The sequence below is a fragment of the Micromonospora sp. NPDC048898 genome (assembly GCF_043198035.1).
Classification (GTDB): Bacteria; Actinomycetota; Actinomycetes; order Mycobacteriales; family Micromonosporaceae; genus Micromonospora.
In genome coordinates this window covers 345,619-401,800 of sequence record NZ_JBICUF010000002.1, presented here as the reverse complement: position 1 = coordinate 401,800, position 56,182 = coordinate 345,619, and the positions used below count along the sequence as shown (strand labels likewise).

Annotated in this window: 51 protein-coding genes, 1 pseudogene and 2 riboswitches (1 of these 54 cut by a window edge); of the genes and pseudogenes, 30 read left to right on the top strand and 22 right to left on the bottom strand. The window is 72.0% G+C overall.

What is annotated here, in order from left to right; genetic code table 11:
• From ACGFIQ_RS08655 to ACGFIQ_RS08620, 8 genes are all read right to left on the bottom strand, one after another.
• Window positions 1-335, bottom strand: partial view of an ATP-binding protein gene (locus tag ACGFIQ_RS08655; protein WP_393241339.1) — the start only. It extends 2,944 nt beyond the left edge of the window; the window shows 335 of its 3,279 coding nt (coding positions 1-335); it begins with the start codon at window positions 333-335; the stop codon falls past the left edge of the window.
• Window positions 332-1,030, bottom strand: coding sequence for a hypothetical protein (locus tag ACGFIQ_RS08650; RefSeq protein WP_393241337.1), 699 nt, complete (start codon window positions 1,028-1,030; stop codon window positions 332-334). The genes ACGFIQ_RS08655 and ACGFIQ_RS08650 overlap by 4 nt, the downstream gene beginning before the upstream one ends.
• A complete protein-coding gene (locus ACGFIQ_RS08645) occupies window positions 1,027-2,142 on the bottom strand; it encodes an endonuclease domain-containing protein (protein WP_393241334.1) in 1,116 nt (371 codons plus the stop codon). The genes ACGFIQ_RS08650 and ACGFIQ_RS08645 overlap by 4 nt, the downstream gene beginning before the upstream one ends.
• Before the next feature lie 82 nt (window positions 2,143-2,224).
• Window positions 2,225-3,643, bottom strand: coding sequence for a PQQ-binding-like beta-propeller repeat protein (locus ACGFIQ_RS08640; protein WP_393241331.1), 1,419 nt, complete (start codon window positions 3,641-3,643; stop codon window positions 2,225-2,227).
• A gap of 143 nt (window positions 3,644-3,786) precedes the next feature.
• Entirely contained in the window at window positions 3,787-4,833 is a 1,047-nt protein-coding gene (locus ACGFIQ_RS08635; protein WP_393241328.1) for a polysaccharide deacetylase family protein, read from the bottom strand.
• A 475-nt stretch (window positions 4,834-5,308) separates the two neighbouring features.
• Window positions 5,309-5,899, bottom strand: a complete 591-nt coding sequence (locus tag ACGFIQ_RS08630) for a histidine phosphatase family protein (protein ID WP_393241325.1) — start codon at window positions 5,897-5,899, stop codon at window positions 5,309-5,311.
• Complete coding sequence (locus tag ACGFIQ_RS08625; RefSeq protein WP_393241322.1) at window positions 5,896-6,666, bottom strand: CbtA family protein; 771 nt, start codon at window positions 6,664-6,666, stop codon at window positions 5,896-5,898. Before ACGFIQ_RS08625 ends, ACGFIQ_RS08630 begins: the two co-directional genes overlap by 4 nt.
• Window positions 6,657-6,860 (bottom strand): CbtB domain-containing protein, encoded by a 204-nt coding sequence (locus ACGFIQ_RS08620; protein ID WP_393241320.1) that lies wholly within the window; start codon window positions 6,858-6,860, stop codon window positions 6,657-6,659. Before ACGFIQ_RS08620 ends, ACGFIQ_RS08625 begins: the two co-directional genes overlap by 10 nt.
• 57 nt (window positions 6,861-6,917) lie before the next feature.
• Window positions 6,918-6,993: riboswitch (cobalamin riboswitch) on the bottom strand.
• 290 nt (window positions 6,994-7,283) lie between these two features.
• Here ACGFIQ_RS08620 and ACGFIQ_RS08615 point away from each other — a divergent pair.
• From ACGFIQ_RS08615 to ACGFIQ_RS08600, 4 genes are all read left to right on the top strand, one after another.
• On the top strand, window positions 7,284-8,162 hold the full coding sequence (locus ACGFIQ_RS08615; RefSeq protein ID WP_393241317.1) for an amidohydrolase family protein: 879 nt from the start codon (window positions 7,284-7,286) through the stop codon (window positions 8,160-8,162).
• Between the two features lie 307 nt (window positions 8,163-8,469).
• A complete protein-coding gene (locus tag ACGFIQ_RS08610) occupies window positions 8,470-9,477 on the top strand; it encodes an ABC transporter permease (RefSeq protein ID WP_357076103.1) in 1,008 nt (335 codons plus the stop codon).
• Between the two features lie 40 nt (window positions 9,478-9,517).
• Window positions 9,518-10,570, top strand: coding sequence for an ABC transporter substrate-binding protein (locus ACGFIQ_RS08605; RefSeq protein WP_393241314.1), 1,053 nt, complete (start codon window positions 9,518-9,520; stop codon window positions 10,568-10,570).
• Window positions 10,570-11,382: an ATP-binding cassette domain-containing protein gene (locus ACGFIQ_RS08600; protein ID WP_393241311.1), complete on the top strand. Its 813-nt coding sequence runs from the start codon at window positions 10,570-10,572 to the stop codon at window positions 11,380-11,382. Before ACGFIQ_RS08605 ends, ACGFIQ_RS08600 begins: the two co-directional genes overlap by 1 nt.
• Before the next feature lie 138 nt (window positions 11,383-11,520).
• Here the strand turns inward: ACGFIQ_RS08600 and ACGFIQ_RS08595 are convergent, their stop codons facing one another.
• Both ACGFIQ_RS08595 and ACGFIQ_RS08590 read right to left on the bottom strand, forming a co-directional pair.
• A complete protein-coding gene (locus ACGFIQ_RS08595) occupies window positions 11,521-12,243 on the bottom strand; it encodes a FadR/GntR family transcriptional regulator (protein WP_393241308.1) in 723 nt (240 codons plus the stop codon).
• Window positions 12,244-12,251: 8 nt separating this feature from the next.
• Window positions 12,252-13,646: an enolase C-terminal domain-like protein gene (locus tag ACGFIQ_RS08590; protein WP_393241305.1), complete on the bottom strand. Its 1,395-nt coding sequence runs from the start codon at window positions 13,644-13,646 to the stop codon at window positions 12,252-12,254.
• Window positions 13,647-14,197: 551 nt separating this feature from the next.
• Window positions 14,198-14,414: riboswitch (cobalamin riboswitch) on the top strand.
• Between the two features lie 194 nt (window positions 14,415-14,608).
• On the opposite strand from ACGFIQ_RS08590, the gene ACGFIQ_RS08585 reads away from it, so the two are divergent.
• Together ACGFIQ_RS08585 and ACGFIQ_RS08580 are read left to right on the top strand one after the other, a co-directional pair.
• Window positions 14,609-16,927 carry a ribonucleoside-diphosphate reductase subunit alpha gene (locus ACGFIQ_RS08585; protein WP_393242165.1) on the top strand — a complete coding sequence of 773 codons (2,319 nt, stop codon included), beginning with the start codon at window positions 14,609-14,611 and terminating at the stop codon, window positions 16,925-16,927.
• Window positions 16,928-16,998: 71 nt separating this feature from the next.
• Window positions 16,999-17,994 carry a ribonucleotide-diphosphate reductase subunit beta gene (locus ACGFIQ_RS08580; protein WP_393242162.1) on the top strand — a complete coding sequence of 332 codons (996 nt, stop codon included), beginning with the start codon at window positions 16,999-17,001 and terminating at the stop codon, window positions 17,992-17,994.
• Here the strand turns inward: ACGFIQ_RS08580 and ACGFIQ_RS08575 are convergent.
• Window positions 17,991-18,905, bottom strand: coding sequence for a MerR family transcriptional regulator (locus tag ACGFIQ_RS08575; protein ID WP_393241303.1), 915 nt, complete (start codon window positions 18,903-18,905; stop codon window positions 17,991-17,993). The genes ACGFIQ_RS08580 and ACGFIQ_RS08575 overlap by 4 nt on opposite strands.
• A 118-nt stretch (window positions 18,906-19,023) precedes the next feature.
• Here ACGFIQ_RS08575 and eno point away from each other — a divergent pair, with 118 nt between their 5' ends.
• The 3 genes from eno to ACGFIQ_RS08560 all read left to right on the top strand — a co-directional run bounded on the left by eno (window position 19,024) and on the right by ACGFIQ_RS08560 (window position 21,813).
• Window positions 19,024-20,289 carry a phosphopyruvate hydratase gene (gene eno / locus ACGFIQ_RS08570; RefSeq protein ID WP_393241300.1) on the top strand — a complete coding sequence of 422 codons (1,266 nt, stop codon included), beginning with the start codon at window positions 19,024-19,026 and terminating at the stop codon, window positions 20,287-20,289.
• Between the two features lie 129 nt (window positions 20,290-20,418).
• Entirely contained in the window at window positions 20,419-20,916 is a 498-nt protein-coding gene (locus tag ACGFIQ_RS08565) for a GNAT family N-acetyltransferase (protein WP_393241297.1), read from the top strand.
• A gap of 225 nt (window positions 20,917-21,141) precedes the next feature.
• Complete coding sequence (locus ACGFIQ_RS08560) at window positions 21,142-21,813, top strand: right-handed parallel beta-helix repeat-containing protein (protein WP_393242159.1); 672 nt, start codon at window positions 21,142-21,144, stop codon at window positions 21,811-21,813.
• Window positions 21,814-22,021: 208 nt separating this feature from the next.
• Here ACGFIQ_RS08560 and ACGFIQ_RS08555 read toward each other — a convergent pair whose 3' ends face one another.
• Window positions 22,022-22,297, bottom strand: a complete 276-nt coding sequence (locus ACGFIQ_RS08555) for a hypothetical protein (RefSeq protein ID WP_393241294.1) — start codon at window positions 22,295-22,297, stop codon at window positions 22,022-22,024.
• Between ACGFIQ_RS08555 and ACGFIQ_RS08550 the strand changes: the two genes are divergently transcribed.
• Complete coding sequence (locus tag ACGFIQ_RS08550) at window positions 22,290-22,844, top strand: cellulose binding domain-containing protein (protein ID WP_393241291.1); 555 nt, start codon at window positions 22,290-22,292, stop codon at window positions 22,842-22,844. The two genes, ACGFIQ_RS08555 and ACGFIQ_RS08550, sit on opposite strands and share 8 nt — an antisense overlap.
• Window positions 22,845-22,899: 55 nt before the next feature.
• Here ACGFIQ_RS08550 and ACGFIQ_RS08545 read toward each other — a convergent pair whose 3' ends face one another.
• Complete coding sequence (locus ACGFIQ_RS08545) at window positions 22,900-23,697, bottom strand: SAM-dependent methyltransferase (protein WP_393241288.1); 798 nt, start codon at window positions 23,695-23,697, stop codon at window positions 22,900-22,902.
• A 364-nt stretch (window positions 23,698-24,061) separates the two neighbouring features.
• On the opposite strand from ACGFIQ_RS08545, the gene ACGFIQ_RS08540 reads away from it, so the two are divergent.
• From ACGFIQ_RS08540 to ACGFIQ_RS08485, 12 genes are all read left to right on the top strand, one after another.
• The gene (locus tag ACGFIQ_RS08540; protein WP_393241285.1) at window positions 24,062-24,916 is read left to right on the top strand and encodes a DUF1684 domain-containing protein; all 855 of its coding nucleotides are present in this window, start codon (window positions 24,062-24,064) and stop codon (window positions 24,914-24,916) included.
• 33 nt (window positions 24,917-24,949) lie between these two features.
• Window positions 24,950-25,483, top strand: coding sequence for a flavin reductase family protein (locus ACGFIQ_RS08535; RefSeq protein ID WP_393241282.1), 534 nt, complete (start codon window positions 24,950-24,952; stop codon window positions 25,481-25,483).
• 81 nt (window positions 25,484-25,564) lie between these two features.
• Window positions 25,565-26,473, top strand: a complete 909-nt coding sequence (locus tag ACGFIQ_RS08530; RefSeq protein WP_393241279.1) for a zinc-binding dehydrogenase — start codon at window positions 25,565-25,567, stop codon at window positions 26,471-26,473.
• Window positions 26,474-26,866: 393 nt separating this feature from the next.
• Complete coding sequence (locus tag ACGFIQ_RS08525; protein ID WP_393241276.1) at window positions 26,867-28,510, top strand: ABC transporter substrate-binding protein; 1,644 nt, start codon at window positions 26,867-26,869, stop codon at window positions 28,508-28,510.
• 1 nt (window position 28,511) lies between these two features.
• Window positions 28,512-29,447, top strand: a complete 936-nt coding sequence (locus ACGFIQ_RS08520) for an ABC transporter permease (RefSeq protein WP_393241273.1) — start codon at window positions 28,512-28,514, stop codon at window positions 29,445-29,447.
• A gap of 4 nt (window positions 29,448-29,451) precedes the next feature.
• The gene (locus ACGFIQ_RS08515; RefSeq protein ID WP_393241270.1) at window positions 29,452-30,342 is read left to right on the top strand and encodes an ABC transporter permease; all 891 of its coding nucleotides are present in this window, start codon (window positions 29,452-29,454) and stop codon (window positions 30,340-30,342) included.
• Window positions 30,342-31,967 (top strand): dipeptide ABC transporter ATP-binding protein, encoded by a 1,626-nt coding sequence (locus ACGFIQ_RS08510; protein ID WP_393241267.1) that lies wholly within the window; start codon window positions 30,342-30,344, stop codon window positions 31,965-31,967. Before ACGFIQ_RS08515 ends, ACGFIQ_RS08510 begins: the two co-directional genes overlap by 1 nt.
• An 11-nt stretch (window positions 31,968-31,978) precedes the next feature.
• Window positions 31,979-33,187, top strand: coding sequence for an LLM class flavin-dependent oxidoreductase (locus ACGFIQ_RS08505; protein WP_393241264.1), 1,209 nt, complete (start codon window positions 31,979-31,981; stop codon window positions 33,185-33,187).
• Window positions 33,188-33,202: 15 nt separating this feature from the next.
• Window positions 33,203-34,561 (top strand): NtaA/DmoA family FMN-dependent monooxygenase, encoded by a 1,359-nt coding sequence (locus ACGFIQ_RS08500; RefSeq protein ID WP_393241261.1) that lies wholly within the window; start codon window positions 33,203-33,205, stop codon window positions 34,559-34,561.
• 10 nt (window positions 34,562-34,571) lie between these two features.
• Window positions 34,572-35,639: an LLM class flavin-dependent oxidoreductase gene (locus ACGFIQ_RS08495; protein WP_393241258.1), complete on the top strand. Its 1,068-nt coding sequence runs from the start codon at window positions 34,572-34,574 to the stop codon at window positions 35,637-35,639.
• Window positions 35,640-35,657: 18 nt separating this feature from the next.
• Window positions 35,658-36,782 (top strand): MsnO8 family LLM class oxidoreductase, encoded by a 1,125-nt coding sequence (locus ACGFIQ_RS08490; RefSeq protein ID WP_393241255.1) that lies wholly within the window; start codon window positions 35,658-35,660, stop codon window positions 36,780-36,782.
• A 112-nt stretch (window positions 36,783-36,894) separates the two neighbouring features.
• The gene (locus ACGFIQ_RS08485) at window positions 36,895-37,587 is read left to right on the top strand and encodes a hypothetical protein (RefSeq protein WP_393241253.1); all 693 of its coding nucleotides are present in this window, start codon (window positions 36,895-36,897) and stop codon (window positions 37,585-37,587) included.
• A gap of 3 nt (window positions 37,588-37,590) precedes the next feature.
• On the opposite strand, the gene ACGFIQ_RS08480 is transcribed toward ACGFIQ_RS08485, so the two are convergent.
• Complete coding sequence (locus tag ACGFIQ_RS08480; RefSeq protein WP_393241250.1) at window positions 37,591-38,955, bottom strand: serine/threonine-protein kinase; 1,365 nt, start codon at window positions 38,953-38,955, stop codon at window positions 37,591-37,593.
• 60 nt (window positions 38,956-39,015) lie between these two features.
• Between ACGFIQ_RS08480 and ACGFIQ_RS08475 the strand changes: the two genes are divergently transcribed.
• Together ACGFIQ_RS08475 and ACGFIQ_RS08470 are read left to right on the top strand one after the other, a co-directional pair.
• Window positions 39,016-39,564, top strand: a complete 549-nt coding sequence (locus ACGFIQ_RS08475) for an RNA polymerase sigma factor (protein WP_393241247.1) — start codon at window positions 39,016-39,018, stop codon at window positions 39,562-39,564.
• A gap of 149 nt (window positions 39,565-39,713) precedes the next feature.
• Complete coding sequence (locus ACGFIQ_RS08470) at window positions 39,714-41,795, top strand: PQQ-dependent sugar dehydrogenase (RefSeq protein ID WP_393241244.1); 2,082 nt, start codon at window positions 39,714-39,716, stop codon at window positions 41,793-41,795.
• A gap of 19 nt (window positions 41,796-41,814) precedes the next feature.
• On the opposite strand, the gene helR is transcribed toward ACGFIQ_RS08470, so the two are convergent.
• Window positions 41,815-43,944: an RNA polymerase recycling motor ATPase HelR gene (gene helR / locus ACGFIQ_RS08465; RefSeq protein ID WP_393241241.1), complete on the bottom strand. Its 2,130-nt coding sequence runs from the start codon at window positions 43,942-43,944 to the stop codon at window positions 41,815-41,817.
• 153 nt (window positions 43,945-44,097) lie between these two features.
• A pseudogene (locus ACGFIQ_RS08460) lies at window positions 44,098-44,253 on the bottom strand (YccF domain-containing protein); the annotation flags it as partial.
• A 122-nt stretch (window positions 44,254-44,375) separates the two neighbouring features.
• On the opposite strand from ACGFIQ_RS08460, the gene ACGFIQ_RS08455 reads away from it, so the two are divergent.
• From ACGFIQ_RS08455 to ACGFIQ_RS08430, 6 genes are all read left to right on the top strand, one after another.
• Window positions 44,376-44,696, top strand: coding sequence for a type VII secretion target (locus ACGFIQ_RS08455; protein ID WP_393241238.1), 321 nt, complete (start codon window positions 44,376-44,378; stop codon window positions 44,694-44,696).
• A complete protein-coding gene (locus tag ACGFIQ_RS08450; protein ID WP_393241235.1) occupies window positions 44,693-45,394 on the top strand; it encodes a WXG100 family type VII secretion target in 702 nt (233 codons plus the stop codon). The genes ACGFIQ_RS08455 and ACGFIQ_RS08450 overlap by 4 nt, the downstream gene beginning before the upstream one ends.
• Window positions 45,395-45,401: 7 nt before the next feature.
• The gene (locus ACGFIQ_RS08445; RefSeq protein ID WP_393241232.1) at window positions 45,402-46,166 is read left to right on the top strand and encodes an EndoU domain-containing protein; all 765 of its coding nucleotides are present in this window, start codon (window positions 45,402-45,404) and stop codon (window positions 46,164-46,166) included.
• Window positions 46,163-46,765: a hypothetical protein gene (locus ACGFIQ_RS08440; protein WP_393241230.1), complete on the top strand. Its 603-nt coding sequence runs from the start codon at window positions 46,163-46,165 to the stop codon at window positions 46,763-46,765. Before ACGFIQ_RS08445 ends, ACGFIQ_RS08440 begins: the two co-directional genes overlap by 4 nt.
• Window positions 46,766-46,883: 118 nt before the next feature.
• Complete coding sequence (locus tag ACGFIQ_RS08435; RefSeq protein ID WP_393241227.1) at window positions 46,884-47,489, top strand: hypothetical protein; 606 nt, start codon at window positions 46,884-46,886, stop codon at window positions 47,487-47,489.
• 153 nt (window positions 47,490-47,642) lie between these two features.
• On the top strand, window positions 47,643-48,584 hold the full coding sequence (locus tag ACGFIQ_RS08430; RefSeq protein WP_393241224.1) for a DUF4394 domain-containing protein: 942 nt from the start codon (window positions 47,643-47,645) through the stop codon (window positions 48,582-48,584).
• Between the two features lie 65 nt (window positions 48,585-48,649).
• Here ACGFIQ_RS08430 and ACGFIQ_RS08425 read toward each other — a convergent pair whose 3' ends face one another.
• The 6 genes from ACGFIQ_RS08425 to ACGFIQ_RS08400 form a co-directional block, all read right to left on the bottom strand.
• Complete coding sequence (locus ACGFIQ_RS08425) at window positions 48,650-49,390, bottom strand: cellulose binding domain-containing protein (protein ID WP_393241221.1); 741 nt, start codon at window positions 49,388-49,390, stop codon at window positions 48,650-48,652.
• A gap of 74 nt (window positions 49,391-49,464) precedes the next feature.
• Window positions 49,465-49,845 carry a DUF742 domain-containing protein gene (locus tag ACGFIQ_RS08420; protein ID WP_393241218.1) on the bottom strand — a complete coding sequence of 127 codons (381 nt, stop codon included), beginning with the start codon at window positions 49,843-49,845 and terminating at the stop codon, window positions 49,465-49,467.
• Entirely contained in the window at window positions 49,823-50,272 is a 450-nt protein-coding gene (locus tag ACGFIQ_RS08415) for a roadblock/LC7 domain-containing protein (protein WP_393241215.1), read from the bottom strand. The genes ACGFIQ_RS08420 and ACGFIQ_RS08415 overlap by 23 nt, the downstream gene beginning before the upstream one ends.
• Window positions 50,269-52,194 carry a nitrate- and nitrite sensing domain-containing protein gene (locus ACGFIQ_RS08410; RefSeq protein ID WP_393241212.1) on the bottom strand — a complete coding sequence of 642 codons (1,926 nt, stop codon included), beginning with the start codon at window positions 52,192-52,194 and terminating at the stop codon, window positions 50,269-50,271. The genes ACGFIQ_RS08415 and ACGFIQ_RS08410 overlap by 4 nt, the downstream gene beginning before the upstream one ends.
• 43 nt (window positions 52,195-52,237) lie before the next feature.
• Window positions 52,238-54,802 (bottom strand): LuxR C-terminal-related transcriptional regulator, encoded by a 2,565-nt coding sequence (locus ACGFIQ_RS08405; RefSeq protein ID WP_393241209.1) that lies wholly within the window; start codon window positions 54,800-54,802, stop codon window positions 52,238-52,240.
• Between the two features lie 5 nt (window positions 54,803-54,807).
• Window positions 54,808-56,064 (bottom strand): Hsp70 family protein, encoded by a 1,257-nt coding sequence (locus ACGFIQ_RS08400; protein ID WP_393241206.1) that lies wholly within the window; start codon window positions 56,062-56,064, stop codon window positions 54,808-54,810.
• Window positions 56,065-56,182: the final 118 nt, after the last annotated feature.

Genomic DNA, 56,182 nt, shown 5'->3' with positions numbered 1-56,182 from the left:
ATCCCCTCCACCAGGGCCAGGGCGACGCTCTCCCAGAACGTCTTGCCACTGACCATGTCGACCAGGAAGAAGTAGCCGCCCTCACGCTGGATCCGTTCGCGGACCGCCCCGAGCAGGTGCGTCTTGCCGGCGCCCGCGCGGCCCTGCATGGCCACGCCGAGCGGCATGCTCGTGTCGTCGGTGCGGGCCCGCGCCACCCCGCGCAGGATCTCCGCGACCACCTTCTCGTGCAGCTCCGGAACGTTGTGCGGGCTGGGTCGCCAGACGTCGTCCGGGGTGACGGCCGGGTTGAGACTCACCGCCTCCAGCGCGCCCCGCTGGTCGTCGGAGATCACGTGAGGCCGATCGCCAGGGCGTGGTTGTCCTCGTTCCCGATGCGGACGGCCGCGGCGCGGTCCCGTGCGGTGAGCGACTTGGTGTTCGCCACCGGGATGATGCGGACGTCCTCCCGGCCGACCATCGCCCGCAACACGGCGTCCAACGAGGCCCGGTCGGTGTCCGCGAGCCGGTCCCGCACGTCGGCGAGGCCGACCCACGCGCCCGGCGCGGTCGCCAGCTCCCGGTACGCCGTCCGAACCAGCGCCTCCACGTCCGTCGCGGTCACGTCCGTCGCGGTCGCCGTGGCCGGTGCTTCCTGTCGAGGCGCACCGGTCGCCAAGGCGGTGGCGTCGGTCTGCTTGAAGAAGTCGCCGTGGCTGACCCGCAGCCGGTCCAGCGAACGGTGCAGGTTGGACAGCACGACGAACAACGACCGGGTCGTCGAGCCGCCCTGCTTCGGCGGCGCGCTGAGGTGCAGGTGCCGGACCACCCGCCAGCCCTCCTCGGTCAGCTCGTGGGCGAACGGGCGGGTCGTCCGGTCGGTCTCGACCAGGCCCAGGTCGACGAGCTTCTTGTTGTCCTTACCGGTGAGCGTGAAACCGGCCAGCTCGTTCAGCTCGGTGTTGGTGAGTCGGCGCGCCTCCACCATCAGCACCACGAGGGCGTTGATCTGGTTCGGCGTCAGGTGCGGGACATCCGCCGGGCTGGTCATGATCTCTCATCTCCGTGGGGGTGCGTGCCGCCCGCGCGTCGCCGGGCCAGCAGCCGACGGATCCCGTCGACCACCGCCGGCGCGTCGGTGAGCACCTGCTCGTTGGTGAAGCGGAGCACGTCCAGCCCGAGGAGTTGCAACTGCACGTCCCTCCGCCGATCGTTGGCGAAAGCGATTCGCCCACGATGCTCCGGGCCGTCCACCTCGACCGCAAGACCCTCGACGGGCCAAAAGAGATCCAGCCGGTACGACGTGCCCAGCAGGTGCCACTCGTAGGTGTGGTTCCACCGCCGTCCCCGCGCCCAGTCGTGTGGTGCGAGCGCGCGTTCCAGTGCCTGCTCGGCCGCGCTGTCGCCGCGTGGCAGGCCCGCGATCGGTGGCCAGGCCAACACCGTCGGGGCATGCTCTGCGGCCGTGGCCGTGGCCGTGGCCGTGGCCGGGTCGGTCGCGCCGGCCAGGTTGGTGAACCGCGCCGGCAGCTGGATCGGCACCGACCGCACCCGGTCGGCGTGACGCAGGGGCCCGCCGGCCAGCCACACCGTGCAACCACCGTGCCGCACGAGCCACTCGGCGGCGGCCACGAGCGTCCGCTCGGCATCCTCGCCCAGGTCGGGCAGGGCGATGACGAGGACGCAACCCTCCCGGTCGTACGCCTCGGCGATCACCCGGGCGAGCCCGGCGGCGCGTACCCCCGGGGCGAAGCGGGACCGGGCGGCGGGCTGACGCGGACCGCGCAGCGCGCGCTCGGCGAGGTCGGCGAGAAACGGACCGAAGTGCGGGGAGCGGGCGGCGGCACGGGCCGCGAGGGCGCGCACCGCCGCCGACCCGAGCGTGCCCTCGGTCTCCAGGCGGGCCGCGTCGGGCAGCCAACCGGGGAACATCGCGCGCGCCGCGGTGTCCAGTTGGTCGAGCACGTCGGCCACGAGGTCGCCCAGCGAATCGACAGCCGTGGGCCGGTAGTGCACGACCGCCGGCGCCGCTGGCGGCAACGGGTCGAGTGCCACCCGCAGCACCTCGGGGTCGACGGCCGGCAGGTGACTGACCCGCCGGGTGGGCGGGGCGGCCCACCAGGCCTGGTCGGCCTCGCCGTCGGCTCGGACGGGGTGGGCCATGCCGGCACCCTATGACACCGGCGAACCCGACAGGTGCCCCGTCGATGCCGCCCGCCCTGCCACAGCCGCGGCGATCGGCGGCTCAGCGCAGGCGGCGGATGTCGCCGAACGCCCGGTAGAACCCACCACGGCTGGACTCGCGGACCTCGGTCACCAGATAGCGGGCGCCCGGCTCGCGGATCCCCTTGGGAAACTGCACGCTCCAGTCGCGCCGGTAGCCGTCGGAGAGCACCTGGACCCGCAGCCGGCCCCGGTCGTCCAGGCACTGCACCACCACGCCCGCACCCGAGTCGCTCGTCACCTCGACGATCGTCGGCTCGACCGGCCGTGGCGCCTGGCGGGGGGCCTTGACGTCGCGGACCTCGGGCACGTCGCCGGCCTGGGCCGCCCGGATCGCCGGCTCGCTCGCGTCGATGCAGGCCAGGTGGCCGGCGGTGGTGACGACGTAGAGCCGGTCGTCGTGGTACTGCATGGAGTATGCCGAGCCGCAGCCGGTGCCGAGCTTCCACAGGCGGGTGCCCGCCGCGTCGAAGCAGTAGATCGAGGACTGGCTGTCACCGGCGAAGACGTAGCGGCCGCCCTCGGCCGTGGCGCAGGAGAACACCGGGGCGTCGCACCGGTAGCTGCGTTCGAATCGGCCGGCCTTGGACAGCCGCACCACCTCGCGGGTGCTGGTGCCGGCGAAGACGCTGCCGTGCTCCTGCCAGCCGAAGAGCACCGAGCCGGTGCTGGTGTGCCACAACTCGCGGCCGGTGCGCCACTCGTAGCCGGTCACACCAGTCGAATGACCTTGGTAGACGGCGTCGTCGTCGCACCGCACCATCCAGGCCGAGCGCCCGCGCCCGGGTCGACGCCACAGGAACTCGTCCTCGTGGTCGACGGCGGTGATCCCGCCGTCGGCATCCGACACGCCCAGGACGCCGTCGTGGATGTCCAGCCAGTAGATGTCGATTTCCGGGGCGATCGCGTACGCCACCCGGGGCATCTTGCCGGAGAGGTCGTAGACGTTGCCGTCGTCGCAGCCCGCGTAGACCCAGGCGTCGTCGGCGACGATGCACTTCACCCCGTCCGGAAGGCGGACCTGGCCGCGCACCCGGGCGTCGTGGTCGAGCGTGGTGATCACGCCGTGTTCGTTGCCGACCATGCAGTGCTGCCCGTCGACGAAGATGCCGAAGGCGGGGGCACCGGAGTCGTAGCGCCAGAGCACCGGGGCGGTGTGGGCGGTGGAGCGGGTGCTGACGATCTGCCGCCGGGAGACGGTGCGCTTCTGGCGGACCCCCGGCACCGCCGGAGAGTATCCCTTACGGACCTTCTCCCCGATCTTCTTCGCCGCGGCCGCTCGGGCCCGGGCGTTGTCCGGGTAGGCGCTGGCCTTGACCTGCCCCTGGTCGCCGATCCGGCCGTACCGCACGGTCAGTGTGGCGTTGTCGACGATGACCTCGTAGAACTTGTGCGCACCATCCACTTCGGACAGTTCGAGGTAGGTCGTCTCCTGGGACATGGGGGCCTCCGAGGGGGTCAGCGACCGGCCTGAGCGGGCCGGCGCGGCGACAGTGCCCACACGCTAACGGCCACCACCGACACAATCGGCGGGCGCCCGGAGCGCGCCGGGACACCCGCCGACACCGCATCGCCCGCGGGCGGTCAGCCCGTGGCGCAGGAGCGGATCTGCGGACGGGCGCCGCTGTTGCCGTTGGTCATCGTGGTGAAGCCGAAGGTGTTGCCGCTGCCGTTGGACAGTACGGTCATGACGGTGCCGCTGCTGTCCCACGTGGCGGAGCCGTTCCAGATGGTGGAGACCCGCTGCGGCGCGGTGAGGGCCACGACCACGGTCCACGTGCTGGCGCCGCTGACCGTCACCGACGTGTTGTACCTGTCGCCCCAGACGTTCGTGGTCGTCGGCGTCGCGGTGCAGCCGCCGTTGCCCGGCGGCGGAGTCCCCGTGCCCGGCGGCGGGGTGCCGGTGGTGGGCGGCGGGGTCGTGCCGTCCGGAGCGACCGCGCGGCCCGTGGACGCCGAGATCATGCCGGGGCACAGGTTGCGGCTCGTGAGGTTGGCCATGATCTGCCCGATGGCGTCGCGGGTGTTCTGGATGCCGTCGTGCATGAGGATGACCTGACCGGCCTGGAGGCGGCTCGCGTTGGCCACGATCTGGCTGACGCTCGCGCCGTTCCAGTCCTGTGAGTCCACGTCCCAGATCACCTGGCGCAGGCCGAGCGACGACGCGACGGACTGGAGGGTGGAGTTGGTCTCCCCGTACGGTGGCCGGAACAACTGCGGCCGGACGCCGGTGGCCGACTGGATCGCCGAGTTGGTCTGGGACAGGTCGGACTGCATCTGCGACTGGTTCATCGAGGTCATGTGGGCGTGGTTCCAGCTGTGGTTGGCGACCCACATGCCGGCCGACACCTGCGCCTGCGCCGCGGCCCGGTTGTTCTGGACGTTCTGCCCGACGTTGAACATCGTGGCCCGTACGCCGTTGGCGCGCAGCACGTTGAGCAGTGCGCTGGTGCTGCCGGTGGGGCCGTCGTCGAAGGTGAGGCCGACGTAGCCGTTGCAGACGGCGGCGCTCGACGGGGCCGAGGTGGCGGCGAGGACGACGCCGCACATCGCGGCGGCGGTGGTGAGGGCGGCCAGCGCCGCGCGCAACCGCCTCGATCGCAGGGCCGTGCCGGGGGAGACCTTGCTCATCTGATGCCCCTTCTCGCGGGCCGGACGGGCTCTGGAACGCGGGCGGCACGGTCCGGACAGGTGTGGGTGGGTGGGGAGGCCGGACCGGAGTCGATCGCATTGACCTCGATGGATCGGAGTATTGCAGCGAGATTTCCGAGGCGTCAACAAGTTCCGGTAGTCCTCCGGAACACCGCAACGCACGCCTGCAGGGCTCGACCCGGTGCTCCAGGGGCCGGGGAAGCCGGGCGCCGCGGTGGGTCGTTCACGTCCGTCGACGCATCGACACCTGACGTGATCCGGAAAGCAGCCGGAAGTATCGGTCACCCGCGCCAGGTTCTGGCGTGCTGCGATCGACTCGGCTTCCTGAGGTGTCGGTGCGTCGCACCGGCTCGGACACCGCGACGTCCTGGAAAACGGGGCGACCAAGCGGTAACGGCCGCGCGGTCGGCACCGTACGCGTCGACGGCCCTCCGCCGCAGCCGTGCGCGTCGGCTCAGTCCGTTCGCGCCGCGCCCAGTCGTAGCTGCCAGCGGGTGCCCTGGCTGGTGAGCCGGACGATGGCCAACGGCTCCACGTCCACCTGTCGGTACGTCCCGAGCGGCAGGTCGAGGGCGTGGACCACCGCGACCCGGATCACCAGCGGGTGGGTGACCGCGATGATCCGCCCCCCACGTGCGCGCTGCCCGTCCAACCAGCGACCGACCCGGTGCCGTAGTGCCGCGACGGACTCGCCCCCGTGGGGTGCGCGATCCGGTGTGGACAGCCACTCGTGCAGCGCCTGCGGATGGTCACCGGCGATCTCCTCGAAGGCCCGCCCGGTCCAGTCGCCGTAGTCGCAGTCGGCCAACGCCGCCTCGATGGTGGGCCGCAGGCCGAGGGCGGACGCGGTCTGGGTGGCCGCCGCCGCCGGACTGGACAGGCAGACCTCGTCGGCGCCGACGTGCCCGCGCCGGTCGGCGCCGGCCCGGGCGAGGGCGGCACGCAAACCGCCCTCGTCCAGGCCGTCGTCGGCCCCGCCGAAGCGGGCCCGGCGCAGGGCGGCGGTGTGACCGTGGGCGACCAGCCGGAGGCTGGTGCCGGTCACGTGCCCGGCAGTGCGGTGGCGGCCCGGCGACGCTGGTCGTGGTGCATCAGGGCCGCGAACAGCAGGCCGATCCCGGCCCAGAGCACCACCTGGGTGCCGAGCGAGGCCAGCCGGAAGTCCCACAGCAGGGTCGCCGGGAAGTCGGCCGGGACCTCCTGGAAGGAGGGCATCACCACGTAGGACACCACGCTGACCAGCAGGAACCCGCCAGCGGCCGCGGCGGCGCGCTGCCACGCGGGCGCCTGGTCGCCGACCGCCCGGTAGCCGAGGGTGCCGGCCCACACCGCCACCAGGCCGAGCACCACCATCAGCAGGTAGGTGACGGTGCGCTGGTTGATGGTGGCCGGGTCGCCGACGGCCGGCGGGTTCGCCGGATACTTCAAGAACGGCACGATCACCGCGCCGAGCAGCGCCGCGCCGGCCAGCAGCAGGCCCGACCGGCCGTCGTCGTAGCTGCGCCGACGGCGGGACAGCAGCACGTACGCGGTGGCCAGCAGGCCACCCATCGCGGCGCCGAACAGGCCGGTGGCCAGGAACAGGCCCCCGCGCTGGCCGGTCCGGCTGACCAGGGCATCCTCGTGGTCGTGCCCGCCGGTCGCGGGCTCGGCGTGTGTCGCCGCCTCCTCGATGGCGATGGCCGCCTCGACGCGCGGTTCGCCGGCGACGTAGGCGAACGCCCCGGCGAGCAGGCCGGCGATCAGGCCGGCGAGCAGCCCACGGACGAGGACGGTGCGGAACGGGGGAGCGGTGGCGGACTTCAGTGGCACGGGACACCCAGCAGGTGCCGGCCGTCGTGCATCAGTTCGTGCAGGTACATCCCGCTACGCGAGACGGCTCCCTGATCGAAGGCGACGAGGTAGGCCAGCAGGCTGAGCGTCACGACGGTCGCCAGGACCGTCCACAGCAGACGAGTGTCGCCAGCGGGATGCACCAACGGCTGGCTCGACGTGGAAGTAGACATCTGACACGAACCTCCCCGGGGATGACGCGTCCCCATCGCAAGGCTGCGGACGACCGAGCGTCCTGGCTCGCGGCCCCGGTGGCACTGGGACCGCTTACAGTGGCGCGACCGCGCCGGATTCACACCGGCTTCCCTCGCGTCGCCGCAGATAGTGGGTCGACGGTATTCGGTGCCGCCGCAGGCGGTCAACCCGGCTGCGAGCGCGGAGCCGCCAGGTCGTCATGATGCGAGTATCGACAAACCTGGATGTCAAAGATATGATGCTTGGTTGCGCCAAGGTACGCGCTCCGCAGCCCCATTGCCGGCTTGTTACGGCTAGCATGGTCGAACTGCCGGATCGGCTCCGTTACGCCGAGCCGACCCGGACATCTGACCAATGAACGGGCGGGGTGGAGAGTACGTGAGCACGTCAGGGCATGTCCGATGACGACGAACGAGGCTGTGCAAGGCCAGGGCATCGTCGACGCGCACCATCATCTCTGGGTCCGGGCCCGGCACCCGCAGCCCTGGATTGATCCGCACACCATGGCCGCGATCGACCACGACTTCACCCCACTCGACCTCGCCCCGCTGGCCCGCGCCGCGGGAGTCACCCAGACCGTCGTGGTGCAGTCCGTCCCCGTCCGGACGGAGACGCCCGAGCTGCTGGGCATCGCGGCCGACGACCCCCTCATCGCCGGGGTCGTCGGTTGGGTCGACCTCACCGCCGACAACGTCGGTGACCGTCTCGCCCGGCTCCAGGCGGCGCGCGGCGGCGAGCGACTGGTCGGCATTCGCGACCTCGTCCAGTCCGAGCCCGACCCGGCGTACCTCGACCGCCCGGACATCCGGCGCGGCATCGCCGCGGTGGGCGCCGCCGGCCTGGCGTTCGACCTGCTGGTGCGCGACCACCAACTACCGGCGGCCACCCGGCTCGTCCGTGACCTGCCCCGGATGCGGTTCGTCCTGGACCACCTCGGCAAGCCCTCGCTCGGGCGCGCCGGCCTCGGCGACTGGCCCCGCGACCTGCGGGCGCTCGCCGCCGAGCCCAACACGACGGCGAAGCTCTCCGGTCTGGTGACCGAGGTGGACGGCCCCTCGTGGACGACGGCGGACCTTCGGCCCGCCGTCGAGCACGCACTCGACGTGTTCGGCCCGGAGCGGCTGATGTTCGGCTCGGACTGGCCCGTGAGTCTGCTCGCCTCCTCGTACGCGCGCTGGGTCGAGGCACTCACCGAGCTGCTGGGCCCGCTGGGCGACGACGAACGGGCGGCGATCTGGCAACGGACCGCCCGCCGGGCGTACCGGCTGGAGACCCCCTGACGCCTCGTGGACGGACGTGTCTCAGCTCGGCCCCTGTCAATGGGCTGTGGGGGAATGCCCGTTTGATCGGACGTATGCCGCCACCGGATCAGGTAACGACGACAACATGGCCGTAAGACCTTGGCAACATGCGTCAATGCTGGCAAGGTAACGCCTGATCGAGGGAAACATCCGACCTATCCCGACGGGTGGCGCGGGCAAGCGGCCGCGCTCCCCGCCGGGCAGGCTGGGTGGCTGAGAGGTTCCTGGCGCGCCGGGGGTTCCCCGTCGCCGCGCCGGGGCCACGCTTGGGAGGTCAGATCCGACGATGAGCACCGTCGAGGCATCCGCCGGCACGCAGCGCGGCGAACTCAGCGACTGGTTCCGCGAACGGATCTCCCACGCCGTTTCCGAGTTGACCGCGGCGACGGCGCTCGTCGTCCTGTTTATCGCGTTGACCTTCGCCAGCCCGTACTTTCTGACGGCTGACAACCTCTTCAACATCGGGGCGCAGACCGCGGTGATCGCCATCATCGCCACGGCGCAGACGATGGTCATCATCACGAAGGGCATCGACCTGTCCGTGGGGTCGGTCGCCGCGCTCGCCGGCGTCGTGGGAGCGATGGTCGTCCGCGACCTCGGCTTCTCGGTGTGGGCGGCGACGGCTGTCGCGATCGGCGTCGGCGCGTTGGCCGGTCTGCTGAACGGGCTGCTGGTCACCGTCGCCCGGATCCCTCCGTTCATCGCGACGCTGGGCACGATGTCCGTGGGTCGGGGCCTGGTCTTCATCATCACCGGCGCGGTCGGCGTCTACGGTCTGCCCCGCTCCTTCCAGCTGCTCGGCAACGGGGAGATCCTCGGCATCCCGTTCGCCGTGCTGATCACCGTCCTCGTCGCGGTCGGGGTCGCCTTCCTGCTCTCGCAGACCCGCTTCGGTCAGTACACCTACGCGATGGGTTCCAACCTGGAGGCGGCCCGCCGCTCCGGCATCCGGGTGGGGCGTCACCTGACCGGGGTGTACGTGCTGGCCGGTGTGCTGGTCGGGCTGGGCGGCATGATCGCCGCGTCCCGGGTCAACTCCGGCCAGCCGAACTACGGGATCTCGCTGGAGCTCGACGTCATCGCCGCCGCGGTCATCGGCGGTGCCAGCCTGTTCGGTGGTCAGGGCCGGATCGTCGGCACCATCATCGGCGCCTTCCTCATCGCCCTGGTGCGTAACGGCGCCGTCCTGCTCGACATCAGCATCCACTACCAGCAGGTGATCGTCGGCCTGATCATCTGGGCCGCCGTCTACTTCGACCAGTACCGCCGCCGGCGGCTGGAATCACGGGGTTGACATGCCATTCCGAGAGTCCGAACGAGGAAGGACACACACCATGGCGCACACCACCACCAGCCGGCGGGCACGACGGCCCGTTCTCCGCGTACAGGCCGTTCTGGCCGCGGCCGCGGCGACCGCGCTGCTCAGTGCCTGCGGCGGGGTCGAGGTCCGCGACGGCGGCGACGGCGCGACGAAGGCGGCGAGCGGTCCGTTGAAGCTCGCCGTCGTGCCGAAGGCCGTCGGTGCCGACTACTGGAACACCGTGAAGGCGGGCGCGGAGTGCGCCGCGCAGCGCGCGGGGGACGTCACCGTCCAGTGGGACGGGGTGACCGCCGAGACCGATGTCGAGGGCCAGGTCAACCTCATCCAGAACTTCGTCACCAAGAAGGTCGACGGCATCGTCTACGCGGCCACCGACTCCAGTGCGCTGGCGCCCGCCACCGACAAGGCGCTCGCCGCGAACATCCCGGTCGCGATGATCGACTCTGGCACCAGCCCGCAGCCGTCGAACGTGCCGCTGTTCGCCACCGACAACCGCGCGTCGGCCACCGAGGCGGCGAAGCTGCTCGCCACCGAGCTCGGCCCCGGCAACCACCAGGTGGCGCTCGTCGAGTTCCAGCCCGGGTCGCAGACCAACACCGAGCGGGTGGACGGTTTCAAGGCTGGCCTCGCCCAGTATCCGAACCTGAAGCTGGTCGGCCAGCAGCCCAGCCGCAGTGACGTCAACGAGGCACGACGCGTCACCGAGAACATCCTCACGGCCAACCCCAACCTGGCCGGCGTCTTCGCCGCCAACGAACCGAGCGTGCTCGGTGCCGCGCAGGCCATCCAGGCGGCCGGCAAGTCCGGCAAGGTGGTCATCATCGGGTGGGACGCCGCCCCGGACGAGATCGCCGGGGTGCGCAGCGGCCAGATCTCCGCGCTGGTCGTGCAGAACCCGTTCAAGATGGGCTACTTCGGCGTCGACAAGATGGTCAAGCACCTGCGGGACAAGGCGCCGCTGGCGTCGGCGGACACCGGCGTCACGTTCGTCACCAAGGAGAACATCGACTCCGCGGAGATCAAGGCGGTGCTCGAGCCGAGTTGCGCCAACCCTCCGGTGCAGTGATGGGCGCGACCCCGACGGCCACCGCCGACAGCGACAGGCAGCCGACCGCCGACGAAGCGCCGGTCCTCGAAGCCCGGGGCATCGTCAAGCGGTTCGGGCACGTCGAGGCGTTGCGGGGTGCCGACTTCACGGTCCATCGGGGTGAGGTCGTGGCGCTGATCGGCGACAACGGCGCCGGAAAGAGCACCCTGATCAAGACGCTGTCCGGTGTCCACCCGCCCGACGAGGGCGAGATCCGGGTGGGTGGTCGTACGGTCCAGTTCTCCACGCCTGTCGACGCCCGGCGTGCGGGGGTGGAGACCGTCTACCAGGATCTCGCCGTCGCCGACGACCTCAGCGTGGCCGCCAACCTGTACCTCGGTCGGGAGATCCTGCGCTCCGGGCCGCTCGGCCGGCTGGGGTTGCTCGACAAGCGCGCCATGCGGCAGGGCGCCGCCGCGGCCCTGGACCAGTTGGGTGTGCGGATCCCCCGGGTCACCACCCCGATCGCGATGCTGTCCGGTGGGCAGCGCCAGTGCGTCGCGGTGGCCCGCGCCATCATCTGGGCGACGAGCGTGGTCATTCTCGACGAGCCCACCGCGGCGCTCGGTGTCGTGCAGACCGGGCGGGTGCTCGACGTCGTCCGGCGCGCCCGCGATGCCGGCATGTCGGTGGTGCTGGTGAGTCACAACATGCCGCAGGTGCTGGAGATCGCCGACCGGGTCGAGGTGCTGCGGCTCGGCCGTCGGGCCGCCCGGCTTCGTGCGGACGAGGTCACCACCGACGACCTGGTCGCGGCGATGACCGGCAGCACCGGCGCGGATCGGGAGTAGGGGGAGCGTTTCGGAGGTGCTGGGCGGCCAGCACCTCCGAAACGCACCCTGGCGGTGACGCGCGCGTCGATCGGTGACTCGCACCGCAGCCCCGGCCCGGCGACGGGTGCGCACGCCGCCGGCCGCCGGGGCGGGTGCTCAGAACCGCGCCGGCTCGATGGTGGCGTCGGCGTCGTCGGGTTGCCCGTGCAGCGACTCCTCCACCCCGATCAGGTGGTTGGCCATGCGGATCCGCGCGCGCTCCGGGTCGCGTGCGACGAGGGCCTTGAGGATCGCGACGTGCTCGTCGTGGGTACGCCGGTCCGCGCCCTCCTCGTGCAGACTCCGCCAGAGCCGCCCGCGCAGAGTGCGCCCGGCGAACGCCTCGATCAGGCCGACGAGCACCGGATTGTCGGCGTGCACCGCGATGATCCGGTGGAACGCGATGTCGATCTCCATGATCCGTTCGTGCTCCTGCGGAGATCGTCCGGCGATCCGGGCCGCCTCGTCGAGCAGCTCCGCCGCCTGGGCGAGGGCCTCGTCGGTGATCCTGGTCGCCGCCAGGCGGGCGGCCTCGCACTCCAGCAGTCGTCGGACGATGTGGATGTGCCGCGTGTCGCCCTGGCCCTGGAAATCCACCACGAAGCCCATCGGGGCCAGCAGTTGCGGCGCGTCGAGGTTGGTGACGTAGGTGCCGTCACCCTGCCGGATGTTGACGATGCCGAGGATCGACAGGGCCGACATCCCCTCGCGCAGTGAGCCCCGCGAGACGCCGAGCGACTCGGCGAGATCCTTCTCGATGGGCAGGCGGTCCCCGGGTTTGAAGCGCCCTTCGAGGATCATCCGCTTGATGCCGTTCACCACCTCGTCGGTGCGCGACATGACACCCCCTACCGGCCGGCGGGGGTGGCCGCCCCACCCGCGATCACGTACGGCTCCGGAGATGACACGGTAGTCGGGTCTGCCGCCGTCCAGTAGTTGCCGTCGGGGAACCGGTAGAGCTCGACCGACTCGGGGCGCATCCGGGTGGAGTAGCCGGGCTGGTGGGGCAGGACGTAACCGCTGCCCGTGCCGGTGTCCCGGATGACGCACGGGTCGGTGAAGTGCTCGTGCAGGTGGTCGACGAACTCGGTGACCCGGTTGGTGAGGTCACCCGAGATCGCGACGTAGTCGAGCACCGACACGTGCTGGACCATCTCGCACAGGCCGACACCGCCGGCGTGGGGGCACACCGGGATGTCGAACTTCGCGGCGAGCAGCAACACGGCGACGATCTCGTTGATGCTGGCCAACCTGCCGGTGTCCAGTTGGCAGAAGTCGATCGCCCCGGCCTGGAACAGCTGTTTGAACATCACCCGGTTGTGGCAGTGCTCGCCGGTGGCGACACCGATGGGGGCGACCGCGCGACGGACGGCGGCGTGGCCCAGGATGTCGTCGGGGCTGGTCGGCTCCTCGATCCACAGTGGCTGGAACCGCGCCAGGGCCTTGACCCACTCGATGGCCTGACCGACGTCCCACACCTGGTTGGCGTCGATCATCAGATTGCGGTCCGGGCCGAGGATCTCCCGGGCGATGCCGCAGCGGCGGATGTCGTCGTCGAGGTTGGCGCCCACCTTGAGCTTGACGTAGCCGTAGCCGGTGTCGACCGCCTCCTGGCACAGCCGGCGCAGCTTGTCGTCGCCGTAGCCGAGCCAGCCGGCCGAGGTGGTGTAGGCGGGGTAGCCGGTCCGGTCGAGCTCGGCGAGACGGGCGGCCTTGGTGCTCTCCTTGGCGCGCAGGATGGCCAGTGCCTCGTCCCGGGTCAGCGCGTCGGACAGGTAGCGCAGGTCCGCGATGTCGACGAGCTGCTCGGGGGACATGTCGACGAGCAGCCGCCACAGCGGCTTGTCGGCGACCCGGGCGACCAGGTCCCACGACGCGTTCAGCACGGCGGCCAGCGACAGGTGGACGACGCCCTTCTCCGGGCCGAGCCAGCGCAGTTGGGAGTCGGAGGTGAGCAGGCGGTAGACCGCGCCCATGTCCGCGGCCATCGTCGCGACGTCCACGCCGACGAGGCGCTGTGCCTGATGGACCGCCGCCGCGACGACGATGTCGTTGCCGCGACCGATGGTGAAGGTCAGACCGTGGCCCGCGAGTGGCGCGCCCGTGCTGTCGACGCCGTCGGTGTGCAGGACGACGTAGGCCGCCGAGTAGTCGCCGTCCTTGTTCATGGCGTCGGAGCCGTCAGCGGTCAGGGAGGTGGGGAAGCGGACGTCCTCGATGGTGACGGCAGTGATCTGCGGCATGCGCTCCTCGCCCGGCTAGGCTAAAGATCAGATGATCTCTGCGAGTATACGGAGGGCCAATCCAGCACGTCAACGACGTCGATCACCCAGGAATCCAAGACATCCAATGTTTCGGTCCCGATGTGAATGCGTCAGCGCGCTGTCCCCCCGGTCGCCGCACCCGGCCCGCGGCCTCGGCAGCGGCGGTGACAACATTCGTGGCGCTGGTAGACACTCTGCGGCGCGACGAATCGTCGTCGTTCCCGGACTGTTGAGGTGCGGCCGGCGGGATTGGGATATTGGCGCGAGGAGTGGACAGTGCTCCCGGAAGATTGGATGTCCACTTCAGATCCTGGCATTGACGGTCGGAAATAAATAGGGATCCTTACGTCTGGAGACTTGATACATCACACCTTTCCGTATGGCGGCACCTGCTCGATGATGGCGTCCGCGCGGGCGTGGCTGCCGCGCGCCGGTTGGGTCCGTGCGAGCCGGTGACGACCATCACCAGTCACGGCGTCGACACGCCCGGGACCGACATGTGGGGTGTGACAACCGCAGCGTCCCTATATATGGTGTCGAGCGCAGCTGGTTCGGCCGTTCATCCCGAGCGGTCGAGGCAAGAGGGAACCCGGTGGAAATCCGGGACTGTCCCGCAGCGGTGAGTGGGAACGACAGCCGTCATGAGCACTGGGCCACCAATCGGTCTGGGAAGCGACGGCCAGTAGGAGACCGGCGACCCGGTCGTGCCCGCGAGTCCGAAGACCTGCCAGCGCGCCGTGCACCCGCACCCGGGTGGGCGGCGGTCCGAGGCCGCGTGGGACGGCCGACGCCACCTGACCCGCGCCTGCCCGGCGTGGCGTCCGCTGGTGTCTGTCTCCACGCGTCCGAAGGCCCTCAGGTCTCGAACTCGCGAGGAGTGAGTGGTGACAGTCACCGAGGTAGTCCCGGCAAGCGGCGACGCGGTCCTGCGGCGAACGCCGATGCAGGTCCGCAAACGCAACGGCAGCACCGAGTCCGTGGACGTCAACAAGATCGTCCGGGCGGTCGAGCGGTGGGCCGACGACCTGACCGACGTCGACCCGATGCGCGTCGCCACCCGCACGATCAGCGGCCTGTACGACGGCGCGAGCACTGCCGAACTGGACCGGCTGTCCATCCAGACCGCAGCCGAGATGATCGGTGAGGAACCGCAGTACTCCCGCCTCGCGGCCCGGCTGCTGGCCGGCTACGTCGACAAGGAGGTGCGCCGGCAGGGCGTCACCTCGTTCAGCGCGGCGATCCGGGTCGGTCACGCCGAGGGCCTGATCGGGAACGACACCGCCGCGTTCGTCGCCGCCCACGCCGCGATGCTCGACGACGCCATCGACACCGACGGCGACCGGAGGTTCGAGTACTTCGGCCTCCGCACGGTGTACGACAGGTACCTGCTGCGCCACCCCACCAGCCGGCTGGTGCTGGAGACCCCGCAGTACTGGCTGCTGCGGGTGGCCTGCGGGCTGTCCCAGACGCCGGACGAGGCGGTCGGCTTCTACCGGCTGATGTCCAGCCTGGCCTATCTGCCCAGCTCACCGACGTTGTTCAACTCCGGCACCCGGCACACCCAGATGTCCTCCTGCTATCTGGTCGACTCTCCGCGTGACGAGTTGGACTCGATCTACCAGCGGTACGCCCAGGTCGCCAACCTGTCCAAGTTCGCCGGCGGCATCGGCATCGCGTACTCCCGGGTGCGGTCCCGGGGCGCGCTGATCCGCGGCACCAACGGGCAGTCCAACGGGATCGTGCCGTGGCTGCGCACGCTGGACGCGAGCGTCGCCGCGGTCAACCAGGGTGGCCGACGCAAGGGCGCGGCCTGCGTGTACCTGGAGCCGTGGCACCCGGACGTCGAGGAGTTCCTGCAACTGCGGGACAACACCGGCGAGGACGCCCGCCGCACCCACAACCTGAACCTGGCCAACTGGGTCCCGGACGAGTTCATGCGCCGGGTCGAGGCCGACGAGATGTGGTCGCTGTTCGACCCGCACGAGGTGCCCGAACTGCCCGACCTGTGGGGGGAACGGTTCGACGCCGCGTACCGGCAGGCCGAGGCGCAGGGTCGCCACGTGCGGCAGGTCCCGGCACGGGAGCTGTACGGCAAGATGATGCGGACCCTCGCCCAGACCGGCAACGGGTGGATGACCTTCAAGGACGCCGCGAACCGGCTGTGCAACCAGACCGCCGAGGACGGCAACGTGGTGCACCTGTCCAACCTGTGCACCGAGATCATCGAGGTGTCCAGTGACGCCGAGACCGCCGTGTGCAACCTCGGCTCGGTGAACCTCGCCGCGCACCTCACCGACGGCGGCATCGACTGGGATCGGCTGCGCGCCACGGTTCGTACCGCGGTGACCTTCCTCGACCGGGTCATCGACATCAACTACTACCCCACCGAGCAGGCGGCGGCGAGCAACCCCCGCTGGCGGCCGGTCGGGCTGGGGCTGATGGGCCTGCAGGACGTCTTCTTCGCGCTGCGGCTGCCGTTCGACTCCCCGGGCGCGCGGGAGTTGTCCACCCGGATCAGCGAGGAGCTGTACCTGACCGCGCTGGAGACCTCCGCCGACCTGGCGCGTCGCTTCGGCGCACACCCGGCGTACGCGCAGACCCGGGCCGCGCGGGGCCAGCTCCAACCCGACCTGTGGGGTGTCGAGGGTACGCAGACCGCGCGCTGGGCCGCCCTGCGGGAACGGGTCGCGGCGGACGGGCTGCGTAACTCGCTGCTGGTGGCGGTCGCCCCGACCGCGACCATCGCCTCGATCGCCGGGTGCTACGAGTGCATCGAGCCGCAGGTGTCCAACCTGTTCAAGCGCGAGACCCTGTCGGGGGAGTTCCTCCAGGTCAACACCGCCCTGGTCCGCGAGCTGAAGGCCCGCGGCCTGTGGACCGACCGGATCCGCTCGGCGATCAAGCGGGCGGAGGGGTCGGTGCAGGACATCGCGGAGTTGCCGGCCGGCGTCCGGGAGTTGTTCCGTACCGCGTGGGAGCTGCCGCAGCGGGCGCTTGTCGACCTGGCCGCCGCCCGCGCCCCGTTCGTCGACCAGTCCCAGTCGCTGAACCTGTTCCTGGCCGCGCCGACCATCGGCAAGCTCTCGTCGATGTACCTGTACGCCTGGAAGGCTGGGCTGAAGTCCACGTACTACCTGCGCTCGCGCCCCGCCACGCGGATCCAGCAGGCCACCGTCGCGGTCGTCGCCCCGGTGGCGGCCGACGCGCAGGCGCTGGCCTGCTCGCTGGAGAACCCCGAGTCGTGCGAGGCCTGCCAGTGACCCCCGCCGACACGAGCACCACCGACGCCGGCACCACCGACACGAGCACCACCGACACGAGGACCACGCACATGCTGCTCGACCCCGGGATGGACCTCACCCTCCGCCCGATGCGCTACCCGCACTTCTTCGACAGGTTCCGCGACGCGATCCGCAACACCTGGACGGTGGAGGAGGTCGACCTGCACGCCGACCTCGCCGACCTGGACAAGCTGTCGCCGGCCGAGCGGCACCTGGTCAGCCGGCTGGTGGCGTTCTTCGCCACCGGTGACACGATCGTCGCCAACAACCTGGTGCTCAACCTCTACCAGCACGTCAACAGCCCGGAGGGTCGCCTCTACCTGTCCCGGCAGTTGTTCGAGGAGGCCGTGCACGTCCAGTTCTACCTGAACCTGCTCGACACGTACGTGCCGGACGAGACCGAGCGGTTCGCCGCCTTCGCGGCCATCGAGAACATCCCCTCGATCCGCCGTAAGGCCGAGTTCTGCTTCCGCTGGATCGACTCGCTGAACAACCTGCGGGAGCTGCGGACCCGCGACGACCGGCGGACGTTCCTGCTCAACCTGATCTGTTTCGCCGCCTGCATCGAGGGGCTGTTCTTCTACGGCGCGTTCGCGTACGTCTACTTCCTGCGCTCCCGCGGCCTGCTGCACGGCCTCGCCTCCGGCACCAACTGGGTGTTCCGCGACGAGTCCATGCACATGGCGTTCGCGTTCGACGTCGTCGACACCGCCCGCGCGGAGGAACCCGACCTGTTCGACGACGACCTCGCCGACCAGGTCCGGCGGATGCTCACCGAGGCCGTCGAGTGTGAGGTGCAGTTCGCCGAGGACCTGGTGGGCCAGGGGGTGCCCGGTCTGACGTTGACCGACATGCGGGAGTACCTCCAGCACGTGGCCGACCGTCGCCTGGCCCAGCTCGGCCTCGCCCCGCACTACGGGTCGAGCAACCCGTTCGCCTTCATGGAGTTGCAGGACGTGCAGGAGCTGTCCAACTTCTTCGAGCGGCGCGTCTCGGCGTACCAGGTCGGGGTGGCCGGCACCGTCGCCTTCGACGACGACTTCTAGGCGGCGACCGAGCCGGGGGCCTGGCGTCGCTTGGTGAGCCACCGCATCACGTGCAGCGGGTGCGACGCCGGGTCCGGAATCGGGTGGAAGACGTGTTCGACCTCGCCGTCGGCGATGATCAGCGTCAACCGTTCGTAGAGCGTCATGTCGCCGGCGGTGCGGGTGGGCAGCCGCAGCGCGTCGGCCAGGGTCAGCCGCGGGTCGGGGATCAGGGGGTAGGGCAACCGCAGCCGGTGCGCGAGTTCCCGCTGGTACCCGGTCGACTGCGCGGACAGGCCGTACACCCGGGCCGCGCCGGCCGCGCGGAGCTCCGCGTGGTGATCGCGGAACCAGGCGGCCTGCTCGGTGCTGCCCCGGGCGCCGTGGACCTCCAGCAGCCCGTTGGGCAGGTCGACACCCGGCCGCCCGGTCAGGGGGTACACGAAGACGACGGTGCGCCCGGCACCGAGCGCGCCGAGATCGACCGGGCGGCCGTCGGTGCCGTAGAAGGACAGGGGTGGCAGGCTGGTCCCGACCAGCGTGGCGGGGTCGGCACCGACCGTCTCACCGCCGGGCACGACCCGGGTCGCGGCCGCGTCGAGTCGCGCGTCCAGGGCCTCCCGCTGGGCGGTCAACCGACCGATCCGCTCCTGAAGGTTGGTGATGGTGCTGCGGTACGTGGCCACCGCCGCCGCGCACACGTCGGCCTCGTCGGCGCCACCGGCGATCGACTCGACGAACGGGCGGGTCTCCTCCACGGTGAGGCCGAGCGCCATCAACTCGCGGATCTGGGCCACCAGCCGCACCGCGATCGGGTCGTACTCCCGGTAGCCGTTGCCCAGCCTCCGGGGCACGACCAGCCCGGCCGACTCGTAGTAGCGCAGCGCCCGGACCGTGGTCCCGGTCCGTCGTGCCAGCTCACCCACCTGCATCCCGCGACCCTAAACCCGCACCCTGGGGTACGGGTCAACGTGTCCATCGTCGCGGTGTCACGGCCGCCGTTTCCTGCCAGTCTGGCTGCGAAAAGGCGTCGTGAGCAGGGAGTGTGTGATGACGGCAATCAGCCGGGTACGCGGTCGGCAGATCCTCGACAGCCGGGGCAACCCGACCGTGGAGGCCGACGTGGTGCTCACCGACGGGTCGACCGGCCGGGCCGCCGTGCCGTCCGGGGCGTCGACGGGGGCGAACGAGGCGGTCGAGCTGCGCGACGGGGACCACACGCGTTTCCACGGCAGGGGTGTCACGACGGCGGTCGCCGCGGTGAACGGTGCGATCGCCGACGCGGTGCTCGGGCTCGACGCGGAGGACCAGGCGCTGATCGACGAGACGATGATCGCTCTCGACGGTTCGAAGGACAAGAGTCGACTGGGCGCCAACGCGATCCTCGCGGTGTCCCTGGCGGCGGCCAAGGCGGCGGCGTCGGCGCACCGGCAGCCGCTCTACCGCTATGTCGGTGGTGTCGGGGCCCGCCTGCTGCCGGTGCCGATGATGAACATCATCAACGGCGGCGCACACGCCGACAACCCGCTCGACTTCCAGGAGTTCATGATCGCCCCGGTCGGGGCGCAGACGTTCGCCGAGGCGGTCCGGATGGGCTCGGAGGTCTTCCACACCCTCCGGATGTCCCTGGCGGCGGCCGGGCACAGCACCAACGTCGGTGACGAGGGCGGCTTCGCGCCGACCTTCACCGACGCCGACGAGGCGCTGCGTTTCGTGCTGCGCGCCATTGAGGACGCCGGGTACGAGCCCGGCACCGACCTGACGATCTGCCTCGACCCGGCCAGCTCGGAGTTCTTCCGGGGCGGCCTCTACGACTACGTCGGGGAGGGGCGTCAGCGCACCGTCGAGGAGCACATCGACTACCTGGTGGACCTCGTCGCCCGATACCCGATCAGCTCGATCGAGGACCCGATGGCCGAGGACGACTTCGCCGGCTGGAAGCGGTTGACCGCGTTGGCGGGGGAGCGGGTGCAGTTGGTCGGCGACGACGTCTTCTGTACCGACGTCGACCGGTTGCGCGACGGGATCGAGGGCGGTTACGCCAACGCGATCCTGGTCAAGGTCAACCAGATCGGCACGCTCACCGAGACCCTCGCCACTGTGGACGCCGCCCACAAGGCGGGCTACCGGGTGGTGCTGTCACACCGTTCCGGCGAGACCGAGGACACCACAATCGCCGACCTGGCCGTGGGCGTCGGCTGCGGCCAGATCAAGACCGGTTCGCTGTCGCGCTCCGATCGCACGGCAAAGTACAACCAGCTCCTCCGCATCGAGGAGGAGCTGGGCGACCGAGCCGTCTATGCTGGGCGCCGCTGAGAACCCCACCCGCCGCGATCTTGCACTTTCTGTCCCCGCACAAAGCACGTTTCCCCGCGTTTCGGCGACCGTAACTGCAAGATCGGCGCGGGTGTGGGCGGGCTCTGATCTCTCGGAGGGACAGTGCTGATGGTTGACATCACCGTGCGACCCATGACCTACGCCGACGCCGACCGGGTTCTGGCGATCTACCAGGTGGGTCTTGACGCCGGCAACGCCAGCTTCGAGGTCACCGCTCCCACCTGGGCGGCCTTCGACGCGGCACGGTTGACCGGGCACCGCTTCGTGGCCGTCGACCACGACGGCGGCATCGTCGGCTGGATCGCCGTCTCGCCGACCTCGACCCGCGCGGTCTACGCCGGCGTGGTCGAGCACTCCGTCTACGTGGACCCGGCCGCCCAGGGTCGTGGCGTCGCCCGCCTGCTGCTGGACGCACTGATCACCTCCACCGAGGCGGCCGGCATCTGGACCATCCAGTCCGGGATCTTCCCGGAGAACACCGCCAGCCTCACGCTGCACCAGCGGGCCGGGTTCCGCGTGATCGGCGTACGCGAGCGGGTCGGCCGCCACCACGACCGTTGGCGTGACGTCGTCCTGCTCGAACGCCGCAGCCCCGTCATCACCTGACGAGCCCACGCCGCGCCGACCGGGACCGGTTCGCCGGTCGGCGCATCCTGGCGGAGGGCGCCGGTTGCTCGGCAGCGAACATGCTGCTGTCCCGGGTTCGGCATCGCCAGCAACGGCCACGACGTGCGGATCACCAACAACCACGTGGCGATGGACTGGCTGTCGTCGCAGGAAGCCGAGGACTAAGGCGGTGTCTGGCGGGCCGAGTCCAAGTACTACGACGGCATCAACGTCTGGTTCGGCGCCGACCGCACCGTCATCTCCGGCAACACCATCACCGAGTGTGGCCAGGCCGGCGTCTACACGCAGCAGGTGACGAACCTGGTGGTCGCCGACAACACCGTGTCGGGCTGCCAACTGCGCGGCATCGAGGTCGACGGCAGCGCCCGTGGTTCCCTGCCCCGGTCGGGGCAGGCCGTGGGCGTCTCCATCACCGGCAACGTGGCGACCAACTGTGTCGGCCACATCAACGTTCTGTCCGCCCGGGACGTCACGGTGGTCGGCAACCGGGTGGAGAATCCGAACGCGAGCCGGGCCGTCAGCTGCGTCGCCGTGCACCAGGGCTCCACGAAGGCCGTCGTGGTGGGCAACCACCTGCGTCAGGCGCACCCCTCGCATCCCGCCGTCTTCGTGGACACCGCCTCGGTCGACGTCACGCTGGCGTGGAACGCCGTGGAAGCGGCAGTTCCCTACCAGGCACCGGCGGACACGGTGATCATCCGGCGCAGTGGCGCCGGGCAGATCCGTACCGACGGCAAGCTCATCGCCGTCGGCGGGATCGGAGTCGGCAACAGCGTCGCCGCCACCACGCCGGGTGCGGTGGTTCGCAAGATCGAGGTGTTCTCCTCCACCGGTCAGAGCCTGGGCTGGGTGCCCGTCTACAACTCGATCACCTGATGTCGTAGACCGACGTGCCGGTGGGCGCTTGCATCGATGCTCGTCGACTGCGATGCTGTGGTCGGTCGTGCTCGGGAGCCAGCGCGCACCACACCCACTCCGGTCCGCAGGGCGCACGCGGTGGTCACGTCACCCGTGCCGGGCAGTCCTCGTCGGTGACCGGGCACCCGAGCGCGGCACCGGCCACCACCTCGGTCCTCGGTGCCTGCTAGACCACGGAGGCACCGATGCTTCGCACGTTCCTCGCCGTCACGACCATGGCGCTGGCCGCCTGGGCCGGGACCGCCGTCGCCGAGGCGACGCCAGCGCCGACACCGTCGGCCACGTCGTCACCCACTGCGGTACCCACGCCCACGCCGATAGCCACGCCCACGCGCACTGCGGCGCCCACGCCCACCCCGATCGTCACGCCCACGATCGCCTGTCCGCCGGCGCTGCCGATCAGCGCCCGTGTCGCCGCTGTCACCACCACGAGCGTGACCATCTCGTACTCGATATTCTTCCCCCCGCCCTGCGGCTACGACCCGCCGATGACCATCAGCCTCTTCGCCAGCCGCGAGGACGCCCAGCAGTGGCGGGCACCTGTGGCGACGGCCGTCTCCGGGCCGGAGCGCACCGGCTCGGTGACCATCGACCGGCTGACGCCCAACACCGAGTACTGGTACCGGTTCACCGACCCCAACGGCAAGCGGGATCCGTTCATTCTCGCGTCGGCCCGGACCGCCTCGCTGACGTCGTGCCGTGCGACGGCCACGATCGACGCCCACTGGGGCAGCGGTTACGTCGTCACGGTCGTTGTGCGCAACATCGGAAGCCAGCCGGTGGACCGGTGGCGCGTCTCGTGGCGGTGGACCGGAGACGAGCGGGTCGAGACGGTCTGGGGTGGGGTGATCGAGACGACAGGTGCCGACGTCTCGGTCCGCAACGCCACGTACAACGGGACCCTGGCGCCGGACGGTGTGGCGAGGCTCGGCCTTGTCGTGTCGGCCAGTGCGGTGCCCGACGGGTTGATGCTGACGTGTGACGCGTGAGTGACGTCCGCCCCGCCGTCGCGGTCAGTGCGGCGGCGGGGCGGTGTCCGGTCGGTCAGGGCTTGCGCGCCACGGCGCCGTAGGCGTCGATCCCGACCGCGTCGGGATCTTCCGGTCGCCACCGGGGGATCGGCACCAGGCCCGGCTGCACCATCGTCAGCCCGTCGAAGCAGCTCTCCAACTCCTCCGGGCTGCGCAGGATGTACGGCACTCCGCCGCTTCGTGCCAGCCGCTGCGCGCCGGAGACCACCGCCGGGCTGGTGTTGGTGCCGTCCCAGAGCACCAGGTACGAGCCGGAGGGCATCGCGTCCATCGTCCGCCCGACGATGGAGCGCACCACTGCCAGGTCGGGCTCGTAGCCCAGCACACCCATGTACATCACGGCGACGGGCTTGTCGAAGTCGAGTGTCTTCGCCGCCTCGGCGAGGATCTGCTCCGGGTCGTGGTAGTCGGCCGGGACGTAGGTGGTGACGCCCTCCGAGGTCGTGTTGGCCAGCAGCGCCCGCGCGTGCACCAGCACCATCGGGTCGTTGTCCACGTAGACGATCCGCGACTCGGGCGCGACGCTCTGGGCGACCGCGTGCGTGTTCTGCATGGTGGGCAGGCCGGTGCCGATGTCCAGGAACTGCCGGATGCCGGCCTCGGCCGCGAGGTGACGCACGGCGCGTACCAGGAACACACGCGACTGCTGCGCCATGAGGACGATCTCCGGGTAGACCTCGGCGACGGCGTCACCGGCCGCACGGTCGGACGGGAAGTTGTCCTTGCCGCCCATCCAGTAGTTCCAGATCCGGGCCGCGTGTGGCACGTCCGGCTGAAGCGTCGCGGCGAGTTCGGCGTCCGGACCGGCCATGCCAGGCTCCTGTCGAGAGGTCGTCGGCGGGAGATCACCACCGGCAGTACGACCGGGAGCGTACCCCGATGCTGTCCACTGTCGACGCTAGACAGCAGGGGTGACGGGCGTCTCGCTCGGTCCGGGGGCTTGAATTCCTACTTCACCGGTAGGAAAATCGAGGACATGCCGCCGGTTCGGTTGCTCACCTCCCGCCGGGTCGTCGACCTGATGCGCGTCGCCGCGCAGCTCTGTCCCGGCGCTCCCAGCGCGGCCTGACCGGGCCGCCCAGCCCTCGCCGGCCCCCTTTCCCGTCGCCGACGCACGGTCGCGACCCCCGCACCCCGCGCCCGCGGCGGCGCATCTCGTCGAGGAGGACCCTGCCATGACCAACGACACCGTTTCAGCGACAGCGGTGGACCCCCGGCTCGACTTCGAGGTGGCCTGGTGGGAGTGGCACCGACGCCACGAGGAGGTTCGGGCCGACCCGCACGGCATCCTCGCCGTCACCGGTCTGCACTGGCTGACCTCGGTGCCGCAGCGGTTCCCCGACGTGCCGGGGGAGTGGCACACCGGCGACGACGGGCCGGTGGTGGCTCTCGACGACGGCGAGTTGCTCGTGATCGACGGCCGGCAGGTCCACGGTCGGCACGAGTTCGGGCCGATCGCCGAGCGTGCCGGCGTCACCGTGGGCATCGACGGTGGGGTGCTGGAGGTGGCCCGCCGGGGCGGGCACGACATCCTCCGTCCCCGGCGACCGGAGCACTCGCTGCGCCTCGGCTACCGGGGCACCCCCACCTATCCGCCCGACCAGCGGTGGGTCCTGAGCGGGCGCTTCGTACCCTTCGACAGCCCTCGCCCGACCACCGTCGGCGCGGCGGTGGAAGGGCTCACGCACGTCTACGACGCCCCCGGCCAGGTCGAGTTCGCCGTCGACGGGGTGCCGCTGCGCCTGACCGCTTTCAACGGCACGGCCCCCGGGAGTCTGTCGGTGCTCTTCATCGACACCACCTCCGGTGTGACGACATATCCGGCCAACCGGTCCCTGGCCGTCGGCACACCGGACGAGCAGGGTCGGGTGACCCTCGACTTCAACCGGGCCACCAATCTGCCGTGCGCGTACACCGACTTCGCGACCTGCCCGCTGCCCCCGGCGGAGAACCGGCTGCCGGTCGCCGTCGAAGCCGGCGAGCAGATCCCGTACGAGCTGCCGGCGGGCGATTCCGCCGGCCGTTCGTAGCCCTCCGCGTACCAACCCCTCGGGAGGATCGTCATGCCCCAGTCCACCGACGCCCCGGTCGACGCCGACAGCGACGCGCTGCGGGCGCTGCTGCGCCACCAGGCCAGCACCGTCACGGTGGTCACCGCGCCCGGCTCGCCCGCGGTCGGCTTCACCGCCACCTCGTTCACCTCGGTGTCGCTGGCGCCGCCGATCGTCTCGTTCTGCCTGAACCTCGGTTCGTCGAGCTGGCCCGCGGTCGCCCGTGCCCGGCACGTGGCGGTGCACCTGCTCGCCCACCACCAGCAGGAGCTTGCCCGGACCTTCGCGACGAGCGGCATCGACCGGTTCGCCGCTCCCACCCGCTGGCAGGCCGGCCCGGAGGCGGTGCCGATCCTGGACGACACCCTGGCCTGGCTGCTCTGCCGGGTCGTCGACCGGGTGACCGTCGGCGATCACGCCGTCGTGCTGGCCGAGCCGGAGGTGCTCCGGCACGCCGACGTCGGCTCGCCCCTGCTGTACCACCGGGGCCGCTACGCCGGGCTGGCCGGCGACCAGAGTGCGGCGGCCCGTCGTTCCGCCGCCTGACCGGGCGCTCGCACGCCCCAGTCCACACGGAGCATGCCCAGTCCACACGCAGCATGCCCAGTCCACACGGAGGAGGATGCCGTGCAAGCGATAGTCGCCGCCCCGGATACCCGCGCGGGGTTCCGGGTGACGGACCTGCCCGATCCCACTCCAGGTCCGGGGCAGGTTCTCGTCGAGGTGCGACACGTCGGCGTCAACGCCGGCGAGATCCGTCACCTCGACGTCTGGCCGGCCGGGGCCGTGCTCGGGCACGACGCCGCGGGTCACGTGGTGGGCGGCGGCGTCGACGGGTCCGGCCCGCGCGAGGGTGACCAGGTGGTCGCGTTCGGCCCGGGCGCCTGGGCCGGCCTCGCGGTGTTCGACGTGGACAGTGTGGCGGTGGTGCCCGCAGCCGTCGACCTGGCCGAGATGGCCGTGCTGCCCACCGTCGGCCTCACCGCCCTGCGCACACTGCGGACGTCGGGGCCGCTTCTCGGTCGTCGGGTGCTGGTCACGGGTGCGTCCGGGGGTGTGGGTCGGGTCGCCGTCCAACTCGCCCGGCGCGGCGGCGCGTACGTGGTCGCGGTGGTCGGCTCGCCGGCTCGTGGCGCGGGGCTGGCGGATCTCGGCGCCGACGAGGTCGTGGTTGGTCTCGACGCGATCACCGACCCGGTCGACGTGGTGCTGGAGACGGTCGGTGGCGCCCACCTGGTGGCCGCCTGGGGTCTGTTGGCCCCGGGCGGAGTGCTGCACAGCATCGGCTGGGCCTCCGGCGAGCCGGCCGTCCTTCCGGTGAACTCCACGTTCGCACCGGGCGCGGCACGGACGCTGCGTTCCTTCGGCGACGCCACCGCCCCGGGGTCGGATCTGGGTCTGCTCGCGGACCTGGTGGCGCGTGGAGCCCTGCGAGCGCCGATCGGTTGGCGCGGCTCGTGGCAGCGTCTCGAGGAGGCGGTCGACGCGCTGCGGGAGCGCCGGGTGGCCGGGAAGATCCTGCTCGACCTGGACTGAGCCGGAGCGGTGTCCGCCGACCGCGGCAGCAATCCTGTAAACCCTATAGCCCTAGTAGGATATCCGTCAACGGATCGACGTCCACGCGTGCGATAGCCGACATCCATCGGCGGATTCGTTGACACCACCGCCGCCCGGAAGGTGGACTCGGCTCATGTCCAGCGAGCTGCGGTTGACGATCCGCGGTCACATCGACTTCGGTCGGGTGTGGTCGAGTTCCTGTCTGGCCTGACCCGGCACCCTCGCCCGTAACCCGGCCCCGCCGCACCGGCCCGCCGGGGTGAGGCGCACCGCCGCGCCGCCACCGCGCCGACACCGTCACCGACCCGCGCCCACGCGCCGGGTCAGGTGTCGGCACACCCGCTTCCGCCTGCCTGGACAGGAGATCTCCGCATGCCCGCGTACCGTCTGCGTACCCTGGCCGCCGCCGCGCTCGCCCCACTGTTGGCCGTCGTCGCCGGCTGCTCCACCGGCACCACCCCGGCCGCCTCGGCGGCCGGCCAGCCCCGCTCCGGCGGCACCCTGACCTGGGCCGTGGAGACCGAGCCGATCACCCTCAACCCGCACCAGTACGCGCAGGCCAAGGCCCGCCTGCTGGTCTGGAACACCTTCGAGTCCCTGCTCACCTACGACAAGCAGGGCAAGCTGGTGCCGTGGCTGGCGACCGGCTGGCAGGTCGCACCGGACGGTCTGTCCTACACCCTGACGCTGCGTGACCGGGTCACCTTCACCGACGGCACCCCCTTCGACTCGGCCGCCGTCAAGGCCAACGTCGACAAACTCCGCGAACCCGGGTACGCCCCGGGCGTCGCGGCCGTCCAACTGCGCAACCTCAAGGCCGTCGAGACCGTCGACCCGCGCACCGTACGGCTCGTCCTCACCGCGCCGGACGTGCTCATCCTCGACTTCCTCGCCTCCCCGCAGGGCGCGCAGGTGTCCCCGACGTCGCTGCGGCAGGCGAAGAACCTCAAGGCCGGTGGCACCGACGTGGCCGGCACCGGGCCGTTCGTGCTGGACCGCTACGTCCCCGGTCAGGAGCTGCGCTATCGGCGTAACCCCGGCTACGACTGGGCGCCGCCCACCGCGACGCACACCGGCCCGGCCTACCTGGACGGGATCACCTACCGGTTCCTCAAGGAGTCGGCGGTGCGGGTCGGTGCCCTCACGTCGAGCCAGGTGCAGCTCATCGAGGGGGTGCCCGCGACCGATCAGCCGCTGGTCACCGGCAACCGGGCGCTGCGCCTGGACCGCGAGCTCAACTCCGGCTCGGCGTACTCCTACTACTTCAACACCTCCCGTCCGCCCTTCGACGACCTGCGGGTCCGGCAGGCGTTCCGGGAGGCCGTCGACGTCGACACCGTCTTGAGGTCCGTCTACCGCGACACCGCCACCCGCGCCTGGAGCGTGATCAGCCCGTCCAGCCCGCTCTACGACAAGCGCCTCGAAGGCGGTTACGGCGGCGACGCGGGCAGGGCCAACACCCTGCTCGACCAGGCCGGCTGGGCCACCCGGGACGCCGACGGCTACCGGGTGAAGGACGGCCGGCGGCTCACCGTACGGCTCGTGCAGGCCGCACCCTTCGTCCGGGACCGCCGCGACGTCCTGGCCCAGGCCGTGCAGGCCGCCGTCAAGCAGAGCGCCGGCATCGACCTGAAGGTCTCGCTCGTCGACCAGGGCACGGCCACGGAGGCGTTCCAGCGCAACGAGTACGAGGTCTTCGACAACTCCCGCGCCGACACCGACGCCGGTGCCGCGCTCAACCTGCTGCTGCACTCCAAGGGCGGCATCAACCGCACCCAGCTCAACGACCCGCGCATCGACAGGCTGCTGGAGGCCGGTCAGGCCGCCGCCGACCCGACGAAGCGCGCCAGCATCTACGCGGACGTGCAGCAACAGGTCGTCGCCGAGCGGGCCGTGGCGCTTCCGCTGTACGCGCCGGCCGACCAGATCGCCGCCAGCACCGCCGTCGGCGGGGTGCGCTTCGAGCCCACCGCCGGGGTGCCGGCGAGCGCCTACGACCTGTGGATCGGCAAGTGACATGAGCCGCCCACCCGTGCATGCCGTGGCCCGCCGGCTCGGTGCCGGCCTGGTCGTTCTCTGGGTCGCCGCCACCGCCGCCTACCTGGCGCTGCTGGCCGCGCCCGGTGACACCGTGGACAACATCGTCGGCGACGGTGCGGACACCCCGCAGATCCGTGCCGAGATCGTCGCCGAGTGGGGTCTGGACCGACCGGCCCTCGTCCAGTACGCCGACTACCTCCGCCGGCTCGGCGAGGGCGACCTGGGCCGCTCCTACCTGCTGCAACGCCCGGTCGCCGAGGTGATCGGCGAACAACTCGCCCCCACCCTCACCCTCGCGGTCGCCGCCGCCGGGCTCGGGGTGCTGCTCGCCCTGCTGATCGCGGTCGCCACGGCCGGGGACCGGCGACCCTGGCTGCGCCGGGTCAGCTCCGGCACCGAGTTGCTGCTGGTCTCCACCCCGTCGTTCCTGATCGGGCTCGTGCTGCTCAGTGTGCTGTCGTTCCGGTTCGGGCTGTTTCCGGTCTCCGGCGACCAGGGGGTCACCGCGTTGGTGCTGCCCGCCGTCACCCTGGCGCTGCCCATCGCCGGGGTGCTCGCGCAGGTGCTCCGCGACGGGATCGACCGGGCCCTCGACGAGCCCTTCGTGCTCACCGCCCGGTCCCGGGGTGTACGCGAGCGCACGGTGTTGCTGCGCCACGCACTGCGCCACGCTCTCCTGCCGGCGGTCACCCTGGCCGGTTGGCTCTTCGGCATCCTGCTCGGCGGTGCCGTGATCGTCGAACAGGTCTTCGGGCGGCCAGGTCTCGGCCAGGTCACCCTCAGCGCGGTCACCAGCGGGGACATGCCTGTGGTGCTGGCCGTCGTCACCCTCTCGGCTGCCGTCTACGTGGTGGTCAACACCGCCGCCGACCTGGCGTACCTGCTCGTCGACCCGCGTCTGCGAAGGAGCTGACCCGATGACCGTCACCCTGGGCCCGCCGCTCACCGACGCGGCGGCGCTGACCCTCGCCGACCCGGCCCGTCCGGCCGTACGCCGACGACCCCGACCGCGACCCGGCCTGCTCGTCGCCGGGGCGTACCTGCTCCTGCTTGTCGTCGCCGCGGCCGGGCCGGCGGTGCTGGCCCCCGGCGACCCCCTCGCCGCGGACCCGCTGGCCGTGCTCTCCCCGCCGAGCGCGGCGCACTGGCTCGGCACCGACCACCTCGGCCGCGACGTCTGGACCCGGGTGGTGCACGGTGCCGGGCACTCCCTCACCATCGGAGTGGCCGCCACCGCGCTCGCGGTGACCGGTGGCGTGCTGCTCGGCCTGCTCGCCGGCCTCGCGCACCGGGTCGCCGACGAGGCGCTCAGCCGTACGCTCGACGCGCTGTCGGCGTTTCCGATGCTGCTGCTGGCGCTGTTGTTCATCGCCATCGCCGGCCCCGGCACCGTCAGCCTGATCGTCGCCATCGGCATCGCCACCCTGCCGCACCACGCCCGGGTGGTCCGCGGTCAGACGCTCGTCGTCCGCCGTTCCGGCTACGTCGAACAGGCCGTCACCTTCGGCCAGTCCCGGCCCCGGCTGGTGCTGCGGCACGTGCTGCCCAACGTGGTCGGCCCGGTGCCGGTGCTCGCGGTGATCGGGCTCGGCGAGGCGGTCCTGGCCGCCGCCGGGCTCAGCTTCCTCGGCATGGGCCCGCAACCACCGTCGCCGGAGTGGGGAGCGATGCTCTCCGAGGGACGCAACTACCTCCAGGTGGCCTGGTGGATCAGCATCCTGCCCGGCCTGGCGGTCACCGCCACAGTGGTGTCGCTGACCGTCGTCGGCCGCCACTGGCAGGCCCGCTTCGACGGGCGGCGGCGCTGATGGCCCCCCTGGTCACGGTCGAGGACCTGCACGTCGACTTCGACACCCCCACCGGCCGGGTGGCCGCGGTGCGGGGGATCAGCTTCACCGTCGAGCGCGGCGAGTGCGTGGCGGTCGTCGGGGAGTCCGGCTCCGGCAAGAGCGTCACCGCTCGTACCCTGGTCGGGCTCGCCGGGCCGGGCGCGCAGGTCCGCGCCGCCCGGCTGGAGCTGGCCGACCAGGACGTACGGGGGCACCGGCCCCGGGACTGGCGGCGGGTGCGTGGCCGGCTCGCCGGGCTGGTCCTCCAGGACGCGCTGGTCTCCCTCGACCCACTGCGGACGGTGGGTGCCGAGATCGGCGAGGTGCTCGCCACCCACGGCATCGTCGGCCGCCGGGAACGGGCTGGTCGGGTCGCCCACCTGCTCGACGAGGTGCACCTGCCGGAGCCGGAGCGCCGCGCCCGGCAGTATCCGCACCAGCTCTCCGGAGGGTTGCGCCAGCGGGCCCTGATCGCCTCGGCGATCGCGGGGGAGCCGGCCCTGCTCATCGCCGACGAGCCCACCACCGCACTGGACGTCACCGTGCAGGCGCAGATCCTGCGGTTGCTCGCCGAGCGGCGGGCCGCCGGGGTGAGTCTGCTGCTGATCAGCCATGACCTGGCGGTCGTCGCCCAGATCGCCGACCGGGTCCTGGTGTTGCGCGACGGTCGGATCGTCGAGCAGGGTCCCACCGGCACGCTGCTGCGGGCTCCCGCGCACCCGTACACCCGGCAGTTGCTGGCGGCGGTGCCCTCGGCGACGTCGCGGGGGCGCCGGCTCGGGGTGTCGCGGGCCGGGGACGTGCGGACGGCCCTGCCCGCCCGGCCCGAGGTCCGCGCCGACGACACAGTGCTCGACGCGGACGGGCTGACCAAGACCTACGGCGGGCACACCGTGGTGCGGGACGTCTCCTTCTCCATCGCGCGGGGCGAGACGCTCGGCCTGGTGGGGGAGTCCGGTTCCGGCAAGAGCACGGTCGCCCGGATCGTCGCCGGTCTGCTCGACGCCGACGCGGGCGCCGTCACCTTCGAGGGCACCGCGTGGGCCGGCGTGCGGGAGCGGGCCCGCCGCCCGCTGCGGCGCCGGTTGCAACTGATCTCCCAGGACCCGCTGAGTTCCTTCGACCCCCGCTACACGGTCGGACGGGTCGTCGCGGAGAACCTCGACCCCGACGTCAGCCGCTCGGATCGGCGTGAGCACGTCGTCGACCTGCTGCGTCGGGTCGGTCTCGGCGCGGACCTGGTCGACCGGCACCCCCGGCAGCTCTCCGGCGGCCAACGGCAGCGGGTCGCCATCGCCCGCGCGATCGCCCCCCGGCCGACCCTGCTCGTCTGCGACGAGCCGGTCTCCGCCCTCGACGTCTCCGTGCAGGCACAGGTGCTCGACCTGCTGGCCGACCTGCGGGCCACCGACGGCACCGCCCTGCTCTTCATCTCCCACGACCTGGGTGTGGTGCACCACCTCAGTGACCGGGTGCTCGTCATGCACGACGGCGCGGTGGTCGAGCGGGGCCCGGTCGGCGACGTCTTCAGCTACCCCCGACACGACTACACCCGGTCCCTGCTGGACGCGCTGCCCACGCTGGTCACCGCCGGCCGACCGTAGGAGGAACACCCATGACCGACAAGAGCCTGCACCTGGCCGTGGCGCTCGACGGTCTCGGCTGGCACCCCGCCGCCTGGCGGCTCTCGCGCGCCGAGGCGACCGCGCCACTGACCGCCCGCTACTGGAACGCCCTCGCGGGCGAGGCCGAACGCGGCACACTGGACCTGCTCACCATCGAGGACAGCCTCGACCTCCAGACGTCCGGGCCGGACGGCCCGGACGACCGCACCGACCAGCTCCGGGGACGACTCGACGCGGTGCAGATCGCCGCCCGACTCGCCCCGCTGACCCGGCACATCGGGCTGATCCCGACCACCAGCACCACCCACACCGAGCCGTTCCACGTCTCCACGGCGATCGCCACGCTCGACCACGTCAGCGGCGGGCGGGCCGGTTGGCGGCCCCGGATCTCCGCCCGTAGGGCCGAGGCCGGGCACTTCGGCCGCCGCGACGTCCCGCCGCTGAACCCGGCCCGGCTCGACGAGCCGGAGGTCGTACGCCTCGTCGGCGACCTCATCGCCGAGGCCGGCGACGCGGTGGAGGTGATCCGCCGGCTCTGGGACAGTTGGCAGGACGACGCCGTGATCCGGGATGTGCCGACCGGTCGCTTCGTCGACCGCGAGCGGCTGCACTACGTCGACTTCACCGGCCGGTGGTTCTCCGTCAAGGGGCCCTCCATCGTGCCCCGGTCGCCGCAGGGGCAACCGGTCGTCGCCGCGCTGGCCCACTCGTCGGTGCCGTACGCGTTCGCCGCCCGGCACGCCGACGTCGTCTTCGTCACCCCGACCGACCCCGGGCACGCCGCCGCGATCGTGGCGGAGGTACGGGCGGCCGAGGAGACCGTCGGCCGGACCGACGCCCCGCTGCGCATCCTCGCCGACGTGGTCGTCCTGCTCGACGACTCGCCGGCGTCGGCCGGCCAGCGCAGGGCGCGTCTCGACGAGTTGCACGGTGCGCCGTTCACGTCCGACGCGGCCATCTTCGCCGGCACCCCGGGGCAGTTGGCCGATCTGATCGTCGCCTGGCACCGCGCCGGAGTGGACGGTTTCCGGCTGCGGCCGGCCGTGCTCCCCGACGACCTGGTCGCGATCACCCGGGCGCTGGTGCCCGCACTGCGGGATCGGGGCCTGTTCCGCGCCGGCTATCCGACCGGGACGCTGCGCGACCTGCTCGGCCTGCACCGACCGGTCAGCCGGTACGCCGCCGTGGCGACCGCCTGAGCACTGGAGACCCTCATGCCCAAGCAGATCGTCCTGGCCGCCCACTTCCCCGGCGTGAACAACACCACCGTGTGGAGCGACCCGGCCTCCGGTAGTCAGATCGACTTCTCCTCCTTCGTCCACCTGGCCCGCACGGCGGAACGGGGGAAGTTCGACTTCCTCTTCCTCGCCGAGGGACTGCGTCTGCGCGAGCAGCGGGGCCGCATCCACGACCTGGACGTGGTCGGCCGCCCGGACACGTTGACGGTGCTCGCCGCCCTCGCGGCGGTCACCACGCACCTGGGTCTGGCCGGCACGCTCAACGTCACCTTCCGCGAGCCGTACGAGTTGGCCCGGCAGTTGGCCAGCCTCGACCACCTCTCCGGCGGGCGGGCGGCCTGGAACGTGGTCACCACCTCCGACGCGTTCACCGGGGAGAACTTCCGCCGGGGCGGCTACCTGGACCGCTCGCTGCGCTACGACCGGGCCGCCGAGTTCGTGCGTACCGCGCGGGAGTTGTGGGAGTCGTGGCCGGCGGAGGCGATCGTGGGCGACCGCGACGGTGGCCGCTTCGTCACCGACCCCGGTTCCGGCGCGTTCGCCCACCACGGCGACCAGTTCGACATCGCGGGGCACTTCACGGTGCCCCGCAGCCCGCAGGTGCACCCGGTGATCCTGCAGGCCGGCGACTCGCCGGACGGGCGCGAGTTCGCCGCGTCCAGCGCCGACGCGATCTTCTCCCGGCACGGCACCCTGGAGGACGGCCAGGACTTCTACCGGGACGTGAAGTCCCGGCTTGCCTTCTACGGCCGTCAACCCGAGGACCTGTTGATCATCCCCGGTGTCACATTCGTGCTCGGCGACACCGACGCCGAGGCGCAGGAACGCGCGCACCACATCCGCCGCCAGCAGGTCAGCCCACAGACCGCGATCCTGCTGCTGGAACAACTCTGGAACCGGGACCTGTCCGGGTACGACCCGGAGGGCCCACTGCCCGCCGAGGACCCGGACGTCTCCGGCGACGCGATCAGCCGGGGCCGGACGGGCATGTATCCCGACCCGGTCGACACCGCGCGGCGGTGGCGGGCCCTGGCCGAGGAGAAGGGACTCGGCATCCGCGATCTGATCATCGAGGTCACCGGCCGGCAGTCCTTCGTCGGCACCGCGCGGCAGGTCGCCGAACGGATGAACCACTTCGTGCAGTCGGACGCCGCCGACGGGTTCATCCTGGTGCCGCACCTGACCCCCGGCGGGCTCGACGAGTTCGTCGACCAGGTCGTGCCGCTGTTGCAGGAGCGCGGCGTCTTCCGCACCGAGTACACCGGCACCACCCTGCGCGACCACCTCGGTCTCGGCCCCGCCCGCCCGGTCGCCCGACCCTCCAGCCGAAAGTGACGGTTCCGGCGTGAAGTTCCTGCTGATCACCCTGATCACCCACCTGCCCGACCCGGTCACCGGTCAGCGCAGGAGCACCACCGACCGGTTCCGGGACGTGGTCGACACGGCGGTCCTCGCGGAGGATCTCGGCTTCGACGGGTACGGCGTCGGTGAACGCCACGAGCGCCCGTTCATCTCGTCCTCACCACCTGTGGTGCTGAGCCACATCGCGGCCCGTACCTCCACCATCCGGCTGTTCACGGCGGTCACCACGCTCAGCCTGCTCGACCCGGTGCGCGCCTACGAGGACTACGCCACCCTCGACCACCTCAGCGGCGGCCGACTCGAACTGATCATCGGCAAGGGCAACGGTGCCGCGCAGGCACAACTGTTCCACGTCACCGCCGAGGACCAGTGGGACCGCAACCGGGAGGGCTACGAGCTGTTCCGCCGGCTCTGGCGGGAGGACCGGGTCACCTGGTCCGGTACCTACCGGCCGCCGCTGACCGACGCCGAGACCTGGCCCCGCCCGCTGCAACAGCCCATCCGCGTCTGGCACGGCAGCGCCACCAGCAGAGACTCGGTCGACCTCGCCGCCCGGTACGGCGACCCGATCTTCTCGGCCAACGTCACCAACCCGATCGAGCCGTACGCCGAACTCATCCGTCACTACCGGGAACGGTGGGTCCACTACGGGCACGATCCGGCCGACGCGCTCGTCGGCGCGGGCACCGCCGGTTTCTACGTGGCCCGCACGTCGCAGGAGGCGGTCGAGCGGTACCGGCCGATCTTCGCCGCCCGGGTGGCCGCATTCCGGCGACTGGGCGTCCAGCCGGTCTTCGCGACCCTGGAGGACGCCATCGGGCGCAGCTCGATCCTGGTCGGCAGCCCGCAGCAGCTCGCCGACAAGGTGCTGCGCTACCACGAGCAGTTCGGCCACGAGGTCATCTACCTCCAGGCCGACCACGACGGGCTGACCGACAAGCAGCACCGGGAGAGCCTGGAGCTGTTCCAGGCCGAGGTGGCCCCGGTGCTGCGTCGGGAGATCCCGAGCCGCCCCTTCGCACCGCCGGCGACCGCCGCCGCGGCGGCCTGACCAGAAACGGGGACCAGCATGCCGTCCACTCCACTGTCCATCCTCGACCTGTCCCCGGTGCCCGCCGGCGCCACCGTCAGCGACGCCCTGCACAACACCGTCGACCTGGCTCGGCGGGCCGAGCAGTCCGGCTACCACCGCTACTGGCTGGCCGAGCACCACCTCGCCGCCGGCGTCGCCAGCTCCGCTCCGGCCGTCCTGATCGGGCAGGTCGCCGCGGCCACCAGTGTGCTGCGCGTCGGCTCCGGGGCCGTCCAGGCCGGGCACCGCACCGCCCTGTCGGTGGTCGAGGAGTTCGGCACCCTCGCCGCCCTGTACCCGGGCCGCATCGACCTCGGGCTGGGCCGCTCCGGTCAGCGGCGGATCGAGGCGGCCCAGGCGGTCGCCGCGCCGGCCCCGCCGCCGGTGGCGGCCCGGGTGGTCGACGGACTGCTCATCCCGCCGCCGTTCTCGTACGCCCAGGTGCTCACCTCACCGCGCTTCGCCCTGAGCACGGCCCTGCTGCACCAGCCGGGCGCGCAGCCGCCACCCTTCGCCGAGCAGGTGGCCGACGTGCTGGCCCTGCTGCGCGGCGACTACACAGACGCCGACGGCCTGGACGCGCACGCCGTGCCGGGGGAGGGCACCGACCCGCAGGTGTGGTTGCTGGGCAGCAGTGGCGGGGAGAGCGCCCAACTGGCGGGCGCGCTGGGCCTGCCCTTCGCCGCCAACTACCACGTCAGCCCCTCCTCGGTGCTCGACGCGGTCGCCGCGTACCGGGCCGCGTTCCAACCCTCGGCGACGCTCGCCGAACCGTACGTGGTGGTCTCCGCCGACGTGGTCGTGGCCGAGACCGACGACGCGGCCCGACGGCTGGCCGCACCGTACGGGCCGTGGGTGCGCAGCATCCGCAGCGGCGAGGGCGCGATGCCGTTCCCCAGCCCGGAGCAGGCCGCCGCGCTGCCCTGGAACGAGGATGATCGCCAGTTCGTCGCCGACCGGGTGGACACCCAGTTCGTCGGGGCACCCGGCACGGTCGCCGAGCGGCTGCGCACCCTGCGCGACGTCACCGCCGCCGACGAGCTGCTGGTCACCACGATCACCCACGCCCACACCGACCGGGTCAGCTCCTACGAACTGCTCGCCAAGGAGTGGACCGACTGAGGAGGAGGGGCGTGCGCACCCACGGTGGAAAGATCCACGTGCGATGCGTGAACCAGCGCCCGTGTCGGGGCATCCCAGGTGGTGACAGATCCCGCAGAGGAAAGGACTGCCCATGCACGGCAAACTGCTCGCCGGTGTGGCACTCACCGCCGCGGTCGGCGCCGGCTGCACCCCATCGGTCGACCGGGTCGGTGGTGACGCGGGGCCCGCCGGCGGCGCCACCCAGTCGGCACCGAGCGCCCCGACGACCGCCAGCTCCGGCCCGGGTACGCCGACCGCCGGCAGCGCCACCCCGGCTGCTCCGGTCTCCGGCGCCGCCGGGCCCGCCAACCAGGTGAGCGAGATCCGGCAGACCGACTGGCCCAACGCGGTGATCCGCAAGCTGGGCTTCTGTGGCGAGTCCGACGACAGCGTGGTGTACCGCAACGGGTCGAACGGGTTCGACGTGCCGTGCCGGATCCTGCCGGGCGGCGCGCAGCCGGTGTACGGCGAGTTCATCGTCGAGGAGCCGGCGAACGCGCCGTCGACCGAGGACGCGCTCGTCCTCGTCGAACTGGGCAACCCGAACGCCGCGCGACGGCAGGCCCTCGTGCCCGTGCAGCTCTCCGACAACGGCCGGGGGCGCTACGCGTGGCCGGTCATCAGGGGAGACCAGCCCAGTTCCGGGGGCGACCAGGTCATGACGTTCGTCTCGTACCGGTTGGTGGGCCAGAACGTGGAGGCCACCGTCCGCACGCTCGACGGCGGCACCGAGACCCGGCGGTGGCGCAAGGCCGACGGCAGCGGCAACTGGGAACGGTACTAACCGCTACGACGCGGGCGGGTTGCCCTGCACGCGCAGCGTGCCGAGGATCTCGTCGGTGCGATCCGGGCCCCCGCTCTGTCTGACCTGGACGTAGACGTCGAGGGTGCCGTTGGGTGAGGTCAGGATGACCTCGCTGAAGGACGTCGTGGTGGTGGCGCACCGCGTCCAGCGCCGGACGCTCCCGCTGAGGCTGCCGACCGTGATCGTGCGGTCGGCGGCGCGGGTGCACCGGTTGTGGCCGGTCAGGGTGGGCGGGACCGTCGCGCCGGTGCGGGTCCGGCTCACCCCGACGAACACGCCGGGTGTGGGGCTGTTCGCGGTGGACCACTCGGTGAGGTCGGGCCCGACGACCAGGCCCGGGTAGTGTGCGCCGGGCGGGCCGAGCACGCCCGGTTTCCAGCCGCCGTCGCGCAGTTGCCGGGCCCAGTCGTCGGGCACGGCGACGGAGACGGTGCCGGTCCCGTCGCGCACCCGTGTCCAGCCCGGTGGCGTGGCGGAGGCGGCGGACGAACCGGCCAGGACCAGCGTCGTGGCCGCCGCGCCGACGGTGGTGAGGGCCCGGCGGGCGCGCTGCGGCGACCGCCGGGCCGGAGCCGTCCGTGCGTCGAGCAGACCCTCCAACGCGGAGGCGTACGCGGCCGCGCTCGGCCAGCGGCGGCCGGGTTCGCGCTGCAGGGCCCGACGGACGACACGCTCGACGGCCGCGGGCACCCGGGCCGCTGTCTCCGCCGCCTGCCCCGGCGGCAGCCCGGTCACCATGTGGTGGGTGAGGGCGCCGATCGCGTAGACGTCGGCACGCGCGTCCAGCGCGCCGCCCGGGACGAGCTGCTCGGGTGCCATGTAGCCGGGTGTGCCGGCGACCAGGGTGAACCCGGAGGCGTGCGCGAGTGCCTTGGCCAGCCCCAGGTCGGCGACGAGCACCCGGCCTCCGGCGGCCGGGGTGTCGAAGAGGACGTTGGAGGGCTTGAGGTCGCGGTGCAACACACCCTTGTCGTGCAGGACGGCCACCGCCCTGGCGATGTCGGCGGCGATCCGCAGCGCCTCGGGCACCGGCAGCGGACCGTCGGCCAGCCGCTCGGCGAGCGTGCCGCCACCGGCGTACGTCATCACCAGGTACGGCCGGCCGTCGGGCAGCTCGCCGATGTCCAGCACACGGACCAGGTGGTCGGAGTCGACCTGGCGCATGAACCGCGCCTCCTGGCGGAACCGCGCCCGGATGTCGGCCCGCTGCGACCAGTTCTCGGCGAGCACCTTCACCGCCACCGGGGCCTGCAACTCGTCGTCGTACGCCAGCCACACGGTGGCGAACGCACCGGCGCCGACGGGTCGTGCGACGCGGTACCGGCCGACCTGTGGCGGGATGGACACGGCCGTATTATCCGGCAGCCGCAGCCGCGGTGTCGCACAGGGAACGGGGGAGCGCCGACATTGGACGGGTCGTCGATCGAGGAACTAGCGCGCCGGGCAGCGGCCGGTGACAGCGCGGCACGTGACGAGTTGCTGGTGGCCATCGGTCCGCGGGTGCTGGAGCAGTGCGGGCGGTTCCTGCCCTGCCGGCAGGACGCGGAGGAGGCGGCGCAGGACGCGTTGATGCAGGTGGCCAGGCACATCGAGCGATTCGAGGGTCGGTCGCTCTTCACGACCTGGTTGCACACCGTGGTCGCCAACTGCGCGCGGCAGACCTACCGGGCGCTGCGGCGACGGGCGGCCGAGCGGCCGAGCGCCCTGCTGCCCGTCGAGGTGGCCGATCCCCGCACGACAAGCGTCATCGCCGGGTCGCGTCTCGACCTGCTCGACGCATTGGACAGGTTGGAGGCCCACCGGCCGGAGTTGGTGACGGCACTCGTGCTGCGCGACCTGTGTCAGCTCGACTACCAGGAGATCGCCGGGCAACTGGGCATTCCGGTCGGCACGCTGAAGTCCCGGATCCACCACGCCCGCAGACACGTCCGGGAGTCGTTGCAGGGCGGGGAATAGGACCGCCTTCTTTCGGAAATGGCATCGATCTGGGATTTTGTCGCTGATCGAGTGACATCGTTTGACATGCGCCGGCAGCCCATCTTGGATAGTCGATGTTCACAGTCCGACCGGGTCGGTCCGGTCGACGCCCCGATCCTGGAGGACGGATGTCAGCCATCGCGCGGTCCCACCCACGTCACTCACGATGGCGACTGCTGCCGGCGGCGATGGCGGCGGCGACGCTGCTGACCGTCGCGGTCGGCGTACCGGCATCGGCCGCGGCCACCTCGACGGTGGTCAGCGCCGCGTCGGGCCGCTGCCTGGACGTCGTCGGCAACGTCCGGACCGCTGGTGCCGGCATCAATATCTACGACTGCAACGGTCAGGCCAACCAGGCCTGGACCCTCACCTCGGCCGGCGAGCTGCGGGTCTACGACGAGACGATGTGCCTGGACGTGGTCGGTCAGGACACCACCGCGCCGGCCACGTTGCAGATCAACACCTGCAGCGGTGGCGCCAACCAGCGCTGGCGGATCAACACCAACGGGACCATCGTCGGTGTCCAGTCCGGCCTGTGCCTGGACGTCAACGGCGGCGCCACCGCCAACAGCACCCTGGTGGGTCTCTGGACCTGCAACGGCCAGGCCAACCAGCGCTGGACGACGGCGCTGGGCAGCAGTGACAGCCAGCCGCCCACGGCTCCGAGCAGCGCGCGGGTCAGCGGCCTGACGTGCAACTCCGTGACCTTCGCGTGGAACGCCTCGACGGACAACGTCGCGGTCGCCTTCTACGACATCTACCACGACGGCCAGTTGATGACGTCGGTGAGCGGCTCGACGCTGTCCACAAGCCTCACGGTGGTCGCCGGGGCGACCTGGGGCCTGTACGTCAACGCCCGGGACGCCGCCGGCAACGTGTCCCAGGCGAGCAGCACCGTGTCGATCACGCCCCCGCAGTGTCAGGCCGACACCCAGGCGCCGACCGCGCCGCAACAGCTCACCGGCACCGCGTCGGGCACCACGGTGACCCTGCGCTGGACCGCGTCGACCGACAACATCGGCGTCCGGGCGTACGACATCTTCCGTGGCGGGGTGAAGGTCGGCACGGTCACCGGTGCTCCGCCGGCGACCACCCACACCGACAGCGGGCTGGCGGCGAGCACCGCGTACCAGTACTACGTGGTGGCCCGGGACGCGCAGGACAACGTCTCGTCGCGCAGCGCCACGGCGACGGTGACCACCGGCGCGGGCTGCGGCAACCCGGTGTGCGCGGTGCGCCAGGTCACCACCGACACCGACATCCCGTGGGGGCTGGCGACGTTGCCCGACGGCAGCGTCCTCTACAACCGCCGCGACGCGCACGACATCATCCAGCTCAACCCCAGCACGGGGGCCAAGACCAACCTGGGCACCGTCCCGAACGTGCAGAGCACCGACGGTGAGGGTGGCCTGCTCGGGCTCGCCGTCTCGGCGAACTTCACCAGTGACCGCTGGCTGTACATCATGCACACCTCTCCCAGCGACAACCGGATCGTGCGGATCAAGTTGGAGAACGGTCGCCTCAACACCTCCAGCGAGCAGGTGCTCATCAGCGGCATCCGGCGCAACAAGTACCACGACGGCGGCCGGCTGCGGTTCGGTCCGGACGGCAAGCTGTACGCCAGCACGGGCGACGCGCAGAACGGCAACCACGCGCAGGACCGGTCGGCCCTCGAAGGCAAGATCCTGCGCCTCAACGCCGACGGCACCGTTCCCTCGGACAACCCGTTCGGCAACTACGTGTGGAGCTACGGCCACCGCAACCCGCAGGGGCTGGCGTTCGACTCGCAGGGCCGGCTCTGGGAGCAGGAGTTCGGCAACTCGATCATGGATGAGACCAACCTGATCACGAAGGGCGGCAACTACGGCTGGCCGGCGTGTGAGGGCACCAGCGGCACCTGCGGCACCGCCGGGTTCATCGCGCCGGCACGCACCTACCCGACCGCGGAGGGGTCCTGCTCCGGCATCGCGATCGTGCGGGACGCGCTCTACGTGGCCTGTGCGCGGGGTGCCCGCATGTACCGCGCGGTGATCAGCGGCAGCAGTCTGACGAACGTCCAGACGTACTTCAACGGCACCTACGGCCGGTTGCGGACGGTGGAGCCGGCCCCCGACGGCGGCCTGTGGCTGACCACCACCACCGTCGGTGACAAGGACAGCACCCCGAACAACAGCAACGAGAAGATCCTGCACGTCACGCTGGGCAACTGACAGCTGTGGTCCGGGCGGCTCAGCGCCTCGTCAGGATGACGAGTTGCTGGGTCGCCCGGGTCATCGCGACGTAGCGGTCCACCGCCCCCTCGATGCCCGTGCCGAACGCCTCCGGGTCGATGAGGACGACCAGGTCGAACTCGAGGCCCTTGGCCTGCTCCGGGCTCAGCGATCGGACGCGGGGCGTCGGCGGGAACGCCGGGTCGCCGATCACGCAGGCGGTCCCGTCGGTGTGCTCGGCGAGCCAGGCGTCGAGGATCGCGCCCAACTCGGCGGCCGATCCGTGCACGACGGGGAGTCCGGTGGCACGGATGGAGGTCGGCACGTTGGCGTCCGGGAGCACCGCCCGGATGACCGGTTCGGCCTCCGCCATGACCTCCTCCGGGGTCCGGTAGTTGATGCTCAGCGAGGCCAGGGTGATCCGGTCGAGCCCGATCCGTTCCAGGCGCTCCTGCCACGACTCGGTGAACCCGTGTCGGGCCTGGGCCCGGTCCCCGACGATGGTGAAACTGCGCGACGGGCACCGGGCCAGCAACATCTGCCACTCGGCGTCGGTCAGCTCCTGGGCCTCGTCCACCACGATGTGCGCGAACGGGCCGGCGAGCAGGTCCGGGTCGGCGGCGGGCACCGCGGAATCGTCGACCAGGGCGTCCCGCAGGTCCGGCTGGCGCAGCATCGTCAGCAGGCCCTCACCGTCGTCGTAGGCGTCGGCGGCGAGCAGTTCGTCGAGGACCCGGGCCCGGTGCTCGCGTTCCACGGCGGCGGCGGGGTCGTGCCGTCGCGGCCGCGCCGAGGCGTCGCCGAGGCGCCGCCGGGCCGCGTCCAGCAGCGGCAGGTCGGACACGGTCCAGGCCCGGGCGTCGTCGCGTTGCAGCGTCCGGACCTCCTCCGGGCTGAGCCAGGGCGCGCAGGTGCGCAGGTACGCGGGCACCGACCACAGGTCGCCCACCAGGTCGGCCGGGTCGAGCAACGGCCAGGCGCGGTTGAACGCGGTGCGCAGCTCCCGGTTGCGCAGCAGCGATCGCCGCAGTACGTCGTCCGGCTCGTCGCCGTCGTACCTGTCGACGAGGATCGTGAGCAACTCCGCCCAGATCTCGTCGCGCGCCTCGTTGTGCGGGGTGCCCGGCCCCGGTGCCTGGAACGCGTCGGCCCAGTCGTCGGCGCCCAGCCAGATGTCACCCTCGTCGGTCGTGATCGTCATCGGCTTGACCGGTGGGTCCTCGTAGAATCGGACCGCCGCGTCGATCGCCCGGACCAGGTCCGCGGAGGACTTCAGCCGGGCCACGTCCGGGTCTTCTTCGACGGTCGCGGCGGCCCCCTCCCCGACCAGGTCCCGCAGGGTGCAGGTCTGCACGTCCTCCTCGCCGAGGCTGGGCAGCACGTCGGCGACGTAGGCCAGGTAGGGCTGGTGCGGCCCGACGAAGAGCACCCCGCCCCGGCGCTGACCCAGCCGAGGATCGGAGTACAGCAGGTAGGCGGTGCGGTGCAGCGCGACGACTGTCTTTCCGGTGCCCGGGCCACCGTCGACGACGAGCGCGCCGGCCGACCCCGCGCGGATGATGGCGTCCTGGTCGGCCTGGATCGTGCCGAGCACGTCCCGCATCCGGTTCGACCGGGCGCTGCCCAGGCTGGCGATGAACGCCGACTGGTCGTCGAGCGCGACGGCGTGCCCCACGAACCCGTCCGGGGTGAAGACCTCGTCCCAGTAGTCGCTGATCCGGCCGCGCGTCCACCGGTACCGGCGACGGCTCGCCAGGCCCATCGGGTTGGCGTGGGTCGCGCCGAAGAAGGGCTCGGCGGCGGGAGAGCGCCAGTCGAGCAGCAGCCGCCGGCCTTCGCTGTCGGTGAGGCCGCGACGTCCCACGTACACGGGCTCGGGGTCGTCGGTGCCGACCACGTGGCCGAGACACAGGTCCAGGCCGTAGCGACTCAGCGCCCGCAGGCGGCCGGTCAGCCGGCGGATCTCCTCGTCCCGGTCCATCGCCTGCCGGCCCTTGCCGCCGGGCGCCAGGCGCTCGGCGGCCAGGCGCTCGGACAGCTCGGCGTTCAGGTGGTCGAGGCTTTCCGCCATCGTCGCGAAGTGCTGCTCGTCGCGGGCGATGAGCGTCGGGTCGGCCTTGGGGGCGAGATGACCGGGGAGGTCGAACACGGAGGAAGGCAGGGAATTCAAATGCGGACTTCCATTTCGGCAGAATCTGGTCTCGGCCGACGATTTTGCGGCACGAACCGGGTCTTGCCGCAAGCCCCCCAGTGCGCTATATGTTAGAAGTGGCAGGGGGCCGGGTGCCCCCGTTTTCCGAGCTCAGGGCGCGTCGACGACCTCCCGACCGAGTGGCCAGAGCGCCGCCGGCACGAGCTTGACGTTGGCGATGCCAAACGGGATCCCGATGATCGTCACGCAGAGGGCGACCCCGGCGAGGATGTGCGACAGCGCCAGCCACCAGCCCGCCAACACCAGCGCGGGTGCGGTCGCCGCCGTGGGGCCACGCCGAAGGTGAGTGCTTGTTACACTCCGCCATTGATGATCATGGGCGGTGTGGCGCGGCGCGCTGACGGCCACCGAGGCTGGCGGTGATTCTGGTGAACGACGGGTTCGCGGTCGACGCGGACGAGATCCGTGCCCACGCGCGCAACATCGAGGCGCTGGCGGGGCGCTTCGCGGCGGTGCGGGCGGCCAGCGCCCACATCACCCAGGACGACTCGGCGTACGGGTTGCTGTGTGGCTGGATCTCCGGAGTCCTGGCGGACAAGCACGCGCGGCAGGACGAGCTGTTCGCCGCTGTCGAGGAGAATCTGACGCTTTCCGCCTCGGGGCTGCGCCAGACCGCCGACGGCTATGACACGGTCGACGGCGACAACGCCGCGCTGATGAGCGGCGTGGAAAGCCAACTGACTTCATGACCGACCTGTCACTTGTCGCCGACGTCACCTCCACGCGAGAGGTCTGGACGGGCGCCTCCCTGGCCGACAGCGTCGAGGGTCTGGTCGACGCCATCAGGAGTGCGGGCTGGGTCGACGATCTGCTCGCGGGTGCCGCGTTCGGGCTCGACGCGGCGGTGACGGTGCTGGATCCGTTCAGCGCGCTGCTCGCCAACGGCCTGGGCTGGGCGATGGAATACTTCGAGCCGCTGCGGGAGATGCTCGACCAGCTCACCGGCATGCCCGACGTGGTCGCCGCGCACGCCGCCACCTGGAACAACATGGCCGCCGAGCTGCACAGTATGGCCAACGACCTGCGGGCGCACCTCGACGCCGACCTGCCCGAGTGGTATGGGCAGGCCGCGCTGGCCTACCACGGCCTGATGGACCACAACGTGGAGGCCCTCGGCGGGCTCGGTGCGGTCTCCGCCGCGATGGCCGCGGCCACCGAGGGTGCCGGCAACCTGGTGGCCTTCACCCGCGACATCGTGCGCGACCTCATCGCCGACCTGGTGGCACGCGTGATCGTCTGGGCGGTCGAGGCCATCTTCGTCGTCACGATCCCGGTCATCGCCGCCCAGATCACGGCCGCCGTCGTCAAGTGGGCCGGGCGCATCCTCATGTACGTCGGCGCGTTGATCACCAGCCTGACCAACCTCACCCGCATCCTGAACGGATAAGGCGTCCATGGCGAAGCCCGGAAAACCCGGCGGCGGCAGCGGCGGCACGGGTGGCGGTGGCGGCGCCGGCAAACCCCCGAAGAGCTACGGCGGCATCAACGCCGGCAAGGGCATCGCCAGTGCCCAGCAGGCCACCGGCCAGGCGGCGCAGCAGGGCCATCCACCCGGGGTCGGCCAGGGGCCCGGCAACACCAGGCCGGCGAGGCCGACCCCACCTCCCGCGCCGACCACGCCGCCGACGGCGGGCGGCATCCACCACAGCGACGCGTCGCGGAAGCACATCATCGAGGGCGACGGTGGTCGACAGGGCGGCCACCTCGCGGGCACCGGCTTCTCCAACAAGACGGAGTTCCCGACGAGCTGGGACGAGGCCAAGATCCTCGACGCCGCGCACCAGGTGACGCAGCAGGGGCCGCCGAACAAGGGGCCATACCCGACCAAGGACGCGGACGGCAACCCGGCGTGGGCCTACGACTACGTCGGCGTCGTCGACGGGGTGCAGGTCAAGACGACGGTGCTCGCCGACGGCGAGATCCGCACCGCCTTCCCGCCGGACAAGACCGACCCGGGCGTCATCAGCAACCCGCCGGCACCGAACCCCGCCCCGCAGGGAATCCCGATGGGCAACCCGCCCCGTTACAGTAATCCGGACGTCGGCGGCGACGGCAGTTGGACCTGGGAGGGTCCGAAGGGCAACAAGATCATTAGGGTGGTCCAGGACGACCAGGGCAACGTCACGCGGACCGAGCTCGGCGACTACAAGAAGAAATGAACACCATGGATACGCAGACGTACGCGACGGTCGCCGAGGTGTGCCGGAGGCTCGCGGGCCGGCTTCCCGACGATGTCCTCGGCACCGTGCGGGAGCAGTACGCCGCAGGTGAGTTCGACCTGGCCGACGCCACCCTCCTGCTCAGCCTCGCGTACTACGGCGTCGGGACCACCAGCGCGGAACTGGCACTCCTGCGCACCTTCGTCGGTGAGCCCGACGGCCCCGACCTGGCCGACGTGCCGGTCATCGCGGAGGTGCCGCCACTGGCGTACCGGTTCAGCCCGGACGGCCCCCCGGACGCGCCCAACCCGGCTCCGGCCGACACGCTCCTGGCCGCCGACGCCCCACGCCGCCACGGACGCAGCCTGCACCGCGCCTGGCGGACACCACTGGACGGCGCACCGGACGCGGCGGCGTGGACGTACGTGCTGCGGGTGACCGAGGGCGCGGACGAGCTCTCGACGTACTCGGGCGTCATGTCGACGCTCTGGGTGACGCTGCAACAGAAGTGGCCGGTGGAGGTCGTCGCCGGCGACTCACCGCGGACGCCGTACCAGGAGGCGGCGTTGGCCGCCGCCCAGGTGATCTGGCGCGCCTGAGACGCTCTGCGACCCCGACCGGGGGTCGGCTCGGTGGAAAACCTGAGACGGAAGTCGGGGGCCGGGCGAGGGATCTTCCCGGAGCCGGCGGGGCGCCGCGGACCAGATGATGATCGGCATGAAACGCGCCGCGCTGTACGTCCTCGCCGGACCTGTCGGGATCGCCGCCTACGGCCTGGTACGCCTGTGGGCACGAGCCGACGGCGTGTACGGCCCGGGGCTCGACTGGCAGGCCGCGCACCTGGTCGCCCTCGCCGGCATGGTGTGCTTCGTCCCGGGTGTGCTCGCGCTGTCGGGCCTCCTGCCCCGCAGCCCCTGGCGCACCGGCGTGACGACCCTCACGATGGTGGGGCTCGCCGCGACGATGGTGCAGTTCGGCGCCGACATCGTGGAGGGTCTGCTGGCCGCGGACCGGGCGGAGATGTCGGCGCTCAGCGCGGACTTCAAGGACATCCCCGGCGTCGAGATCGCCTTCTACGACGTCGTACCCCAGTTCTTCTTCCTCGGCCTGGTCGTCCTGGCGGGCATGCTCGCCGCGAAACGGCGGCTGCCGTGGTGGAGCGTGCCGCTGCTCGTCGTCGGCATCGTCCTGCCGGTGGTCACCCTCGACCTGCTTCCCGTCGCCGGTCTGGCCATGCTTGTCGCACTCGCGCCGGCGCTGCCTGCCCTGCGGGAACGGCAGGTCGTGACCGAGACGGGGGACCGCACCCCGTCGCGCCGTTGAGGACGATTCGGATGGTACGTGATCCGACAGTAACTTTCGCGGCGGCCATATAGCCTCTGAGCTGGGCAAACGTTCCGAATGGACCGAGCGGGACGCCCTCTCTCGATGCCACTGCCGGGCATTCCCCGTACCTCGCGCAAGGAAGGCCTTCCCATGCATCGCATCATCCATCGAGGACTGCTCCTGACCGGCACGGCCGTCGTCATCGGAATGCTGGCGACATCGACGGGCGCCGCGGCCCGGCCGGACAGCGCCCTGTCGGTGCGTACCTCGTCCCCCGTTCTGGCGTCGTTGGACGCCAACTCCTGCACCATCCTGTGGGACCTGCTCAACGCCGGCGGCCGTAACGGTCGGGTGGCGGTCGGTCTGACCGAGGACCAGCAACTCCTGAAGTTCGCCGCCAACCGACCGGGGTTGGCCTGCGTGATCGGCACGGTGGACCTGCCCGGCACCGAGAACCTCGTGGGCATCGACTACCGGGTCCAGGACGGTCAGCTCTACGGCGTCGGCAACAGCGGTGGCATCTTCACCCTGTCCACCAACAACGCCGTCGCCACGAAGGTCAGCCAGCTGACCATCCCCCTCAGCGGGTCGTTCTTCGGCGTCGACTTCAACCCGGCCGCCGATCGCCTGCGCATCATCAGCGACGTGGGTCAGAACCTGCGGCACAACGTCAACGTCGGCGGTGTCACCCTCGCCGACAGCACCCTCACCTACCCGCCCGCGGTCGCCGCCGCCCCCGGGCTGACCGCGGCGGCCTACACGAACGTCGACCTCGATCCGAGCACCGCGACCACGTTGTTCGACATCGATACCAACCTCGACCAGGTCGCGCTGCAGTCCCCGGCCAACGCTGGCCAACTCGTCGCCACCGGCAGCCTGGGCGTGGCCGCCAACCCACGGGCCGGCTTCGACATCCACAGCACCCTGCGCGACGGGCGAGCGGTGGGCAACAACGCCTACGCCGTCCTCAACGGCGGCTTCCCCAGCCAGGTGTACCAGGTCGACCCGCTCACCGGCACGGCTCAGCTGACCGGTGGTTTCGCCGTGAAATACCTGGTCATCGACCTCGCGCTGCGCCTCAACCAGCAGTAGCCCCCCGACGTCCGGTAGGGGCGGGCCGACCTTCGGGTGGACCGCCCCCACCCGTGCACCGACTGTCAGTTCGGCAGGCCGGTGCAGGCGGCCCCGTCGATGGTGCACGCCTCGGGGGTGGCACCGGTGGGCGCGCCGTCGACCCGGAACGTCACCCGGACCGACGCGCTGCCCGGCACCTGGCCCGCCGTGCCGTCCGGCACGAACGTCCACACCGCGCCGTCGCGGGTGGCCCGTGCGCCCTCCACCGCACTGACGCGCAGCGACTCCCGGGGCAGGGTGACCACCAGCGTCCACTGTGGTGCCGGTGCCGACCCGGGGTTGCTGATCGTCACCGCGGCGCCATAACTGAGCAGCGCGTTGTCCTCGATGGCGAAGTCGGCGACCAGGGCGGCCGGCGTGACCGTCGCGGTCGAACCGGTTGGCGCGGGCCTGGTCGACGCCCCGACGGTCGGTGCGACCGCGGTGGCCGAGGCGGTCGGCGGGGGAGCGGGCACCGCCGGGCTGGTGGCCGCCGGTCGCGCCTGCGCCCGGGGAGTGCCGGGCGGGGGTGTGCCCTCCTGGTCGACCGAGAGCGGCGGGTCGAGCGTCACAGGTGTCAGCTTCTGCGGCGTACGCAGCACCCCGGCGACGAGGACGGCCGTCACGACCAGCACCCCGAGCACCGCGATCACGGCCAGCCAGGTGGCCCGCGAGGCGTCGTCCCGACCGGTGAGCACCCGCCGGGCAGCCGTGGCGAGGGCCACCAGCCGGTCCAGCAGGATGATCGCCACGGTACGGCGTGGCTGGGGTGGTGTTGCCGGCACTGCCTGTCTCCCCTTCGGTTCGTCGCCGGATGCCCGCCCGCGACCCGTCCCGGTCGCGCGGGGCAGCCGCCAGTTCACAGGTCGCGGAGCCCGACGAGTATCGCCTCGAGCAGATCCTCGGTCGGCAGCTCCGACAACACCGGCGGGTCGTGCGTCTCGATCAGCCCGGCCGCGAGCAGGTCGCCGAGCAGCACCCGGACGGTCCCCAGTGGGAGGTCCAACTCGGCGCCGACCTCCGCGACCGACACCGGATGGTGACACAGCTCGACGATCCGCGCCTGTTCGGGGAAGAGCGGTGTGGACGGCGTGCCGGCCCGCCGGGCGACGACAAGTGAGATCAGGTCGAACTGACCGTGCGCGGGCGAGGTGCGCCCGCCGGTCATCGTGTACGGCCGGGCGACCGGGCCCGCGTCGTCGTCGTACCACGCCTCGTCAGCGGTGCCGCTGCTGTGCACCCTTGTCCCCGATCGTCGCCGAGGAGGCCGGCCCCAGTGTGATCGGCAGGTGCCGCTCGGCCTGCCCCACGAAGAGCGCCACCTCGTACGCCATGTCGCCGACCTTGACGTCGTCACCGGCGATCCGCACGGTGAGGACGGTCCCGTTCGGGATGGTGGCGACGAACAGGAACGTCCGCGCCATCTGCACCACGACCTGACGCAGACCGCCCGCGTCGCAGGTGCGGGTGGCGGCCAGCCCCAACGCGATCAGACTGGCGACCACGCCGGAGATCTGCTCGGCCAGCTTGCCCTCCACCCGCCGGGAGCCGCCGAGCGCCAGCCCGTCCGGGGAGAGCACGACGGCGAACTCCGCGCCGGGCACTCGGTCGACCAGGCGGTCCAGTGCACCGGTCAGGCCGTCGTCGGTGACCACTGCAGGGGTCATGGGTGTCTCCTCGCTGTTCTGGCGACCGGCATCTCGACAGTGTCGAGGCTGGCCCTGCGGTGTTCGGGGCCGGTGGGTCCGCTCTGGCGGACCCGCGTCGGCAGCGCGCCGTCGCCGTTCGACTCGGGTGGGCCGGTGCCGTTGTGCGCCGGCGGGTACGGGGTCGCGGTTGGCGCGGTGGACGAGCCCCGGGCGGCGTCGCCGACTGTGACAAGTCGGGCCGGCAGGAGCACGATCGCCGCCGTCCCACCGCGCCGGCTGGGACGCAGCGAGACGTGCGCCCCACAACGGTCGGCCAGCACGGCGACGGTGTACAACCCGGTGGGGCCCGTCGGTGGGGTGGCCGGCGGGCTGCCGAGCAGGTGGTTGGCGTCGGCCAGTGCCGTGGCGTCCAGGCCGGGTCCGTCGTCGACGACCAGGACGGCGCACCCCTGCGGTCCGTGCTCGCCGCTGACCCGGACGCTGGTGTCCGCCGGCGAGAAGGCGAGGGCGTTCTCGATCAGCTCCGCCAGCAGGTGGACGACATCCGTGACGGCCGGGCCCGCGAGCGACCACGGCCAGTGCGGCGCGATCAGGACCCGGTGGTAATCCGGCACCTCGGCGACGGCACCGCGTGCGACGTCCAGCAGCGGCACCGAGCGCCGCCAGCGGCGGGCGGGCGTCGCGCCGGCCAGGGCGATCAGTTTCTCCACGTTGCGGCGGACCCGGGTGGTCAGGTGGTCGAGTTGGAACAGCTCGGTGCTCTCCTCGGCGGACCGCTCCCGGCGCTGCATCCCGTCCAGCAGATTGAGCTGGTCGCGCAGCAGGACCTGGTTGCGTCGGGTGACCCGCAGGAACAACTCCCGGTCGGGGCCGGTGGGCGGTGCCACGACGTCCGGAGTCGGGGCCGGCGGTTGCACGACCGGCCGGGTCAGCTCGTCGGCCAGCCGTCCGACGGTGCGCACCCAGCTCAACAGGAGCACGAGCACGACGATGAGGCCCAGCCCCACCACCGCGCCGGTACGCGCGACGATCACCGCGGCACCCGGCGTGGCCCGCTCGACGCTGCTGCGGGCGGTGCTCGTCACGAGTGCCTGTAGTGCGCCGAGGGCGGTGTCCGCGGCGGCCCGCCAGCCCGCGATGGTGATCCCGGCCAGGGCGTTGGCGCTGTCCGCCCGCAACAGCCGGTCCTCCAGGGCGATCAGCCCCGCGAACTCGGGACCGGTGGCGATCCGCTGGTGCGCACCGGGGCCGTCGGCGGGCAGCCCCGCCGCCGCCTCGGCGCGCGCGAATCGCTGGTTGTCGACGAACGCGGTCAGTCGGCGTCGATCGTCGACACCGAGCCGCCCCGCCGTCAGGGCCGCGCTGACCAGGGTGTCCTCCCGCGCCAGCAACTCCCGTGCGCGGGCCAGCGCGATCACCGCACGGGTGTCGGCGGCCAGCGCGCTCTCGTACGTGCCCCACTCCGGGCCGTACACCCGGAAGGCGACGTCGATGACCTGGTCGTACCCGTCGACCGCCGCGGCCCGGTCGAGTTGCCCGGCGTCCAGCTGGGACCGGATCGTGCTCAGGCCGTCGAGCCGGCGGACCAACTCGTCGGCCCGGTCGCGCACCTCACCCGCGCTGAGCAGCCGGATGTCGTGGCCCTCGGTGAACTCGCGGAGCTCGGCGGCGGCCCGGTCGGTGCCCTCGCGTGCCCCGCCCAGGGGGGTCGCCGTCGGCCCGGCCCCGGCGATCGTCTCGGCACTGGCCCGGCGCTCGGTCTGCAGGCTCAGGATCAGCCGGTCGATGGGCTGGCCCAGCGTGTCCGCCAGAGCCCGCACGCGCAGCAGGTCGATGGCGTCCTGGCTGGTCAGGTAGGCCGCGTACGACCAGAGCGTGACAAGCACTGCGGCCAGTACGACAAGCCTGGTCCGCAGCAGCCGGACCTCGTCTCGCGTCACGCCCCGCTCCGCTCGGTGCGGGAACGTCCGCGGCGTGGGCCCCTCATCGCGTCGCCCGCTGCGGCCACGGCTGCCCGGCCGTGTCGCTGGCCCGGTCGGCGACGATGGTGCGCAGCAGGGCCAGCAGTTCGGCGCGGTTGGCGCAGTTCAGCCGGTTGCGCATCCGTGCCACGTGGTGCTCGACGGTCTTGGCCGAGATGAAGAGTCGGTCGCCGATCTCCCGGTAGGTCAGCCCGGCCAGGACCAGCTCGGCAACCTCGTACTCCCGGTCGCTGAGCCCCTGCTGGGTGGGGCCGGCGGCCCGGGCGGTGCTCTCGGTGCTCGTCGGTGCCTGCTCCCCGTGGCCGCCGGGCGGTCGCCCCTGCAACGCCCGGGCGCACTCCAGCAGGCTGGTCATGGCCCGCCGGTCCGCGGTGCGGATGGCGGCCTGGCCGGCGAGTCGCGCACCGTCCCAGCGCAGCCCGGTGTCGTGCAGCGCGCGGGCGGCGGCCTCCACCCGGGCCGGGTCGACGACGCCCCGGAGCACCTCCACCCAGCACTCCGCGGCGGCGGCGACCACTGCGGCGTACCGGCTGTGGTCGGCCGCGGCCAGCAGAGCCGCCACGTGGTCGTCGGCGACGTCCGGCGCGCCGGTGAGGATCGCGGCGTGCAGGCCACTCCAGTGCAGCGGCACACTCCACAGTGGTGGGTTGTCGAGCCGGCCGAGCAGGGCCCGTGCCTCCCGCAGGTACGGTTCGAGGCGGGCCAGGTCACCGAGGCGCGCGCCGGCGATGGCCAGCTCACCCAGCGGCAGGAGCGTGAACAGGTCGACGGGGTGCCGGACCACCGCCTCCAGCGCCTGCCCCCAGCCACGCTTGAGTGCGCCGATGTCGCTGTTGCGGCGGCCCACGCCCATCCGGATCGCGGCGGCGAAGAGCAGGTCGCGTGACTCCAACTGCCGCCCGTCGAGCGTCACCGCGGCGAGGTGCTCGGTCGCGGCGCGCGTCTCGCCCCGCACCATCAGGATCCAGGCCTGCAACAGCCGGTGCCGGCGAGCCAGCAGCGGGCCACCGACACCGGCGGCCAGGGCCCGGTGCAGCACCTGCTCGGCGATCTCCAGCTCACCGCAGTGCACCGCCGTCAGCGCGGCGAGCGCCGCCGGGCTGTCCGGTAGCAGGGCCGCCCGGCCGTCCGGTTCGAGTAGTGCGGCGGCCTGCACGAGGGTGGAGAGGGCGGCGGTCGGCGGGCCGTTCACGCTCTCGCGTACCCCGTCGGCCATCAGTCGGGCGGCGCTGGCGTGCAGGGTCGGCGGTTCGCCCGCCGGGTCGCCGGCCGGCGAGCCGGCGGCGGCGTCCGGGTTTCCGGTGGCGAGCCCGCCGACGATGGCGAAGGCCAGCGCCGAGGCGGTGCCCGACCACCGGTACAGCTCCACGCTGCGGCCGATGTGCCCACGGTGCGCCAGGGCGGTCGCGGCCACCACCGCCGCCGCGGAGCGGTCGGGCGGTGCGGCGGTGGCCAGCAGTCGGTCCGCCAGCCGCAGGGCGTCGTCGAGGTTGCCGGCGAGCGCGGCGGCGAGCGCCTGTCGGGCGCTGGCCGGCTGCCCGGCCGCGGTGGCGGCGGCGAACAGTTCGGCGGCGAACGCCGGCTCGTCGGTCAGGGCCTCACCCGCCGCGGCGGCCAGTGTCGGGGCCGGGCAGTCGCCGAGCGCGCCGACCGCGAGCAGGGAACGGACCAGCGGCAGCACCGCGCCGCCCCGCGCGAGCTGCAACTCGGTGAGCCGGCGCCAGACCGCGCTCCGGTCGGTGGTGGGGCTGAGTGTCGTGACGGCCCGTCGGACGATCGGCGCGAGCCGGCCGTCGGCGCCGAGCAGTCCGGCCGCCCGGGTCGTCGCGATCACCTCGTCCACCGCCGCCGGGTCCCCGCCCAGGAGCGCCGTGAGCATGCTCGCCGGCAGCGCCCCGCCGGCCGCGACGGCGAGCAGCAGCCGCCGGACGGCGGTGGGCTGCACGTCCAGGTCCGGACCGAACTCCCCGAGGACGGACCGGGGCGGGTGGACCACCGTGCCGGTCTGGGGCTCCCCGCCGGCCAGACCGCGGACCAGCCGTTCGACGTCCCGGGGGACGCCGGCGGTCTGCGTGTGGACGAAGTCGACCAGGTCGGCGCGGCGGTCCAGCTCCGGCGCGGCGGCGAGGTAGCTGGCGGTCTGCTCCCGGGTGAACGGCGTGAGGAGCACGGCCTGCCCGTCCCGTCGGAGGGCGTCGACAAGCTCGCTGAGCGCCGCCGACCGGGGCCACGGGCGATGGGCGACCACCAGGCGGTGCCGGCGGGTGGCGAGCAGACCCAGGAGCACCTCGATGCGTGCGTCGTCGAGCAGGTGCGCGTCGTCGACGAGCACCAGCGCGTCGGGGTCGACAGGTGCGCCGGCCTCCGGGGCGGCCGTGTGGACGGTGCTCCCGGCCCGCTTGTGGATCCGCGCCAGCTCGGTGAGCAGTGCGGTCTTTCCGTGACCGCCGGGGCCGGCGATGCCGACGGCCAGTGGGCCGGTCGGGTCCTGCGTGACCCTGTCCAGCAGGGCCTGTGGCCCCTTGTCCAGGGTCAGCCCAGGTGCGGCGATGTCGTTCATGATCATTGGGGTCATCCTTCGCGTCCCCGGCCGCGGGCCAGCGCCAGGCGGGACGGTTTCGGCAGATCCAGTGGGAGGACCCGGACCGGTGGCCGCGGTGGCGGATCGCCCGGGACGGTGTCGTGGTGGGGGCGGTGCGGTGCCGGGATGGTGGCCCGACCGGCACTGCGTACCGGGTCGCGGACCGGTGCCGGCGGGCGCGGACGCGGCGACACCACCTGGACGGCGGCCAGTGCCGCACCGGCGGCGGCGGTCAGTTGCGAGTCCGGTTCGACCTCGACCGGCACCGGGAGGGCCGCGCTGATCAGCTCGGTGACGAGCGGAACGCGGGTCGAACCTCCCGCCAGCAGGACGCCGTCGAGCTGCGCCGGCGTCAGGTCGGCGCTCCGCACGGCCCGCAGCAGCAGGTCGACGGTGGCCTGCACCAGCGGGCGGATCATGTGCTCGAACTGCGCCCGGGTCACCGGGATCCGTGCCGGGCCGCCCGGCAGGGCCAACACCACGTCGGTCGCCAGGTCGACGGTCAGCACCCGCTTGACCCGGTCACACTCCGCACGCAGCCCGCGCAGCGCGGCCTGGGTGCCGCGACGGGCGGTGCTGGCCAACTCCCGGGCCAGCACCGCACGGGTGTGCCCGGCCAGGGCCTCGTCGAAGTCGGCGCCGCCAACCGAGTCGAGACCCTGGGGCGTGCCGAACGTCTCGTACGTGCCGTGGGCGGTGAGACGCACCAGGGCAGCCTCGAAGCTGTTGCCCCCCAGGGCGTAGACGACGGCAGTGGTGCCCGCGAACCCGCGGGCGGCGTGGCTCTCGGCCACCGTGACCGTGCGCGGCAGCAAGGTCACGTGCCGCAGGCCGAACGCCGACAGGGCCCGGTGCAGCACCTCTCGCCGGTAGGGGCGCCACCCCGCCGGGTGGCTCAGCACGACGGCCTCGGCCGGGCCGCCCTCCAGGGCGTGCACCCGGTCCACCACCCACGCCGCGAGCTCCGCGGTCAGCGTCTGCGGTGTGCACGCCTCGCCACCCAGCAGCAGCGGCACGTCGTCACCGATCCGGTGGACGAAGTCCCGGGTGGTGCGGCTGCCGTCGTCGGTCGCGGGCTCGCCGACGTGCAGCGAGCCGTCCTCGGACAGGCACAGCACCGACGGTACGACAGGGGAGTCGACGTGCAGCGGGACCGCCTCGGGGCGGGTCCACCCCGCGCCGTTTCGCCGTGCGACCGCGGCGGCGGTGTTGGTGCTCCCGATGTCTATCCCCAGGACGTACGCCATCGTCTCTTCTCCCCCCGTGAGTTGGCCGGTCGGTGGCGATGGTGTCGGTGCTCTCGACGACCCACCCCCGGCGAACCCCGCGGGCTCCTACGTTCGTACCAGAGATCAGCCCCTGGTC

What these genes read in the sequence shown, in the direction of transcription:
- ACGFIQ_RS08650 (WP_393241337.1), bottom strand. Translation starts at nt 1,030, where the DNA reads ATGACCAGCCCGGCGGATGTCCCGCACCTGACGCCGAACCAGATCAAC.
- ACGFIQ_RS08645 (WP_393241334.1), bottom strand. Translation starts at nt 2,142, where the DNA reads ATGGCCCACCCCGTCCGAGCCGACGGCGAGGCCGACCAGGCCTGGTGG.
- ACGFIQ_RS08640 (WP_393241331.1), bottom strand. Translation starts at nt 3,643, where the DNA reads ATGTCCCAGGAGACGACCTACCTCGAACTGTCCGAAGTGGATGGTGCG.
- ACGFIQ_RS08635 (WP_393241328.1), bottom strand. Translation starts at nt 4,833, where the DNA reads ATGAGCAAGGTCTCCCCCGGCACGGCCCTGCGATCGAGGCGGTTGCGC.
- ACGFIQ_RS08620 (WP_393241320.1), bottom strand. Translation starts at nt 6,860, where the DNA reads ATGTCTACTTCCACGTCGAGCCAGCCGTTGGTGCATCCCGCTGGCGAC.
- ACGFIQ_RS08615 (WP_393241317.1), top strand. Translation starts at nt 7,284, where the DNA reads ATGACGACGAACGAGGCTGTGCAAGGCCAGGGCATCGTCGACGCGCAC.
- ACGFIQ_RS08610 (WP_357076103.1), top strand. Translation starts at nt 8,470, where the DNA reads ATGAGCACCGTCGAGGCATCCGCCGGCACGCAGCGCGGCGAACTCAGC.
- ACGFIQ_RS08605 (WP_393241314.1), top strand. Translation starts at nt 9,518, where the DNA reads ATGGCGCACACCACCACCAGCCGGCGGGCACGACGGCCCGTTCTCCGC.
- ACGFIQ_RS08600 (WP_393241311.1), top strand. Translation starts at nt 10,570, where the DNA reads ATGGGCGCGACCCCGACGGCCACCGCCGACAGCGACAGGCAGCCGACC.
- ACGFIQ_RS08595 (WP_393241308.1), bottom strand. Translation starts at nt 12,243, where the DNA reads ATGTCGCGCACCGACGAGGTGGTGAACGGCATCAAGCGGATGATCCTC.
- ACGFIQ_RS08590 (WP_393241305.1), bottom strand. Translation starts at nt 13,646, where the DNA reads ATGCCGCAGATCACTGCCGTCACCATCGAGGACGTCCGCTTCCCCACC.
- ACGFIQ_RS08585 (WP_393242165.1), top strand. Translation starts at nt 14,609, where the DNA reads ATGCAGGTCCGCAAACGCAACGGCAGCACCGAGTCCGTGGACGTCAAC.
- ACGFIQ_RS08580 (WP_393242162.1), top strand. Translation starts at nt 16,999, where the DNA reads ATGCTGCTCGACCCCGGGATGGACCTCACCCTCCGCCCGATGCGCTAC.
- ACGFIQ_RS08575 (WP_393241303.1), bottom strand. Translation starts at nt 18,905, where the DNA reads ATGCAGGTGGGTGAGCTGGCACGACGGACCGGGACCACGGTCCGGGCG.
- eno (WP_393241300.1), top strand. Translation starts at nt 19,024, where the DNA reads ATGACGGCAATCAGCCGGGTACGCGGTCGGCAGATCCTCGACAGCCGG.
- ACGFIQ_RS08565 (WP_393241297.1), top strand. Translation starts at nt 20,419, where the DNA reads ATGGTTGACATCACCGTGCGACCCATGACCTACGCCGACGCCGACCGG.
- ACGFIQ_RS08555 (WP_393241294.1), bottom strand. Translation starts at nt 22,297, where the DNA reads ATGGTCACGCTCGTGGTGGTGACAGCGGCGACACGGGCGCTGATCGGC.
- ACGFIQ_RS08545 (WP_393241288.1), bottom strand. Translation starts at nt 23,697, where the DNA reads ATGGCCGGTCCGGACGCCGAACTCGCCGCGACGCTTCAGCCGGACGTG.
- ACGFIQ_RS08540 (WP_393241285.1), top strand. Translation starts at nt 24,062, where the DNA reads ATGACCAACGACACCGTTTCAGCGACAGCGGTGGACCCCCGGCTCGAC.
- ACGFIQ_RS08535 (WP_393241282.1), top strand. Translation starts at nt 24,950, where the DNA reads ATGCCCCAGTCCACCGACGCCCCGGTCGACGCCGACAGCGACGCGCTG.
- ACGFIQ_RS08525 (WP_393241276.1), top strand. Translation starts at nt 26,867, where the DNA reads ATGCCCGCGTACCGTCTGCGTACCCTGGCCGCCGCCGCGCTCGCCCCA.
- ACGFIQ_RS08520 (WP_393241273.1), top strand. Translation starts at nt 28,512, where the DNA reads ATGAGCCGCCCACCCGTGCATGCCGTGGCCCGCCGGCTCGGTGCCGGC.
- ACGFIQ_RS08515 (WP_393241270.1), top strand. Translation starts at nt 29,452, where the DNA reads ATGACCGTCACCCTGGGCCCGCCGCTCACCGACGCGGCGGCGCTGACC.
- ACGFIQ_RS08510 (WP_393241267.1), top strand. Translation starts at nt 30,342, where the DNA reads ATGGCCCCCCTGGTCACGGTCGAGGACCTGCACGTCGACTTCGACACC.
- ACGFIQ_RS08505 (WP_393241264.1), top strand. Translation starts at nt 31,979, where the DNA reads ATGACCGACAAGAGCCTGCACCTGGCCGTGGCGCTCGACGGTCTCGGC.
- ACGFIQ_RS08500 (WP_393241261.1), top strand. Translation starts at nt 33,203, where the DNA reads ATGCCCAAGCAGATCGTCCTGGCCGCCCACTTCCCCGGCGTGAACAAC.
- ACGFIQ_RS08490 (WP_393241255.1), top strand. Translation starts at nt 35,658, where the DNA reads ATGCCGTCCACTCCACTGTCCATCCTCGACCTGTCCCCGGTGCCCGCC.
- ACGFIQ_RS08485 (WP_393241253.1), top strand. Translation starts at nt 36,895, where the DNA reads ATGCACGGCAAACTGCTCGCCGGTGTGGCACTCACCGCCGCGGTCGGC.
- ACGFIQ_RS08470 (WP_393241244.1), top strand. Translation starts at nt 39,714, where the DNA reads ATGTCAGCCATCGCGCGGTCCCACCCACGTCACTCACGATGGCGACTG.
- ACGFIQ_RS08450 (WP_393241235.1), top strand. Translation starts at nt 44,693, where the DNA reads ATGACCGACCTGTCACTTGTCGCCGACGTCACCTCCACGCGAGAGGTC.
- ACGFIQ_RS08445 (WP_393241232.1), top strand. Translation starts at nt 45,402, where the DNA reads ATGGCGAAGCCCGGAAAACCCGGCGGCGGCAGCGGCGGCACGGGTGGC.
- ACGFIQ_RS08440 (WP_393241230.1), top strand. Translation starts at nt 46,163, where the DNA reads ATGAACACCATGGATACGCAGACGTACGCGACGGTCGCCGAGGTGTGC.
- ACGFIQ_RS08435 (WP_393241227.1), top strand. Translation starts at nt 46,884, where the DNA reads ATGAAACGCGCCGCGCTGTACGTCCTCGCCGGACCTGTCGGGATCGCC.
- ACGFIQ_RS08430 (WP_393241224.1), top strand. Translation starts at nt 47,643, where the DNA reads ATGCATCGCATCATCCATCGAGGACTGCTCCTGACCGGCACGGCCGTC.
- ACGFIQ_RS08415 (WP_393241215.1), bottom strand. Translation starts at nt 50,272, where the DNA reads ATGACCCCTGCAGTGGTCACCGACGACGGCCTGACCGGTGCACTGGAC.
- ACGFIQ_RS08405 (WP_393241209.1), bottom strand. Translation starts at nt 54,802, where the DNA reads ATGATCATGAACGACATCGCCGCACCTGGGCTGACCCTGGACAAGGGG.
- ACGFIQ_RS08400 (WP_393241206.1), bottom strand. Translation starts at nt 56,064, where the DNA reads ATGGCGTACGTCCTGGGGATAGACATCGGGAGCACCAACACCGCCGCC.